The organism is Ruminococcus sp. RTP21358st1_G6_RTP21358_211008 (genome assembly GCF_040908885.1).
Lineage (GTDB): Bacteria > Bacillota > Clostridia > Lachnospirales > Lachnospiraceae > Blautia_A > Blautia_A faecis.
The window spans coordinates 1-57,671 of sequence record NZ_JBDGDM010000027.1; the positions used below are offsets into that span (position 1 = coordinate 1).

At 42.3% G+C, this 57,671-nt stretch carries 45 protein-coding genes, 1 tRNA gene and 1 pseudogene (1 of these 47 running past the window's edge); 42 read left to right on the plus strand and 5 right to left on the minus strand.

Annotation, left to right across the window (positions count from 1 at the left end):
• Positions 1 to 102 precede the first annotated feature (102 nt).
• Positions 103 to 789 (plus strand): uracil-DNA glycosylase, encoded by a 687-nt coding sequence (ung, locus tag AB5Z12_RS11795; protein WP_148461839.1) that lies wholly within the window; start codon positions 103 to 105, stop codon positions 787 to 789.
• Positions 790 to 792: 3 nt separating this feature from the next.
• The gene (locus AB5Z12_RS11800; protein WP_173717457.1) at positions 793 to 2,412 is read left to right on the plus strand and encodes a polysaccharide biosynthesis protein; all 1,620 of its coding nucleotides are present in this window, start codon (positions 793 to 795) and stop codon (positions 2,410 to 2,412) included.
• 176 nt (positions 2,413 to 2,588) lie between these two features.
• Here AB5Z12_RS11800 and AB5Z12_RS11805 read toward each other — a convergent pair whose 3' ends face one another.
• The gene (locus tag AB5Z12_RS11805; RefSeq protein ID WP_368357198.1) at positions 2,589 to 6,839 is read right to left on the minus strand and encodes an acyl-CoA dehydratase activase-related protein; all 4,251 of its coding nucleotides are present in this window, start codon (positions 6,837 to 6,839) and stop codon (positions 2,589 to 2,591) included.
• 453 nt (positions 6,840 to 7,292) lie between these two features.
• Here AB5Z12_RS11805 and tgt point away from each other — a divergent pair, with 453 nt between their 5' ends.
• From tgt to AB5Z12_RS11840, 7 genes are all read left to right on the plus strand, one after another.
• Entirely contained in the window at positions 7,293 to 8,450 is a 1,158-nt protein-coding gene (gene tgt / locus AB5Z12_RS11810; protein ID WP_148461836.1) for a tRNA guanosine(34) transglycosylase Tgt, read from the plus strand.
• A 117-nt stretch (positions 8,451 to 8,567) separates the two neighbouring features.
• Positions 8,568 to 8,867: a preprotein translocase subunit YajC gene (gene yajC / locus AB5Z12_RS11815; RefSeq protein ID WP_118584184.1), complete on the plus strand. Its 300-nt coding sequence runs from the start codon at positions 8,568 to 8,570 to the stop codon at positions 8,865 to 8,867.
• A 237-nt stretch (positions 8,868 to 9,104) separates the two neighbouring features.
• Positions 9,105 to 10,187, plus strand: coding sequence for a 3-isopropylmalate dehydrogenase (leuB, locus tag AB5Z12_RS11820; protein ID WP_173771347.1), 1,083 nt, complete (start codon positions 9,105 to 9,107; stop codon positions 10,185 to 10,187).
• Positions 10,188 to 10,255: 68 nt separating this feature from the next.
• Positions 10,256 to 11,929: a dihydroxy-acid dehydratase gene (gene ilvD / locus AB5Z12_RS11825; protein ID WP_148461834.1), complete on the plus strand. Its 1,674-nt coding sequence runs from the start codon at positions 10,256 to 10,258 to the stop codon at positions 11,927 to 11,929.
• Between the two features lie 108 nt (positions 11,930 to 12,037).
• Positions 12,038 to 13,720: a biosynthetic-type acetolactate synthase large subunit gene (gene ilvB, locus AB5Z12_RS11830; protein WP_368357199.1), complete on the plus strand. Its 1,683-nt coding sequence runs from the start codon at positions 12,038 to 12,040 to the stop codon at positions 13,718 to 13,720.
• Positions 13,717 to 14,799, plus strand: a complete 1,083-nt coding sequence (gene serC, locus AB5Z12_RS11835) for a 3-phosphoserine/phosphohydroxythreonine transaminase (protein ID WP_148461832.1) — start codon at positions 13,717 to 13,719, stop codon at positions 14,797 to 14,799. Before ilvB ends, serC begins: the two co-directional genes overlap by 4 nt.
• The gene (locus AB5Z12_RS11840) at positions 14,799 to 15,962 is read left to right on the plus strand and encodes a phosphoglycerate dehydrogenase (protein ID WP_173717452.1); all 1,164 of its coding nucleotides are present in this window, start codon (positions 14,799 to 14,801) and stop codon (positions 15,960 to 15,962) included. The genes serC and AB5Z12_RS11840 overlap by 1 nt, the downstream gene beginning before the upstream one ends.
• A 488-nt stretch (positions 15,963 to 16,450) precedes the next feature.
• Here AB5Z12_RS11840 and AB5Z12_RS11845 read toward each other — a convergent pair whose 3' ends face one another.
• Positions 16,451 to 17,425: a carbohydrate kinase gene (locus AB5Z12_RS11845; protein ID WP_368357200.1), complete on the minus strand. Its 975-nt coding sequence runs from the start codon at positions 17,423 to 17,425 to the stop codon at positions 16,451 to 16,453.
• 215 nt (positions 17,426 to 17,640) lie between these two features.
• Here AB5Z12_RS11845 and glgB point away from each other — a divergent pair, with 215 nt between their 5' ends.
• On the plus strand, positions 17,641 to 19,923 hold the full coding sequence (gene glgB / locus AB5Z12_RS11850) for a 1,4-alpha-glucan branching enzyme (protein WP_368357201.1): 2,283 nt from the start codon (positions 17,641 to 17,643) through the stop codon (positions 19,921 to 19,923).
• Positions 19,924 to 20,104: 181 nt separating this feature from the next.
• On the opposite strand, the gene AB5Z12_RS11855 is transcribed toward glgB, so the two are convergent.
• Both AB5Z12_RS11855 and AB5Z12_RS11860 read right to left on the minus strand, forming a co-directional pair.
• A tRNA-Thr gene (locus tag AB5Z12_RS11855) sits at positions 20,105 to 20,177 on the minus strand.
• A 128-nt stretch (positions 20,178 to 20,305) separates the two neighbouring features.
• Positions 20,306 to 20,791 carry an ureidoglycolate lyase gene (locus tag AB5Z12_RS11860; protein WP_368357202.1) on the minus strand — a complete coding sequence of 162 codons (486 nt, stop codon included), beginning with the start codon at positions 20,789 to 20,791 and terminating at the stop codon, positions 20,306 to 20,308.
• 201 nt (positions 20,792 to 20,992) lie between these two features.
• Here AB5Z12_RS11860 and AB5Z12_RS11865 point away from each other — a divergent pair, with 201 nt between their 5' ends.
• From AB5Z12_RS11865 to AB5Z12_RS11925, 13 genes are all read left to right on the plus strand, one after another.
• Entirely contained in the window at positions 20,993 to 21,214 is a 222-nt protein-coding gene (locus tag AB5Z12_RS11865; RefSeq protein WP_148461828.1) for a hypothetical protein, read from the plus strand.
• A 198-nt stretch (positions 21,215 to 21,412) separates the two neighbouring features.
• The gene (locus AB5Z12_RS11870) at positions 21,413 to 22,417 is read left to right on the plus strand and encodes an ABC transporter ATP-binding protein (RefSeq protein ID WP_368357203.1); all 1,005 of its coding nucleotides are present in this window, start codon (positions 21,413 to 21,415) and stop codon (positions 22,415 to 22,417) included.
• Positions 22,414 to 23,298: an ABC transporter permease gene (locus AB5Z12_RS11875; protein WP_368357204.1), complete on the plus strand. Its 885-nt coding sequence runs from the start codon at positions 22,414 to 22,416 to the stop codon at positions 23,296 to 23,298. The genes AB5Z12_RS11870 and AB5Z12_RS11875 overlap by 4 nt, the downstream gene beginning before the upstream one ends.
• Entirely contained in the window at positions 23,295 to 24,200 is a 906-nt protein-coding gene (locus AB5Z12_RS11880; RefSeq protein WP_342979254.1) for an ABC transporter permease, read from the plus strand. The genes AB5Z12_RS11875 and AB5Z12_RS11880 overlap by 4 nt, the downstream gene beginning before the upstream one ends.
• 124 nt (positions 24,201 to 24,324) lie before the next feature.
• Positions 24,325 to 25,368, plus strand: a complete 1,044-nt coding sequence (gene potA / locus AB5Z12_RS11885; protein WP_195379445.1) for a spermidine/putrescine ABC transporter ATP-binding protein — start codon at positions 24,325 to 24,327, stop codon at positions 25,366 to 25,368.
• Positions 25,368 to 26,189 (plus strand): ABC transporter permease, encoded by an 822-nt coding sequence (locus tag AB5Z12_RS11890; protein ID WP_148461825.1) that lies wholly within the window; start codon positions 25,368 to 25,370, stop codon positions 26,187 to 26,189. The genes potA and AB5Z12_RS11890 overlap by 1 nt, the downstream gene beginning before the upstream one ends.
• A gap of 9 nt (positions 26,190 to 26,198) precedes the next feature.
• Positions 26,199 to 28,046 (plus strand): extracellular solute-binding protein, encoded by a 1,848-nt coding sequence (locus AB5Z12_RS11895; RefSeq protein WP_195478415.1) that lies wholly within the window; start codon positions 26,199 to 26,201, stop codon positions 28,044 to 28,046.
• Positions 28,047 to 28,067: 21 nt separating this feature from the next.
• A complete protein-coding gene (locus AB5Z12_RS11900; protein ID WP_368357205.1) occupies positions 28,068 to 29,096 on the plus strand; it encodes a spermidine/putrescine ABC transporter substrate-binding protein in 1,029 nt (342 codons plus the stop codon).
• 278 nt (positions 29,097 to 29,374) lie between these two features.
• Entirely contained in the window at positions 29,375 to 29,719 is a 345-nt protein-coding gene (locus tag AB5Z12_RS11905) for a helix-turn-helix transcriptional regulator (RefSeq protein ID WP_294671091.1), read from the plus strand.
• On the plus strand, positions 29,706 to 30,644 hold the full coding sequence (locus AB5Z12_RS11910) for an ImmA/IrrE family metallo-endopeptidase (RefSeq protein ID WP_294671094.1): 939 nt from the start codon (positions 29,706 to 29,708) through the stop codon (positions 30,642 to 30,644). Before AB5Z12_RS11905 ends, AB5Z12_RS11910 begins: the two co-directional genes overlap by 14 nt.
• Positions 30,645 to 30,650: 6 nt before the next feature.
• Positions 30,651 to 31,310 (plus strand): hypothetical protein, encoded by a 660-nt coding sequence (locus tag AB5Z12_RS11915; protein WP_294671097.1) that lies wholly within the window; start codon positions 30,651 to 30,653, stop codon positions 31,308 to 31,310.
• A gap of 102 nt (positions 31,311 to 31,412) precedes the next feature.
• On the plus strand, positions 31,413 to 33,023 hold the full coding sequence (gene ptsP, locus AB5Z12_RS11920) for a phosphoenolpyruvate--protein phosphotransferase (RefSeq protein WP_368357206.1): 1,611 nt from the start codon (positions 31,413 to 31,415) through the stop codon (positions 33,021 to 33,023).
• Between the two features lie 71 nt (positions 33,024 to 33,094).
• A complete protein-coding gene (locus AB5Z12_RS11925; RefSeq protein WP_368357207.1) occupies positions 33,095 to 34,390 on the plus strand; it encodes a DUF362 domain-containing protein in 1,296 nt (431 codons plus the stop codon).
• 129 nt (positions 34,391 to 34,519) lie between these two features.
• On the opposite strand, the gene AB5Z12_RS11930 is transcribed toward AB5Z12_RS11925, so the two are convergent.
• A complete protein-coding gene (locus AB5Z12_RS11930; RefSeq protein WP_368357208.1) occupies positions 34,520 to 35,401 on the minus strand; it encodes a homocysteine S-methyltransferase family protein in 882 nt (293 codons plus the stop codon).
• A 314-nt stretch (positions 35,402 to 35,715) separates the two neighbouring features.
• On the opposite strand from AB5Z12_RS11930, the gene AB5Z12_RS11935 reads away from it, so the two are divergent.
• The 19 genes and pseudogenes from AB5Z12_RS11935 to glmS form a co-directional block, all read left to right on the plus strand.
• Positions 35,716 to 37,362, plus strand: a complete 1,647-nt coding sequence (locus AB5Z12_RS11935; RefSeq protein WP_368357209.1) for an LCP family protein — start codon at positions 35,716 to 35,718, stop codon at positions 37,360 to 37,362.
• Positions 37,363 to 37,540: 178 nt separating this feature from the next.
• Entirely contained in the window at positions 37,541 to 37,921 is a 381-nt protein-coding gene (locus AB5Z12_RS11940) for a hypothetical protein (protein ID WP_195392017.1), read from the plus strand.
• 378 nt (positions 37,922 to 38,299) lie between these two features.
• Positions 38,300 to 39,442, plus strand: coding sequence for a tyrosine-type recombinase/integrase (locus tag AB5Z12_RS11945; protein ID WP_368357210.1), 1,143 nt, complete (start codon positions 38,300 to 38,302; stop codon positions 39,440 to 39,442).
• A 247-nt stretch (positions 39,443 to 39,689) separates the two neighbouring features.
• A complete protein-coding gene (locus AB5Z12_RS11950) occupies positions 39,690 to 40,874 on the plus strand; it encodes a transposase (RefSeq protein ID WP_368357211.1) in 1,185 nt (394 codons plus the stop codon).
• A 301-nt stretch (positions 40,875 to 41,175) separates the two neighbouring features.
• Entirely contained in the window at positions 41,176 to 43,197 is a 2,022-nt protein-coding gene (locus AB5Z12_RS11955) for a polysaccharide biosynthesis protein (RefSeq protein WP_368368664.1), read from the plus strand.
• Positions 43,198 to 43,220: 23 nt separating this feature from the next.
• Positions 43,221 to 44,492: a DegT/DnrJ/EryC1/StrS family aminotransferase gene (locus tag AB5Z12_RS11960; RefSeq protein WP_368357213.1), complete on the plus strand. Its 1,272-nt coding sequence runs from the start codon at positions 43,221 to 43,223 to the stop codon at positions 44,490 to 44,492.
• 26 nt (positions 44,493 to 44,518) lie between these two features.
• The gene (locus tag AB5Z12_RS11965; RefSeq protein ID WP_368357214.1) at positions 44,519 to 45,166 is read left to right on the plus strand and encodes a sugar transferase; all 648 of its coding nucleotides are present in this window, start codon (positions 44,519 to 44,521) and stop codon (positions 45,164 to 45,166) included.
• 2 nt (positions 45,167 to 45,168) lie between these two features.
• Positions 45,169 to 46,776: an HAD-IA family hydrolase gene (locus AB5Z12_RS11970; protein WP_368357215.1), complete on the plus strand. Its 1,608-nt coding sequence runs from the start codon at positions 45,169 to 45,171 to the stop codon at positions 46,774 to 46,776.
• Positions 46,777 to 46,778: 2 nt separating this feature from the next.
• Positions 46,779 to 47,663, plus strand: a complete 885-nt coding sequence (locus AB5Z12_RS11975; protein WP_368357216.1) for a beta-1,6-N-acetylglucosaminyltransferase — start codon at positions 46,779 to 46,781, stop codon at positions 47,661 to 47,663.
• A 27-nt stretch (positions 47,664 to 47,690) separates the two neighbouring features.
• Complete coding sequence (locus AB5Z12_RS11980; RefSeq protein ID WP_368357217.1) at positions 47,691 to 48,827, plus strand: hypothetical protein; 1,137 nt, start codon at positions 47,691 to 47,693, stop codon at positions 48,825 to 48,827.
• On the plus strand, positions 48,824 to 50,050 hold the full coding sequence (locus tag AB5Z12_RS11985; RefSeq protein WP_368357218.1) for a polysialyltransferase family glycosyltransferase: 1,227 nt from the start codon (positions 48,824 to 48,826) through the stop codon (positions 50,048 to 50,050). Before AB5Z12_RS11980 ends, AB5Z12_RS11985 begins: the two co-directional genes overlap by 4 nt.
• Complete coding sequence (locus AB5Z12_RS11990; RefSeq protein ID WP_368357219.1) at positions 50,037 to 51,437, plus strand: lipopolysaccharide biosynthesis protein; 1,401 nt, start codon at positions 50,037 to 50,039, stop codon at positions 51,435 to 51,437. The genes AB5Z12_RS11985 and AB5Z12_RS11990 overlap by 14 nt, the downstream gene beginning before the upstream one ends.
• 13 nt (positions 51,438 to 51,450) lie before the next feature.
• The gene (locus AB5Z12_RS11995; protein ID WP_368357220.1) at positions 51,451 to 53,052 is read left to right on the plus strand and encodes a DUF354 domain-containing protein; all 1,602 of its coding nucleotides are present in this window, start codon (positions 51,451 to 51,453) and stop codon (positions 53,050 to 53,052) included.
• A gap of 42 nt (positions 53,053 to 53,094) precedes the next feature.
• The gene (locus tag AB5Z12_RS12000; protein ID WP_368357221.1) at positions 53,095 to 54,147 is read left to right on the plus strand and encodes an acyltransferase family protein; all 1,053 of its coding nucleotides are present in this window, start codon (positions 53,095 to 53,097) and stop codon (positions 54,145 to 54,147) included.
• Positions 54,140 to 55,177 carry an N-acetylneuraminate synthase family protein gene (locus AB5Z12_RS12005; protein WP_368357222.1) on the plus strand — a complete coding sequence of 346 codons (1,038 nt, stop codon included), beginning with the start codon at positions 54,140 to 54,142 and terminating at the stop codon, positions 55,175 to 55,177. The genes AB5Z12_RS12000 and AB5Z12_RS12005 overlap by 8 nt, the downstream gene beginning before the upstream one ends.
• 158 nt (positions 55,178 to 55,335) lie before the next feature.
• Positions 55,336 to 55,794 (plus strand): annotated as a pseudogene (locus AB5Z12_RS12010) (glutamine--fructose-6-phosphate aminotransferase); the annotation flags it as partial.
• 199 nt (positions 55,795 to 55,993) lie between these two features.
• Entirely contained in the window at positions 55,994 to 56,176 is a 183-nt protein-coding gene (locus tag AB5Z12_RS12015) for a hypothetical protein (RefSeq protein WP_368357223.1), read from the plus strand.
• Entirely contained in the window at positions 56,130 to 56,351 is a 222-nt protein-coding gene (locus tag AB5Z12_RS12020) for a hypothetical protein (protein ID WP_368357224.1), read from the plus strand. Before AB5Z12_RS12015 ends, AB5Z12_RS12020 begins: the two co-directional genes overlap by 47 nt.
• A 27-nt stretch (positions 56,352 to 56,378) precedes the next feature.
• Positions 56,379 to 57,671 carry the 5' portion of a glutamine--fructose-6-phosphate transaminase (isomerizing) gene (gene glmS, locus AB5Z12_RS12025; RefSeq protein WP_368357225.1) on the plus strand. 546 nt of this gene lie beyond the right edge of the window, so only the first 1,293 of its 1,839 coding nucleotides appear in the window; it begins with the start codon at positions 56,379 to 56,381; its stop codon lies beyond the right edge, outside the window.

Here is a 57,671-nt window from a genome sequence, read left to right on the forward strand (position 1 = left end):
TTGCGCCGGCGAGTGAGCAATCACCATTGTCCGAGTGCGTCCGCCTTGAACAACTTTCAACACACTAAATAGCAAAATACAAAAGATGAGGTGACAATTAAAATGGGCCAGATAACAGGAGACTGGCAGGCCGCGCTGAAGAATGAATTTCATCAGCCATATTATGCCAAACTATATAAAACAATAATGGAAGAATACCGCACCAGAAAAGTATTCCCACCGCCCCAGGATATGTTTAATGCTTTCGAATACACCCCGTTAAACGATGTAAAAGTAGTTATTCTGGGTCAGGATCCCTATCATAACGATGGACAGGCCAACGGCCTTTGCTTCTCTGTAAGAGAAGATATAGACATTCCCCCGTCTCTGGTAAACATTTATAAAGAACTCCACAGCGACCTGGGCTGCTATATTCCTGACAACGGCTGCCTGGAAAAATGGGCAAAACAAGGCGTATTTCTTCTGAACACAGTACTGACTGTCCGCGCCCACCAGGCGTTTTCACACAGAGGAATCGGCTGGGAACAGTTTACCGATGCGGTTATCCAGACCCTGAATGATCAGGACCGCCCGATCGTATATCTTCTCTGGGGAAGACCTGCCCAGATGAAAAAAGCAATGCTGAACAATCCGAAGCAGCTGGTACTCACAGCTGCACATCCAAGCCCGCTGTCTGCGTCAAGAGGATTTTTCGGATGCAGGCATTTCAGCCAGACCAATGAATTTCTGGAGAAAAACGGGCTTGCCCCCATTGACTGGCAGATTGAAAATATCAAAAAGGAACAATAAGAAATGGGGAAAAAGAACGATAACACACTTGTAAAAAATGCTTCATTCCTGATGATCGCGGCATTGATCTCCAAGATCATCGGAATGCTCTATAAAAGTCCGCTTTCCAATACTCTTGGAAATAACAGTATGGGTCTTTTCAATTATGCCCAGAATGTTTACTTTATCCTGCTGATGATCGCTTCTTTCAGCATTCCGCAGGCAGTATCCAAGATTATGGCAGAAAAGCTGGCTTTTAAACGTTACAGAGACGCCCAGAAGGTATTTCACTGTGCGCTGTTATATGTAATCATAATGGGAGGCGTAGTAGCACTTTTTTGTCTTTTCGGTTCGTCCATTCTGGTGCCGGAATCCATGTCCGGAGCCAGACTTGCACTGAAAATGCTGGCACCAACCATTTTCCTGTCAGGAATTCTTGGTACCTTCCGAGGTTATTTTCAGGCATATCGAAACATGCTCCCTACCTCATTGTCCCAGATTGTGGAACAGTGTTTTGTAGCGGTTTTTGCAATCCTGATGTCTACTGTCATGCTGAATAAATTCAGTAGTGCGGAAGAATCTGTACGAAATGCCTGGGGGGCTGCCGGAGCTACTATGGGAACCGGTGCAGGAGTTGCATCAGCATTGCTTTTCATGCTTTTTGTATACTGGGTAAATCGAAAGAATATCAAAAAGAGACTGGCCAGGGATACTCATTCCCGTGATGAGGCCACCGGTGAGGTTATGAAGAATATCGTTCTCATCGTAATGCCGATCATCCTCAGCTCTTTTATTTACAATGTAAACGGCTTTATTAACAGTTATATGTATTCCGGTATTCAGGGCTTTAAGGGAATTGACCATGACACTATTACAAGCCTTTATGCGGAATATGGTTATTATATGACCCTGATCAATATTCCCCTTACGCTTGCAAGCACAGCCCCCACATCCATGATTCCGGAAGTTTCTGCCCAGTATGCCAAGAGGAACATGGACAGTGCCAGAGATAAGATCGACCGCGCAACCTGGATCAGTATGTTTATTTCCATTCCATGTGCAGTTGGACTTGCAGTTCTTGCCGGCCCGATCACAAGACTTCTGTTTCCGCGAACAGAGGGGGCGGCAGCTCAGCTGATGATGCTTGGTGTCATTACCATCATCCTCAATGGAAATTCCAATATTTCCAATGGTGTGCTACAGGGAATCGGAAAGCCCAATATCCCCATGATCAATGCGGCAATTGCCCTGGTGGTGGATGTGATCGCCATGGCAATTCTGCTGTTTGCAACTGACCTTGGCGTATATGCCATTGTAGTGGCTATGATTATTTATGCGGTTGTTATGTGTCTGCTGAACGAGCGGGCGATGAAACAGTATATGCAGTACAAAAATCCATGGAGAAGTGCTTATCTGAATCCACTTCTGGCATCTGTGCCTATGGCTGTAGTGGCAGGCTTTTCCTATTATGGAATTTATAAGCTGATCCATTCCAATTTCATCAGCCTTGGAATCGCAGTGGTTCTTGGAATGGCTGCCTATTTTATTGTATATCTGGCAGTGAGCAAGCCATCTGATGAGCAGTTTGCCATGATGCCAGGCGGAGCCTACCTGAAGAAAATTGCAGGGAAACTGCCGTTTTAGAACATGGTTTTTAAATATGCTATTAAAATTATAATATATTGACTTTTAGATATGCATAGGTTATAATGCCATTCGGCAAGAAAGAAGCGATATGTTCAATGTATGCAGCACGAAAGCCCTCAGAGCGGCAACTCTGAGGGCTTTCTTCTTGTATTTTTTCGGAATACGAACCGAGGCTAGTTGTTATTTTTCGCCTCTTCTGTCTTCAAATTCTTCTGTGCAGTAGAAAGCATTAATTTAATTCGGTTCAGCTGGTTTACCTCGCTTGCACCCGGGTCGTAGTCGATGGCTGCAATATTAGCCTTCGGATACTGACGGCGGATTTCTTTGATAACACCTTTGCCAACAATGTGGTTCGGCAGGCAGCCGAACGGCTGGATACAAACAATATTCGGAACATCATCATGGATCAGCTCCATCATTTCACCGGTCAGGAACCATCCTTCGCCAGTCTGGTTACCCTCAGAAACAATGGGGCGTGCCATTTTCGCCAGATCGCGAATATCGGCGGTTGGATGGAAATGACGGCTTTCCGCAAGTGCCTCATTTGCAGTCTTACGAACCCAGTCGATTGCCTTAATACCCATATTTCCAAAGAATGCCTTGGATTTCTTAAATCCAAGATTGTCGACCTTGAAATTCTGATTGTAGAAGCAGTAAGACATAAAGTCGATCAGATCCGGTACCACAGGCTCAGCACCTTCGGATTCCAGAAGCTCTGCAAGGTGATTGTTTGCAGCCGGAAGGAATTTAACCAGAATCTCACCTACAATACCAACACGAGGCTTCTTCTCATCACTAATCGGGATGGTATCAAAATCGTGAACCATTTCCCGGCACATTTTCTTAAACTGGCTGTGGCTTAAGGAGTTTCCGGAAACAAATGCAATCACACGTTTTTCCCAGATCTTGTGCTTGCGGTTTACAATGCCTTTCTCCAGTTCATATGGGCGCATGCGGTAAATACACTTCATAAGAATATCACCAAACACAGCGGCATACACAACAGCCTTCACCAGCGGAAGAGTAAGCTTAAATCCTGGATTGCTCTCCAGACCGCTAAGGTTAAGGGAAATAACCGGAACCTGCTCCATTCCTGCCTTCTTAAGGGCACGGCGGATAAAAGCAATATAGTTGGATGCACGGCATCCGCCGCCTGTCTGGGACATGATGACGGCAGTCTTGTTCAGGTCGTATTTGCCTGATAAAAGAGCGTCCATAATCTGTCCCACAACGATCAGGGAAGGATAGCAGGCATCATTATTTACATATTTCAGACCTACGTCTACGGCATGCTTGTTGTCATTTGGAAGCACCTCCAGATGATAACCGTTTGCATTAAAAGCGGCTTCCAATAAGGAGAAGTGCACCGGTGACATCTGCGGGCAGAGGATGGTGTAATCCTTGCGCATCTCCTTAGTAAACGAAACCTTCTCGATAGAAGATGGTTTAATGGTGCGCTCCCTTTTTTGAGCATCCTTTGCACGAAGGGCTGCAAGAAGGGATCTGACACGGATCCTTGCGGCACCAAGGTTGTTAACCTCATCAATTTTCAGGCAGGTATAAATCTTGCCGCTGCCATCCAGAATTTCATAAACCTCATCGGTGGTGACCGCGTCAAGTCCGCAGCCAAAGGAGTTCAGCTGGATCAGATCCAGATCATCACGGGTTTTCACAAAGTTTGCTGCTGCATACAGTCTGGAGTGGTACATCCACTGGTCATTGACACGGATCGGGCGCTCAACAGGTACCAGATGGGAAACGGAATCCTCCGTGAGAACTGCCACTCCATAGCTGTTGATCAGATCCGGGATACCGTGATGAATCTCAGGGTCAATATGGTAAGGACGACCAGCCAGAACGATGCCCCGGCGGCCTGTCTCCTTCAGGTACTGAAGTGTCTCCTCACCTTTTTTCTCAATGTCCTTATGTACGGCAGCCATTTCCTCCCATGCCTTGTGAGCGGCTTCCTTCACCTCAGATTCCGGGATATCCGGGAAAATCTCAGTCAGTCTCTTTGTAACGATCTCTTCAGAGGTCAGGGCCAGGAACGGATTCATAAAGGTAATGGACGGATCGTGAAGCTCGTCCACATTGTTCTTAATATTCTCTGCATAAGAGGTAACGATAGGGCAGTTGTAATGGTTGACTGCATCCGGGAATTCATTTCGCTCGTAAGGGATACACGGATAGAAAATGAATTTCACACCATTTTTGATCAGCCAGGTCACATGTCCGTGGGCAAGCTTGGCTGGATAGCACTCGGATTCGCTTGGAATGGATTCAATGCCCAGCTCATAAATCTTTCTAGTAGAGGTAGGAGAAAGCACTACCTGATATTTCAGCTCAGTAAAGAAGGTATACCAGAAAGGATAATTCTCAAACATATTTAAAACTCGCGGAATACCAACTTTTCCCCGGGTAGCCTTATCAGGAGAAAGAGGCGGATAGGAGAAAAGCCGTTTGTACTTGTATTCATAAAGGTTGGGGATATGATCCTTATTCTTCTCCTTACCAATACCGCGCTCACAGCGGTTACCGCTTACGAACTGACGCCCGCCAGTGAATTTGTTGATGGTAAGACGACAGTTATTGGTACATCCGTGGCAGTTGGCCATGGAGGTGGTATATTTCAGCTCGTTGATCTTGTCAATGGAAAGCATGGTGGTTTCACGGCCTTCTGCGTGGTAGCGCTCCTTGGCAATGAGGGCAGCACCGAAAGCCCCCATAATACCGGCAATGTCAGGACGAATAGCTTCACAGCCTGCTATACGCTCAAAGCTTCGAAGTACACCGTCGTTGTAGAAGGTTCCACCCTGTACCACAATATGACGTCCCAGCTCTTTGGCATCGGAAACCTTGATAACCTTGTAAAGCGCATTCTTAATAACAGAGTATGCAAGACCTGCAGAAATATCAGCTACGGATGCGCCTTCCTTCTGGGCCTGCTTTACTTTGGAGTTCATAAATACAGTACATCTTGTTCCAAGGTCAATGGGGTGCTCTGCAAACAGGGCAGCCTTGGCAAAATCCTGTACGGAGTAATTCAGAGACTTGGCAAAGGTTTCGATAAAGGAACCACAGCCAGAGGAACATGCCTCGTTCAGCTGTACGCTGTCTACGGTCTGATTACGGATCTTGATGCATTTCATATCCTGTCCGCCGATATCTACAATACAGTCAACCTCCGGGTCAAAGAAAGCAGCCGCATAGTAGTGGGAAACGGTCTCAACTTCCCCCTCATCCAGCAGCAGAGCAGCCTTCATCAGCGCCTCGCCGTAACCTGTGGAACAGGAAAACGCAATGTGTGCATCTTCAGGAAGAATGCTGTAGATCTCCTGGATAGAACGGATGGCTGTCTTAAGCGGGCTTCCGTTATTATTGCTGTAGAAGGAGTAAAGCAGGGTTCCGTCCTCACCTACAAGAGCAGTCTTGGTGGTGGTGGAACCTGCATCAATACCCAGATAGCAGTTGCCGTGATACTGGGAAAGGTCACCCTTCTTTACCTGATAGGCACTCTGACGCTTATTAAATGCCTCATAGTCTTCCTCCGTGGCAAAAAGAGGCTCCATACGTTCTACCTCGAAATCCAGTTTGATGGAGTTCTTCAGGCAGTTTGTCATATCTGTAAGGGAAACTGTTACCTCATCCTTCGCATTCATAGCAGAACCCATGGCTGCAAAAAGATGGGAATTCTCAGGTGTGATAGCGTGCTCGTCATCCAGCTTCAGGGTACGGATAAAGGCAGCCTTCAGCTGATCCAGAAAGTGAAGGGGACCGCCGAGAAATGCAACATGACCGCGGATCGGCTTGCCGCAGGCAAGACCGGAAATGGTCTGGTTTACAACTGCCTGGAAAATGGAAGCGGAAAGATCCTCCTTGGTGGCACCGTCGTTGATCAGAGGCTGGATGTCAGTCTTGGCAAATACACCGCAGCGGGCTGCGATGGGATAAAGCGCCTTGTAATTCTTCGCATATTCATTCAGCCCGGTGGCATCTGTCTGAAGCAGGGAAGCCATCTGATCGATGAAAGAACCGGTACCTCCTGCACAGATACCATTCATACGCTGTTCAATATTGCCGCCTTCGAAGTAGATGATCTTGGCATCCTCGCCGCCAAGCTCGATGGCAACATCCGTCTGGGGCGCAATCTTCTGAAGAGAAGTGGATACCGCAATTACCTCCTGTACAAAAGGAACGCCAAGGTGGTTGGCGAGGGTAAGTCCGCCGGAGCCTGTGATTACCGGATGAAGGGTAAGCTCTCCAAGTTTGCCATAAGCTTTCGTCAGAAGCTCCGCCAGTGTTTCCTGAATGTTGGCGAAATGACGCTGGTAATCTGCGAAAAGCAGGGTGTCGTTTTCATCAAGTATTGCAATTTTGACAGTGGTGGAACCAATGTCAATTCCTAATGTGTATTTGTTGCTCATGTAAAGAATATGCCTCCTCATCTGTTGCATATGTGCTTAGATCGTTACTGTTCACTCCGTTCACAGTAACGCGCTTCGCGATGCACAGAAATCATGCTTTGCATGATTTCGCGCCGCAACTCTCGGGTTTTCTGTGAACTTTGTTCACAAAAAACACCTCGCGGAATGTTACCAGTGAACAGTAACCTTAAATCTTCTTATTTATATGTGAAAAATTCAAATGCAAATATTCCGTAATATTATACGATACCCCGGCTTAAATGACAATGTAAAAGTTTAACAAGGATTCTTCGCACAAGTGTTGAATTTTCGGTTATTTCGGGCTATAATATATGAAGTTTTCTGCCGTGGTTTTACACTCTTTTGTAAGTGTAAAAAGAAAAATGTCTTTGCAGGGCAGCAGAAACAGAAATTTTTTTGAAGATAAAGACTTAAAAAAGAAAGGATTCACATATGGCAAAATATACACTTATGAAAACAGAAGGCCGTGCCAAGCGTGCCCAGTTTGAGACTGTACATGGAACCATCCAGACACCTGTGTTTATGAACGTAGGAACTGTTGGAGCCATCAAGGGTGCAGTATCCACCATGGATCTGAAAGATATCGGTACCCAGGTCGAGCTTTCCAATACCTATCATCTCCATGTAAGAACAGGCGACAAGCTGATCAAGGAATTTGGAGGACTTCACAAGTTTATGGTCTGGGACAGACCGATTCTTACTGATTCAGGCGGATTCCAGGTGTTTTCCCTGGCAGGGCTTCGCAAGATCAAGGAAGAGGGCGTCTATTTCCAGTCCCATATTGACGGTCATAAGATTTTTATGGGACCAGAGGAGAGTATGCAGATCCAGTCTAATCTGGGCTCTACCATTGCCATGGCATTTGACGAATGTCCAAGCAGTGTGGCAAGCAGAGAATATGTACAAGCTTCTGTAGACCGCACTACCAGATGGCTGGAGCGCTGCAAGGCAGAGATGGCCAGACTGAATGGTCTGCCGGATACAGTGAATAAAGAGCAGCTGCTTTTCGGAATCAATCAGGGAGCTATCTATGCAGATATCCGTATTGCGCATGCAGATACCATTTCCAAACTGGATCTGGACGGCTACGCAGTTGGCGGTCTTGCAGTTGGGGAAACTCATGAGCAGATGTATCATATTCTGGACGAAGTCGTGCCTCACCTTCCGCAGAACAAACCTACCTATCTGATGGGAGTAGGTACTCCTGCCAATATTCTGGAAGGAGTCGCAAGAGGAATCGACTTCTTTGACTGCGTATATCCAAGCCGTAACGGACGTCATGGACATGTGTACACCAATCGCGGTAAGCTGAATCTGTTTAATGCGAAATATGAATTGGATCCGTCCCCAATCGAAGAGGGATGTCAGTGTCCTGCCTGTCAGCATTACAGCAGAGCCTATATCCGCCACCTTCTGAAAGCGAAAGAAATGCTTGGAATGCGCCTTTGCGTGCTTCACAATCTTTACTTCTACAATCACCTGATGGAGGAAATCAGGGATGCACTGGATCAGGGCAATTTTGCAGAATATAAAGAAATGCGACTGGCTGGTTTTGAAGAGGGAAAAATTAACAGCAGATATAGTAAATGAAATTAATATAAAAAATCGGAAAAATACTTGAAGAATCAAATTATTTTGTGTATTATATACTATAATGCGCTGGTGAAAAAGACAGGGCGTGATAGTAAGATACAGGAGGAATAGCAAATGGACGCATCAAGCGGAATGAGTATGGGATTTACCATCGTATGGCTGGTTGTACTTTTCGGTATTATGTATTTTCTGATGATCAGACCTCAGAAGAAAGAGCAGAAGAGAGTACAGGCGATGCTCAGCGATATGGCTGTAGGTGACAGTATTGTAACTACAAGCGGCTTCTACGGTGTCATCATTGACATGACAGAAGAAGACGTGATCGTAGAGTTCGGTAACAATAAGAACTGCCGTATCCCTATGAGGAAACAGGCAATTGCCGAAGTTGAGAAAGCAGAGCAGGCTTCTGCATAATCAGATTCATCCGAATATGACAGAAACTAAGAACAGGCTTCATTCCATAAAGGGATGGGGCCTTTTTTCTTCGTGAATGTTTTTTGAGAATGGGAAAAAGGCAGTTTTTTGACAGTTTTTTACTTTAACATGTTGAAATATTAAAGAAAGTGCGTTATTATAATAACAATTATCCATTGGTGTCAGGCGAGAGGTGATTTTCCGCTGGCATTCAGAAACGAAGGAGAGGAAATTATTATGAATTACAACATTTCACTGATTCCTGGAGACGGAATCGGTCCGGAAATCGTTGCAGAAGCAAAAAAAGTTCTGGACAAAATATGTGAGAAATATGGACATACTTTTTCTTATTCTGAAGTACTTTTAGGCGGAGCTTCCATTGATGTACATGGAGTACCGCTTACAGACGAGGCAATCGCTACAGCGAAAGCTTCTGATGCAGTTCTTATGGGCTCTATCGGTGGAGATGCCAAGACATCCCCATGGTATAAGCTGGAGCCATCCAAACGCCCGGAGGCAGGACTTCTTGCCATTCGTAAGGCACTGAATCTTTTTGCAAACCTTCGCCCTGCATATTTATACAACGAACTTCGTGCAGCATGCCCTCTTCGCGATGAGATCATTGGAGACGGATTTGACATGATCATCGTACGAGAGCTTACAGGCGGTCTTTATTTTGGCGAAAGAAAAACAGTAGAAGAGAACGGTGTAAAGAAAGCCATCGATACCCTTTCCTACAACGAAAACGAGATTCGCAGAATTGCCATCAAGGCATTTGACATTGCCATGAAACGCCGCAAAAAAGTAACAAGCGTTGACAAGGCAAATGTTCTGGATTCCTCCAGACTTTGGAGAAAAGTAGTAGAAGAGGTAGCGAAGGATTACCCGGAAGTTACTCTTGAGCATATGCTGGTTGACAACTGTGCAATGCAGCTGGTGAGAGATCCGAAGCAGTTTGATGTTATTCTCACTGAGAATATGTTCGGCGATATTCTTTCTGATGAGGCCAGCATGGTGACAGGATCTATCGGAATGCTTTCCTCTGCCAGCCTGAACGAGACAAAATTTGGTCTTTACGAGCCAAGCCATGGCTCCGCACCTGATATTGCAGGACAGAATAAGGCCAACCCGATCGCAACCATCCTTTCCGCAGCCATGATGCTTCGTTTTTCCCTGGATCTGGATGAGGAAGCAAATGCAGTTGAGACTGCTGTACAGAAGGTTCTGACTGCCGGATACCGTACCGGTGACATTATGTCTGAGGGATGCACTCTGGTTGGAACGAAAGAGATGGGTGACCTGATCGCTAAGGAAATTTAGAATTCGAAATAAACAAAAAGCAAATGGATCATTTTTCCCGGCTATGAAGCAAAAAGGAGATATAAGTTATGAGAAGTGACGCAGTAAAAACAGGCACACAGCAGGCACCTCACCGTTCCCTGTTCAATGCCCTTGGAATGACAAAAGAAGAAATGGAGCGCCCATTAGTAGGAATCGTTTGTTCCTACAATGAGATTGTACCAGGCCACATGAACCTGGATAAAATCGCACAGGCCGTAAAGCTTGGCGTGGCAATGGCTGGAGGAACTCCGGTCATGTTCCCTGCAATCGCTGTCTGTGACGGTATTGCAATGGGACATATCGGTATGAAATATTCTCTTGTAACAAGAGACCTGATCGCAGATTCTACAGAGGCCATGGCACTGGCTCACCAGTTTGATGCCCTTGTTATGATCCCGAACTGTGACAAGAACGTACCGGGACTTCTGATGGCAGCAGCCAGAATCAACGTTCCTACCGTATTCGTAAGCGGAGGCCCGATGCTGGCTGGTCACTTAAACGGACACAAGACAAGTCTATCCAGCATGTTTGAGGCTGTTGGTGCTTACGCAGCAGGCAAGCTTACAGAGGAAGGCCTGACTGAGTGTGAGAACAAAACATGTCCGACATGCGGTTCCTGCTCCGGTATGTACACTGCAAACAGCATGAACTGTCTTACTGAGGTTCTTGGTATGGGACTGAAAGGAAACGGAACCATCCCGGCTGTATATTCTGAGCGTATCCGTCTTGCAAAGCATGCAGGAATGCAGGTTATGGAAATGTACCGCCGCAACATCCGTCCAAGAGATATTATGACAAAAGAGGCACTTCTCAATGCCCTTACTGTAGATATGGCTCTTGGCTGTTCCACAAACAGTATGCTTCATCTTCCGGCAATTGCACATGAGATTGGCTGGGATTTCGATATCAGCTTTGCAAATGAAATCAGTGCAAAGACTCCGAACATCTGCCACCTTGCACCTGCAGGCCCGACTTACATGGAAGACCTGAACGAAGCAGGCGGCGTATACGCAGTTATGAACGAGCTGAATAAGAAGGGACTCCTTCACACAGAGTGCATGACTGTAACCGGAAAAACAGTAGGCGAGAATATCAAGGACTGTGTAAACCTGAACCCGGAAGTAATCCGTCCGATCGATAATCCATACAGCACCACAGGAGGACTTGCTGTACTTCGGGGCAACCTTGCACCAGACGGAAGTGTTGTAAAACGTTCCGCAGTTGTTGCTGAGATGATGGTTCATGAAGGACCTGCAAGAGTATTTGACTGCGAGGAAGACGCGATTGCGGCAATCAAAGGCGGAAAGATCGTAGAAGGTGACGTTGTTGTCATCCGTTATGAGGGACCGAAGGGTGGTCCTGGAATGAGAGAAATGCTGAATCCTACCTCTGCAATCGCAGGTATGGGACTTGGTTCTTCTGTAGCACTTATTACAGACGGACGTTTCAGCGGTGCATCCAGAGGCGCTTCCATTGGACATGTTTCACCGGAGGCAGCAGTAGGCGGTCCCATCGCCCTTGTTGAGGAAGGTGATATCATCAGCATCAATATTCCGGAGCTGAAACTGGAACTGAAGGTTTCTGATGAAGAGCTTGCAGCAAGAAAAGCAAAATGGCAGCCGAGAGAGCCGAAGGTTACAACCGGATATCTGGCAAGATATGCAGCAATGGTTACTTCCGGAAACCGCGGTGCGATCCTCGAGGTTCCAAAAGCGAAATAATAAGATTCTTATCCGGACAATAACTGTGAATGGAATTATGGTTCATGAAAGTATGGTTCTTTCATAGCAAATGTCCTGGATTTTTACAGTATAATATACCAGGAGGAAATGAAATTGCAGCTTACAGGAGCGGAGATCATCATAGAATGTTTGCTGGAGCAAAGCGTGGATACCGTTTTCGGTTATCCAGGCGGAGCTATTCTGAACGTTTATGACGCCCTTTACCGATACAGTGATAAAATCAAACATGTACTTACTTCCCATGAACAGGGAGCTTCCCACGCAGCAGACGGTTACGCCCGTGCGACAGGAAAGGTCGGCGTGTGTCTGGCAACTTCCGGCCCAGGTGCAACCAACCTGGTAACCGGAATTGCCACCGCGTGTATGGACTCTGTTCCTGTGGTAGCAATTACCTGTAATGTTGGAACTGCCCTTCTTGGAAAAGATTCCTTCCAGGAAGTTGATATCGCAGGCATTGTAATGCCTGTGACAAAACACAGCTATATTGTCAAAGATGTAACAAAGCTTGCAGACACCATCCGCAAAGCTTTTATCATCGCCAAAAGCGGTCGTCCTGGTCCGGTACTCGTAGACGTGCCAAAGGACGTAACCGCAGCAAAATGTGAATATATCCGTCACACCATCACAGCCGTAGAGCCGAAGGTTGACACCATCCGTCCGAAGGATGTGGATACAGCAGCACAGATGATCGCAGCAGCAAAGAAGCCATTTATTTTTGTTGGCGGCGGTGCTGTGATCGCAGATGCATCCGAAGAAGTCCGTGCACTTGCCCACAAGATCCAGGCTCCGGTTTGCGACAGCCTTATGGGAAAAGGGGCTTTTTCCGGAGAGGATGAGCTTTACACAGGTCCGGTTGGAATGCATGGAACCAAAACTTCCAACTACGCAATGTGCGAGTGTGACCTTCTGATCACTCTTGGTGCACGCTTCAGCGACCGTGTGACAGGAGATACAAAGACCTTCGCGCCGAAGGCAAAGATTCTGCAGATCGATGTAGATGCAGCGGAGATCAACAAGAATATTGCAGTTGATGCCTCCGTGATCGGAGATCTGAGGGAAGTGCTGAAGCTTCTCCTTGAGAAAATCCCGGAGAAGCGCCATGATGAATGGGTACAGCATATTCAGGATATGAAAGAAAAATATCCCTTAAATTACGATCATTCCCAGCTTACCGGACCCTACGTGATCCAGAAGCTTTATGAACTGACTGGTGGAGATGCAATCATTTCCACAGATGTAGGACAGCACCAGATGTGGGCGGCCCAGTATTTCAAATTTAAGGAGCCGAGAACCTTCCTGACATCAGGAGGGCTTGGTACCATGGGTTACGGCCTTGGCGCAGCAATCGGAGCAAAGATGGGCTGCCCGGACAAAACCGTGGTAAATATAGCAGGAGACGGCTGTTTCCGTATGAACATGAACGAGATCGCCACGGCAGTTCGCTGCGGCAAACCTCTTGTCCAGATCATTCTGAATAATCATGTTCTGGGAATGGTACGCCAGTGGCAGACTCTGTTCTATGAACAAAGATATTCTCAGACCATCTTAAATGATGGTGTGGACTTCGTGAAAGTTTCTGAAGCAATGGGAGCAAAAGCAATCCGCGTTACGAAGATGGAAGAAGTAGAGCCTGCACTTAAGATGGCGCTTTCATCAGAGGGTCCGGTAGTTCTCGATTGCTGGATCGACCAGGATTTAAGCGTATATCCTATGGTTCCTGCAGGAGCAAGTTTAGACGAGGTATTTGATGAGGAGGATGTGAAGAAATGAGCAGAGTGTACAATTTTTCCGCAGGACCGGCGGTTCTTCCGGAAGAGGTGTTGAAAGAAGTCGCAGATGAAATGATGGATTACAATGGTACCGGCATGTCCGTTATGGAAATGAGCCACAGAAGTGCTGCATTCCAGGAAATCATTGACACAGCTGAGAAGGATCTTCGTGAGCTGATGAATATTCCGGACAACTATAAGGTACTTTTCCTTCAGGGCGGCGCTTCCCAGCAGTTTGCCATGATCCCAATGAACCTTATGAAAAATAAGGTGGCTGACTACATTGTAACCGGTCAGTGGGCAAAGAAAGCATATCAGGAAGCACAGAAATACGGAAAAGCGAACAAGATTGCTTCTTCCGAGGATAAGACCTTCTCCTACATTCCGGATTGCAGCGATCTGCCGATCAGCCCGGATGCAGACTATGTTTATATCTGTGAGAACAACACCATTTATGGAACCAAGTTCAAAGAGCTTCCAAATACAAAGGGCAAAACACTTGTGGCAGATGTATCCTCCTGTTTCCTTTCCGAGCCGGTTGATGTAAGCAAATATGGTATTATCTATGGCGGCGTTCAGAAGAACATTGGACCTGCAGGTATGGTAATCGCCATTATCCGCGAGGATCTGATCACAGAAGATGTTCTTCCGGGAACACCTACCATGCTTACCTATAAGACACATGCAGACGCTGGTTCCCTTTATAATACACCGAATGCATATTGCATCTACGTATGCGGTAAAGTTTTCAAATGGCTGAAGAAAATGGGCGGTCTGGAAGAGATGAAGAAACGCAACGAGGAGAAAGCCAAGATCCTTTACGATTTCCTTGATTCCAGCAAGCTTTTCCATGGCACCGTTGTTCCGAAAGACCGTTCTCTTATGAATGTTCCTTTTGTAACAGGAGATAAAGAGATGGATGCGAAATTCGTTGCTGAGGCTGCCAAGGCAGGTCTTGTGAACCTGAAAGGCCACAGAACTGTTGGCGGTATGAGAGCAAGCATTTACAATGCAATGCCAAAGGCTGGCGTGGAAGCGCTGGTTGCATTCATGAAAAAGTTTGAGGAGGAAAATGCCTGATGTTTCAGTATCATTGCCTGAATCCTATTGCCCAGAAAGGCCTGGACATTTTTGATGATAATTATAAAAAAGCAGATACTCTGGATGACTGCCAGGCAGTTCTTGTAAGAAGTGCCAAGATGCATGACATGGAGCTGCCGGAGAGTGTTGCTGTGATTGCACGTGCCGGTGCCGGAGTCAATAACATTCCGGTGAAAGAGTGTGCAGAGAAAGGTATCGTTGTATTTAATACTCCTGGAGCCAATGCAAATGGTGTAAAGGAGCTGGTTCTTGCCGGTATGCTTCTTGCTTCCCGTGACATTGTGGGAGGTATTGAGTGGGTACAGAGAGAAAAAGACCAGGAAGATATTGATAAGCTTGCTGAGAAACAGAAGAAACAGTTTGCAGGCTGTGAGATCATGGGTAAAAAGCTTGGTATCATCGGTCTTGGCGCTATCGGAAGCATGGTGGCAAATGCCGCAGCTTCCCTTGGTATGGAGGTCTATGGATATGATCCATACATTTCCATCGATGCAGCATGGAATCTTTCCCGTACCATTAAACACAGCAAGAGCTTAGATGAGATTTACAGCAAGTGCGATTATATCACTGTACATGTACCGCTTCTGGATTCCACAAAGAAGATGATCAACAAAGAGGCTTTTGATAAGATGAAAGACGGTGTTGTACTTCTGAACTTTGCCCGTGACCTTCTGGTTGACGAGGATGCACTGATTGAGGCGCTGAACAGCGGCAAGGTGAAAAAGTATGTAACAGACTTTGCCAACCATACAGTTGCAGGTCATGAGGGCATTCTGGTAACTCCTCATCTTGGAGCATCCACAGAGGAATCTGAGGAGAACTGTGCAGTTATGGCTGTGAAGGAGGTTCGTGATTTCCTTGAGAATGGTAATATCAAAAATTCCGTAAACTTCCCGAACTGTGATATGGGTACCTGCGTAGCAGTTGGACGTATTGCCATTACACATAAGAACATTCCTAACATGATCAGCCAGCTGACCAAAATTCTTGGTGCTGAGGGCCTGAACATTGCAGATATGACAAACAAGAGTAAAGGTGAGTATGCGTATACTCTGATCGATCTTGAGAGTGCAGCTTCCGCAGAAGCGCTGGATGCACTGAAGGCCATTGAGGGTGTTTCAAAGGTTCGCGTGGTGAAATAAATTCGAATATAGATAATTGACATTAAGACAACAGAATGTTAATATAAGTATAGAAAAAGAGTGTTGCCGATAGACGGTTAGCCCATATACTGGTTAGCAAAAATTGCCGCTTAGTTTACAGACAGGGCGGCTATTTTTGTGTATTATTTACATCTTTACCCAATGTGTATCCTATTGTAAAGCAGGTTAAGCCGAAGCTTACAACTGCTATAAGGTCAACAATACTCATTGGCTTAGCCCTCCTTTCCACTGAATTCCCTTACGGGTTTCTATGTAATCAGAGGGTCACAGTCCCTCTGGTGAAGGACTAACCGCCTACCGTTATGGCAACACCCATATAACAATTATAACAGTTCTGCTAAAGGAACACAACCTGAATGTTTAATAAAAGAATAAAAAATATTTTAATAATAAAAACAGGAATAACTAATTCTTTCTAGTTAGGAATTCCTGTTTTTATTGTTTATATGTTTTATGTTTTATGTGGATTATCTGCCATTCTTTGCAATAAATTCCTCAACCTCTTCGCGAGTTGGCATTACGCGGAGAGCACCCTTGCGGGTAGTGATAAGAGATGCGCCTGCGTTTGCGAAGGTAAGCATTTCCATCAGGTTCTCGTCGGAGAGGTCTTCCAGACCGTGGTCGAGAACATAGTTCAGGATGCTGGCACAGAAGGTGTCTCCGGCACCTGTGGTTTCAATAGTGTTCTCTTGAAGGAATGGAGCACACTCTACGCGGCGTCCCTTGTAATAAGCGCGGCTTCCGTCTTTACCCAGTGTAATGAGAACCAGCGGGATGTGATATTTCTCTTCGATCAGTGCAGCACCCTTGTCGTAGTCGGTGGTATCGAAAAGGAATTCCACTTCGTTGTCAGAAATCTTCAGAACGTCACATTTGGTAAGGCCGTATTCAATCTCGACACGGGCATCCTCAAGGGATTTCCAGAGTGGCGGGCGCAGATTGGGGTCAAAGGTGATGATACAGCCGGCCTCTTTTGCCACCTCAATGGCATGACGTGTAGCTTCACGTACGCCCTCATGGGTAGAAGAGAGAGTTCCGAAATGGAAAATACGGGAGTCGCGGATCAGGTCATCCGGAACCTCATCCTTTGTCAGCATCATGTCAGCACCTGGATTACGATAGAAGGAGAAATCTCTGTCCCCATCCGGATAAGTGTGGACAAATGCAAGAGTGGTATGTATTTCTTCATCCATAATAAGAGCTTTTGTATCAATTCCAACTTCTTCCACAGCAGCCTTCAGCTGGTTTCCGAACATATCCTTTCCAACTTTTCCGATAAAAGCGGTCTTCTTGCCAAGGCGCTCAAGCATAGCCAGAACATTACATGGAGCTCCGCCTGGGTTCGCTTCCATGATCGGGTTGCCCTGTGCGCTGGTTCCATTCTCTGTGAAATCAATAAGAAGCTCGCCAAGTGCAGTTACGTCGTAGTTTCGATTACTCATTGAAAAATCCTCCTTAGGTGTTTTCAAAATTATATACCAATAATTTAACGCAGAGGGGTGTATTTGTCAAACAAATTTCTTTCTTTTTCCTGCTTAAAATGGTAAAATAGAACTATCAAAATTATGGTCGGATCGACGGGAAAATTATAACAATATTAACATATTTTCTGGAAATCCGACAGTCCGTGAAAATTGGCGGGGAAATGGAGAGACTTATGAGCAAAACAGTATATGATTATATGGACTGGCCAGAAATTGAAGCGGTTGTATACGGGGAAGAAACAGCGCCAAGAGATGTGATGGGACCGAGATTGACACCGGATGGTGTACTGATACAGGGCTTTTTTCCAGAAGCCAGAGCTGCGGCAGTGGTTACAGGGCGCAAGAAATATGAAATGGAATTGGAGGACGAGGCTGGCTATTATGCAGTGCTGATCCCAGGGAGAAGGATTCCGGATTATGAATTTCAGGTAGAGTTTGAGAAGGAGACGAAGAACTTTAAGGATGCTTACGCATTTGGCGGACTTCTCACAGAAGAGGATGAAAGAGCCTTTCTTGGCGGCGTATATTATGAAGCCTATAAGAAAATGGGCGCACATCCCATGGTGATGAATGGTGTAGCAGGCACTCATTTCGCAGTGTGGGCGCCAAATGCAGTTCGGGTAAGTGTGGTTGGTGAATTTAATAATTGGGATGGCAGAGCACTCCCTATGCATAAGATGCCTATGTCAGGTATTTATGAATTGTTTATCCCGGGAGTAAAGGCGGGGGACGCCTATCGTTATGAAATTAAGGCAAAAGGGGATGTGCTCCTTCAGAAAGCAGATCCTTATGGAAACAGAACCCAGCCTGCACCATTGTGGAATTCTGTTGTAGCGGATGTCTCTGATTTTACATGGAATGACAGCAGCTGGATGGCTGAACGTAAGAAATATGATGACCGCAGGCAGCCGGTTTCCATTTATGAGACAAGCCTGGGACAGTGGGAATCAGGGAAAGAGCTGGTGACCTTTGCGAAAGAAAAGGGATATACCCATGTGGAGCTTCATCCGATTATGGGGTTTCTGGAGGATGGCTCAGACGGATACCCTACATCTGCATACTTTGCAGTCAGCACACGTTATGGCACACCAGCAGAATTTGCAGCATTGGTGGATGAGCTTCATCAGGTGGGAATAGGCGTGATCCTTGACTGGTCACCGGCTCAGTTTCCGAGATACGCAGGCGGTCTGGAGAAATTTGACGGAACGTCTCTTTATGAAGTGAAAGACCCGGAAATGGCTGTCCACCCGATGTGGGGCACCATGCTTTATAATTATGACAGTCCTATGGTAATGGATTTCCTGATTTCCAATGCCTGTTTCTGGCTGGAGATCTTCCATGTGGACGGGCTTCGTATGGATGATGTGGATGCCATGCTTTATCTGGATTATGGAAGAAAGGATGGATGGACGCCGAATATGTATGGCTCCAATGAGAATCTTCCTGCCATTGAATTTCTGAAGCATCTGAATTCCATTGTGAAGAAGCGTGATCCAGGGGCACTTCTGATCGCACAGGAGGATGGCCTGTGGCCGGAGCTGACTGACAGTGTGGAGAATGATCACATTGGATTTGATTATAAGTGGAGTGGCGGATGGACAAGAGATTTCCTGTTCTATCTGTCAGTAGACCCGATCTTGCGGAAGAATTATCATGACCAGCTGACTTTGTCCACCTTATATGCATATTCCGAGCATTATATTCTTACACTTGGAAGCAGAGACGTGGGAAGTCTGGAAGAATTTATGGCGAAGCTTCCAGGAGATGACAAGCAGAAGCTGGCACAGGTGCGAGAGGCTTATTCCTATATGATGGTGCATCCTGGCTGTAAAATGATGGCACCGGGGACTGATATGCCGGAGGGACTTGCCAAATGCATTCAGGCGTTGAATACCCTTTATAAGAGTTCGCCTGCTCTTTATCAGATGGATGATGAGTATGACGGATTTGAGTGGGTTCAGCTGATGAAATATGAGGAGAATGTGATCACCTTCCTGCGTAAGACAGAGAAACCAGAGGAAACTCTGCTTGTAATTTGTAATTTCGCCGCAATTCCCTACGAGAATTACCAGGTGGGCGTGCCCTTTGCAGGGAAATATAAAGAAATCTTTAATAGCGATGCAGCAGAATTCGGCGGCGAGGGTGTAGTGAATTCTCGTGTGAAGACAGCAAAAGCAGAAGAGTGCGATGAACGGGAGCATTCTATTAAGGTGAAGCTGCCGGCACTTGGTGTAAGCATCTACAGCTGCACTCCCGGGAAAGCCCCAGCCAGGAAGAAAGTGACCGCAGCGAAAACTGCGAAAGATAAGACTGCAGGAAAACTGGTAAGGACTGTGAAGGCAAAAACTCCAGCAAAGAAGTCAGTAAAGGAAGAAAAAGCTGCGAAAGCAGAAGAAGCTGTCAAGGCAGAGAAAAAGGCAGAAACAGTGAAGAAAAGAGCCACAGCAAAAAAATGACAATAACAAAGCAGATAGAAATAGCAAATGAGAAATAAATAGCCAATAAGTAATAAAATAGCAAAAAAGACTGCATTTACATATCTGAATTTTAGATGTGAGGAATGCAGTCTTTTTGAATCTTTTTACAATAAGCAAGTAGCGAAGCGAATCTGGAATATCCGTTTGACCAAATAAAAAAAGCTGGAAATGAGACTCGAACTCACGACCCCTTCATTACGAGTGAAGTGCTCTACCGACTGAGCTATTCCAGCTTATGTAATGATAAGTGTATAAAAGCTTATACACTTATCAGACACAAAAAATATTTTAAGTTATAAACAGGTATTTGTCAAGAAAATCTTGGGTAAAAATTCTGATTTATCGTGGGTGAAAATTCTGATTATACGATTTTAAACCAGTCTTTTTCCTCAAACTCAACTACCGTACAGTCATTGGCATAAGTACATTCCGGTAAAATGATCATTGCATGAAGGACATCGTTGTTTACCGGCAGAGGACATAAATGCCAGATAGCAGCATTGATCTTTACCATATGTCCTTTGGGAACAATGAAGGCCTTTGTAAGTTCCGGGACTGGCGTACCGGCAGATGCAGGAGCAACATGAATGATCATATCATCATCCAGAGCTACAATGCCTTCCCAGGTGGTTGTGTGGTATTCTGCCATCTTAACGATTCGCTCATCTTTGCGTACGGCAATGGGAGAAAATCCCATACTTCCCATACAAGTACCTGAGATACGATCCGGATAAAATTTGTGGATTTCGCCCTGTAAAGGATAACCTTCCGGCTCAGTCATGGAACAGTAGTTGCCAAAGGGAGCAAAATCTGTTGGATTAATTTTTACAGCTGTAATTTCTTTCATGGAAAACCTCCTCAAATGTAGTAAAAACCCTTAAAGCTATTGTATCATGGTGTTGGAAAAAGCTCAATAAATATCATAAGGTAAAATAGCATTTCACAAAACATTTCACAAAAGTTTTATGCCAATGGGAAAATAACTGTTTTCAAATGATTCATTCTATGATAGAATACACTTTGATTGCAAACAAAGGAGATGAGGTACATGTCAGGTTATTCCACCCCAGGCTTTTTTGAAAAGAAAATAGAGAGAGAGACTGCAGCAAGAGTTGCAGCTTTTTTAGGCGGGCTTGGAAGAGGTTCCGAGAATCTTGGAGCTACCGGGGTACGTTCTGACTGGATGGAGCAGGACGGACCTGCTGTTGTTGTACCTTTTTTTGAAGAATTATATGGGAATACGGGTTACCGATATAGCAATATACAGTAATGGCGCTGTATAAACATGCACCGTGTTTATACAGAGATTTTCTGAATGTATGGCTATAGGGGTATCCCGTATTTTTTTCGTACTTCACTTAACATTACAGCAGAGCGTGTTAAAAAAGGCTTTCTTCAAAATGCGTGTCACAATTTGTGGAAGCCTGCAGGAATAATTTTCAAACACGCTCCAGAAAGGAGAAGACAAATGTCTGACTCATTTCTTGAATTAAGAAATCTGAAAAAAAGTTTTACATCAGAAGAATATGTTCTACAGGGAATCAATCTGCAAATTGATCAGGGGGAATTCGTTACCTTGCTGGGTGCTTCCGGCTGCGGCAAGACGACCACTCTTCGCATCATCGCAGGACTGGAGCAGCCAGACAGCGGAAGCGTATGGCTGGAGGGGAAAGATGTGACGAATCTGGAGCCAAACCAGAGAGATGTGAACACGGTATTTCAGAATTATGCCCTTTTTCCCCATATGAACGTGGCGGATAACATCGGGTATGGTCTGAAAATACGAAAAGTACCAAAAGCGGATATAAAGAAAAAGGTTAAGGAAATGCTGGAGCTGGTTCAGCTGGAAGGTTTCGAGAAACGAAAACCTGCGGAGCTTTCCGGTGGACAGAAGCAGCGTGTAGCCATTGCAAGAGCATTGGCAAATAATCCACGTGTACTGCTTCTGGACGAGCCTCTCGGAGCTCTGGATCTGCAGCTTCGGCGGACGATGCAATTGGAACTGAAGCGACTGCAGAAGAAGCTGGGAATTACCTTTATCTATATTACACACGATCAGGAGGAGGCTATAAATATGTCTGACCGTATCGTGGTAATGAATCAGGGGCAATTTGAGCAGATCGGCACTCCGGATGAGATTTACAACCATCCGAAGACAAGTTATGTGGCAACCTTTGTGGGAAATGCCAATATCCTGAAGGGCGAACTTGTGGGCATGGATGGAACAGTAGCAATTCGAAGTGAGAATATAATATTGGATGAAACTTGTAAACAAGGTTATTCGGCGGTGGTAAAGGAGAAAAATTTCGCAGCAGGACAGTTGAGAGTATTGCTTGCTCTGCCAGATGGCACAGAAATTACAGCTAGTCGCTTCGGTATGAATGCAAATATTCAGCCTGGTCAGAAGATAAACTGGTATTTCGATCCGAAGAATGCGGTTGTAGTTGACAAGATAGAAGGAGAAAGACCGTGAGGGGCAAAATAAGCCGGAGCAAATCTTCGGCGAAGCACACCCGTGCCACCATCTGGATGATCCTGCCATTATATATTTTCACTTTGATCTTCGTGGCATGCCCTCTTATCTATATGGTAGCTTTAAGCTTTGCCACCCCGGGAGAAGTCCACGGTGTACAGTGGATTTTTACACTGGATAATTACAGGAAGATTTTGGAACCAGTGTACCTGGATACCTTTGTCCAGTCCTTCCAGCTGGCCATTACAAGTACTGTTTTTATTACCCTGATCGGGTATCCCTTTGGCTATTTTATGGCGAAATTACCGGCAGGCGGCAAAAAGAAAGCTATGCTTCTTCTTATGCTTCCCTTCTGGGTGAATTCCCTGATCAGACTTTACGGCTGGATCATCATCCTTCAGAAAAAAGGCGTTCTGAATTTTGTGCTGAAAAAGCTTGGCCTGATCGAGAAGCCGCTGAAAATCATGTACAGCTACCCGGCGATTGTCATTGGTATGATTTATGTGCTTCTGCCTTTTATGATCCTGTCCGTATATTCCAGTGCGGAAAAACTGGATTGGTCTTTGGTAGAAGCGGCACGTGACCTTGGCGCAAGCAGGGCGAAAGCCTTCTGGACAGTCAGCTTTAAGCTGACCCTGCCGGGACTTTTGTCCGGCGTGATCCTAACCTTTATTCCATCTATGGGACTGTTTTTCATAGCAGACATTCTGGGGGGAAATAAGGTAGTGCTAGTGGGAAGTCTGATCCAGGATCAGATGACCAGGGGAAATAACTGGCCTTTCGCGGCTGCACTGGCGGTGATCATGATGATCCTTACCACTTTGATGATCCTTCTATACCGTAAGGTTACCAATGCGAAAGAAGTGGAGGGGCTGGGATGATAAAAACACATAATAATGAAATAGAAGTGCTGGATCCGAAAATGCAAGGTGAAGGTGCCGAGGCTAAAAACGGTACATTAGTTAAAAAGCTTGGAAAGAAGAGAAATACAGGCTCTGGCATGAAACGGAGCACCCGCTTTGAGAAGATATACCTTGGTATCATTTTCTTCTTAATGTACCTCCCAGTAGCCGTAGTCATCATTTTCTCCTTCAACGAATCCAAGCTTCCCGTACGTCTCACCGGATTTTCCCTCCAGTGGTACGAGAAATTATTCGCAGACAGCGCCATGATGGAAGCCCTGGTAAACAGTCTGCTCCTCGGCGTGGCCAGCTGTGCAGTTTCCGCAATCATCGGAACGCTGGGGGCTGTAGGTCTGTCCAGGATTCACTGGAAAACAAAAGGCGCATTGGAGTACATTTCCATTTTGCCCCTTATGATACCGGAAATTATTCTGGGTATGGTGCTGATGGCATTTTTCTACATGCTGAATCTGCCCTTCGGAATGCTGACCCTGCTGATCGGACATACGGTGTTTTGCGTTCCCTATATATTGATGGAAGTAAAAGCAAGGCTGGTGGGCATGGATCCTTCCCTCGAGGAAGCTGCCCGGGATCTTGGAGCCACTTCCATGAGAGCCTTTTTTGACATCACATTGCCGCTGATCATGCCGGCTGTGGCATCCGGCTCATTGCTTGCCTTTGCCATGTCCATGGACGACGTGGTAATCAGTATTTTTATTAACGGTCCGAGACTGTCCACCTTGCCAATCAAGGTGTACACTCAGATAAAAACCGGTGTCACGCCGGAAATCAATGCCTTGTGTACGATTATGCTGGCTTTTACGGTAGGAATTCTGCTTGTATATTCCCTTGTGAAAAAGCTGCGCCGGAGATCGCAGTAGATTTGCGGATTGAATATTTCTTACTGGACTGTATCCATGGAATCAAGGCGAGATCAGATACATTCCGGGGAATGGAAAGGGTTGCTGAACGTTATGCAGACAGTGACCGGAAAGGAGCACACGAATGAACAAACTCATAGAGTTGAAAAACCTCACAAAAAACTTTGATGACCAGCAGGTTCTCCGCGGAATCAATCTGGACATCTATGAGAACGAGTTTCTCACCCTTCTGGGACCAAGTGGCTGTGGAAAGACCACAACCCTTCGTATTATTGCAGGCTTCGAGGAGCCAAGCGGCGGCGAAGTATTGTTTAACGGAATTGAGATTTCCAAGCTGCCTCCATATAAGAGAGAGGTAAACACCGTTTTCCAGAAATATGCCCTTTTTCCCCATCTGAATGTGGCAGAGAACATTGGATTCGGTCTGAATCTGAAAAAAGTGGACAAGGACGTGATCGCCCAGAAAGTCACCAGAATGCTGAAAATGGTAGGTCTGGAGGGTTTCGAAAAAAGAGATGTCACCCTGCTCTCCGGCGGACAGCAGCAGCGAGTTGCCATTGCCCGTGCGCTGGTAAATGAGCCGAAAATCCTTCTTCTTGACGAGCCTCTTGGCGCCCTGGATGCGAAAATACGAAAACAGATGCAGATTGAGCTGAAAAAAATCCAGCAGGAGGTTGGAATTACCTTCATTTACGTTACGCATGACCAGGAGGAAGCCCTTTCCATGTCTGATACTGTGGTCGTTATGAATAACGGTGAAATTCAGCAGATCGGTTCTCCTACCGATATTTACAACGAGCCCGAAAACCGTTTCGTAGCAGGCTTCATTGGAGAGTCCAATATTATAGAAGGAATTATGATCAGAGATTATCTGGTTCAGTTTGACGGATTTGAATTCGAATGCGTGGACAAAGGCTTTGAGGATAATGAAGAAATCGAGGTTGTGCTTCGTCCTGAGGACCTTGACATTGTGGAACCATCTCAGGCGAAAATCAACGGTGTTGTCCGAAACGTCACCTTCAAAGGCGTTCATTACGAAATTCTCGTAGAGACAGAACTGCGCACCTATAAAGTTCAGACCACCGATTATGCGGAAGTGGGCCGCCAGGTAGGACTGAAATTCGGACCGGAAGACATTCACGTCATGTACAGAATGGGAGCTTATTGATGAAACAGTTTAAGCGCCTGATCATTCCTTACTTTATCTGGGCAATTGTTATCCTTGTGATCCCACTGTTTCTCATTGCCCTGTATGCGTTCACCACAGAAGGAAATGAAGTAATGACACTTTCCTTTACCTGGGGGAATTTTGCCAAATTCCTGGAAGCTACCTACCTGAATGTGATCCTGAAATCCTTCTGGCTGGGACTTCTCACCACCTTTATCTGTCTGGTTCTTGGCTATCCCCTTGCCCTGATCATTGCGAGATGCTCTGAGAAAGTCCAGGGACTTCTCATTATGCTGGTAACCATTCCAATGTGGATCAACATGCTTCTTCGTACTTATGCGTGGATGAATCTTCTTGCAGATAACGGAATCATCAATAACCTTCTGGCAAAAATCGGACTGGGACCTATCAGTATGATGTATACGGATTTTTCCGTAATGGTAGGCCTGATCTGCAACTTTATGCCCTTTATGATCATTCCTATCCATACATCCTTAAATAAAATGGATAAATCCCTGATTGAGGCAGCCTACGATCTGGGAGCCAACCGTTTCCAGACCTTCTGGAAGGTAATCTGGAAGCTGTCCCTGCCAGGGGTGGTAAATGGTATTATGATGGTTTTCCTTCTTGCCATTTCCTCCTTCGTTATCCCGAAGCTTCTGGGAGGCGGACAGTACATGCTTATCGGAAACCTGATCGAGTCCCAGTTTATCTCAGTTGGAGACTGGAATTTCGGAAGTGCCATTTCCATGATTCTGGCGGTGATTATTTTGATCTCCATGAGTCTGATGAAGCGGATGGACAAGGAAAAAGGAGAATAGGAGGATATCATGCAGAAAAAAACAAGCTTTTTTCAGAGATTTTATGTGGCCATCTGTCTGGTATTCTTTTACCTGCCAATCCTGGTGACCATGATTTTTTCCTTTAATTCCTCCAAATCCCTGACCAGGTTTACGGGATTTTCCATGAGATGGTATACAGAGCTGCTGCATAATACAGAAGTCAGCAAAGCGGTTTACGTGTCTGTGACCATCGCCATCCTGGCAACTGTGATCTCCACAGTGCTGGGAACCATCACTGCAATTGGTCTTTCCAAGTCCAGGAAGGTGTTAAAGGAAACACTTTTAAATATCAACAACCTGCCCATTTTGAACCCGGATATTGTTACCGCAATCGGACTGATGCTTCTGTTTTCATCACTGGGCTTCCGGAAAGGGTACTTTACCATGCTGCTGGCGCACATTTCTTTTTGTACGCCATATGTGATCACCAGTGTTTATCCCAAGGTGCGAAGCCTTGATCCGAACCTGGCAAATGCAGCCATGGACCTTGGAGCAACTCCGTTCCAGGCATTGACCAAGGTAATCGTGCCCATGATCAAGGATGGCATTTTCGCCGGTGCGCTGCTGGCGTTTACCATGTCCTTTGACGATTTCGTAATTTCGTACTTTGTATCCGGAAACGGTGTCAAGAATATTTCCATTGTGGTCTATAATATGACCAAGCGAATCAACCCTACCATCAACGCCCTGTCTACAATTGTAATCCTGGTCATTGTGCTTGTCATGGTTTTTGCCAACGTGCTTCCAAAGCTCCTGGAAAAGCATGCCAGCAAGCATGCGAAAAAGATTCAGCGTGTGATCGCCCTTCTGCTGGTTTTCGCTCTTGGCTTCGGACTGATCAAGTGCGGAGGCGGTGCAGCGGAGAACCATGTCCTGAAGGTTTATAATGCAGGAGAATATATGGATCTGGATCTTCTGACACAGTTTGAGCAGGAATATAATTGTACTGTAGTTTACGAAACTTTCGAATCCAACGAAATGATGTACACCAAGCTTTCCGGCGGTGAGTCCTATGACGTGCTGATCCCTTCGGATTACATGATCGAGCGTCTGATTAAAGAGGATTACTTACAGTATATTGACTGGGATCTGATCCCGAATAAGGGCAGCCTGATGGATGAGGTCATGAATAAAAGTTATGATCCGGGAAATCGTTATTCCTGCCCGTACTTCTGGGGAACGGTTGGTATTCTTTATGATACGACTGTGGTTGATCCGGCAGATCTTCAGGAGGGCTGGGATCTTCTCAGGGATACCAAATATAAAGGAAATATTTACATGTATGATTCTGAGCGGGATTCCTTTATGATAGCACTGAAGGCTCTTGGATATTCCATGAATACTACAGATGAGAATCAGATTCAGGAAGCTTACCAGTGGCTGGTTGACCAGAGAAATACCATGGACCCGATTTACGCAGGTGATGACGTCATTGACAATATGATTTCCGGAAACAAGGCTATGGCAGTTGTTTATTCCGGAGATGCTTCTTATATTATAAGCGAAAATCCGAATATGGATTACTTCACACCGAGTCAGGGAACCAACAACTGGTATGATGCAATGGTTATCACAAGGGACTGCAATGAGACAGAGCTTGCCCATCAGTTTATTAATTTTATGCTAAATGAAGAATCTGCTCTTTCCAATACGGAAGAAGTAGGTTATACTTCTCCTGTAAAGAGTGTTTACGAAACTATGATCACCGGAGAGTATGAGGGCGTTTCCTCCTACATCCCGGATTTTGAAAATCCGAACAGCGAGATCTTCCGTTATCAGGAACCGAAGATCAAGCAGAAATATGCGGAGCTGTGGACAAAGATCAAGGCAGAGTAAGCAGAAGGGAGAACGACTATTATGAAGAAAAAGTTACTTGCGGTAATTCTTGCTGCAGCAGCAATCTGCGGCAGCCTGTCACCTGTATACGCAGCTGACTCCGAGCTTGTCCTTTATACCTGGGAGGGAATGTTCCCACAGGAGGTTCTGGACGGCTTTGAGGAAGAGACCGGATGTAAGATTGTGTATTCCAACTTTGACACTGACGAAACCATGCTGGAGAAGGTTTCCATGGCAAAAGGCGGAGACTATGATGTGGTAATCGCAGATGACTACATCCTTGAGAAAATCGTGGAAGAAGGTCTTGCCACCAAGCTTGACAAAGACAAAATCTCCAACTGGGGAAACATCAATCCTCTTTACCAGGGACAGTTCTATGATGAGAAGGACGAGTACACCGTGCCATATGGCGCAGGTATTCCACTGATCGTATACGATCCGGAGGAGGTTGATCTTGACATTAAGGGCTATTCTGATCTGTGGGATCCGTCTCTGGAGGACAGCATAGCGCTGATCGGCAACTACCGTGTGATCAACGGCATTACTCTTCTCACCATGGGTAAGAGTATGAATGAAGAAGACGTAGATACCATTGCAGAAGCTGGTGAAAAGCTGGTAGAGCTGGCACCCAATGTGCGTATGATCCAGGATGACAACACCCAGAATGCTCTGCTCAACGGAGAGGCTTCTGTAGCGTTCCTTTACACATCCCAGGTAACTGCAGCTCTGGCAGAGAACCCGGATCTGAAAGTGGTTTATCCGGAGGAAGGTCTTGGCTTCGGTGTTATGGGAATGTTTATTCCAAGCGAGGCTCCCAATGCAGAGGCAGCTTACCAGTTTGTAGATTACATTTTAAGACCGGAGGTTGCGGCGCAGTGCTTCAATTATATCGGTTACTACTGCACCAACAAGGCAGCAGATGAGCTGGTAGACGAGAGCCTGGTGGTTCCGGACAGTGTAACAAGCGGGGAGAGTATTAAGAATGTAAGCCAGGAAGCTGAGGAACAGTATAATAAGAACTGGACCGAGTTTAAGGCTGCCTGCGATTAAGTGAGTGAATTACTGTTATTACGGTAAGAATTAAAAAAGAGTCTGCATAAGAGAATGCCCCCTGGAAACATTGGGGGATTTTCTTTGCAGGCTCTTTTACTCTGGATTTGTAACTGTGAAATAGATTCAGTTTTGAATTATTTTCAAATATGATGTTAAAAATATTGTCAACATAGCATAATATGACGTATAATGATGTTAAAAACACTAACGAATTCATTGACAGTTATAGATGATTTTGTTAAGATAATTAACATGCAGTTTTTGGGAGGTTTGATATGAAGGAATTTAATTTAGAAAAATTTTGTAAAGACTTAGTCGCTCTTAGAGGAAAAGAGTCTCAGGAGGTTTTTGCTCAAAAACTTGATATTAAAAGACCTACTCTTTCATTATTGGAAAATGGTAAACAGGTGCCTACCATTGATTTGTTAAGCAAAATTTGTAGTTTAACAGGAGAAAAGGCTGATGATTATTTTGTTGAATCTACAACAGATGCGCTTGTATATCTTATGGGTAGTCTTGAGGAATCTGATAAGCTAAAAATTGAGGAAATGGCTGAACGTATCAGAATCAAGGAAAAATATGAAATGCTTGCAAAGAGAGGTAGTTATGTCGTCGATTGATAACAATGAATTATTTGAAAAATATTATCAAAAAGAATATGATTTTAATACAACTTCGCTTTCTTTAGACGAGATTGATGCAATAAAAAAACTAGCCAGGGAAAAAAGAGTTGATTATGCTTCTGCTCCAATGGGAATAGGAGTGTTTGACTGGATTCAAAAACAGAGCAGTGATATTAGATTCGAACTGGTTTCATTTGAATCAGACAAAATTGATGGTATGTTGTATATTCCAACAATGGGAAAAGAAAGAGCATACATTATATTGAATAGTAATAAGCCATTGGTAAATCAGGCTTTTGCAGCAGCACATGAATTCTATCATTATATTAAGGACTATCAGGTGTTTAAGGAGAAACCATACATTTGCGATTTTAGTATGCTTAAGGATGTAAATGAAAAGAAAGCATGCAGATTTGCAGCTGAGATATTATTTCCAGAGGAGGCTTTAAATCGTGAAGTCAGGGATTATTGCAGAAGTCTGCGAGCAACAGATTTTAAATCATTGAATTTTAATCAGATTGCTTCGTTTATTATTGTGATGACAGTAAAATATCAAATGCCACTTAAAGCAGTTATTTATAGACTCGAAGAGGAACATTTTACTGAAAATGTAGAAAAATATATTGAAAACTATGGGTTTATTAAAAAAGTACTTCAAGAAATTCAAATATTTAGTGAACCTGTTTCTATGTTATATGGTACAGTGAATAATTTTATTATTCCGTATAGTAAAACGTATCAGGATATGGAAACATCATTTATTACTGGTAATGCATCAAAAGAAGACATTATCGAGGATGCAAAAATTCTCTCGTTAGATATGGATCTTATCAATGAGTTAGTTGAACAAGATGAAATTTCTGATGATGAAGAAGAGGATGATGAAGAATTATTTTCTATTATAAATGCGAAGCGGGGGTGAGTTTATATGTATACACCGTTAAAAAAGACAGCTTTGCATGATTTGCTTAACAAGCCAATCCTTTTTGATGCCAATATTTTTATGGTTGGAATATCGGAAAGAACTTCAGATAAAAATTGTTCATTTGAAAATATAAAGCGATTATATATAAAACCTTTATTTGAAAGTTTTACGGATATTTATATTCATGAAGAGGTATACAAAGAATTAGACGAAGAATCTCGTAATTTTGTTGATAGTTATATAGGAAAAAACATTACGATAGTCAAAGAAGATGGATTATATGGAAAAGACCCTAAATACACAACAATTTTTAATAATATATCGAAGCATGAATTAGTTAACTATGAAAGAGGGCGTTCTAAAGACAGAGGAGAGGTTTATAGTTTGGCATATGCTGCATATTACAATATAAATTATTTTTGCTCAAAAGAAATTATGGTTGATAATGTGGCAAGAGAATTGGAAGATCTGAAGAATATAGATATTATAACATTTGACATTATTATACTTCAGGCATTTGTGTATTACGCACAACAGAATGACAGTTCAAATAGCAAGGGATTAAAGTCTATTTATAAAAAATATTGTGCAGATGTCATAAAAAGACATGGGCTTCCATTGACATTAAGTGAGTATATTAAGGCATCACAAGAGTATTTATAAGTATACTATCCTGTTGAAGATTATAAAATTTCGACCTGCATTTATGTAGCTTGTGGCGATTCACAATACCTGACTAAGTGACAAATAACGAGGAGACACAAGATGGAAATATATAAAGGTTCTTCTGCATTTGCCGGAATTGCCATTGGGAAAATTCGATTTTACCGGAAGGGAGAATATCAGATCCGCCAGCATCAGGCAGATGATGTGAAAAGGGAACTGAGAAGCTTCGATGTGGCAAGAAGACATGTGATGCAGACTTTAAAAGAAGAATATGACAGAATGTCAGACACGAAAATTCTGGAGCAGGCCCAGCTTCTTGGCTCGGGCAGCTTCCTTCGGGCGGTGGAAAGCATGATTACCGGAGAAAAGGTAACAGCCGCCTATGCGGTGCAGACCACCAGAGATGAACTTGAAAGCACCTTTTCCAGCCTGAATGATCCTTCCATAAAGGATAGAATCTACAATGTCAGCCGTGTATCCAATCTGCTTCTTGAAATTCTGGGAGATGATGAAAACCGGATCGACCTTGGCGAGGAGCCGGTGATTCTGGCAGCAGAAACCCTGTCACCAGCAGAATTGATGGAGATGGATAAGGTGAAGCTTCTGGGGATTGTTACCCGTAGCGGCTCTGCCACTTCCCATGCGGCAATCCTTGCGAAAAACATGGACATTCCCTGCGTGACCGGTATCGGAATTCCGCAGTCAGAAGAAGAGTGGGAAGACAGCATTGCCATTATAGACGGCTATACCGGTACTTTTTATCTGGAACCAGATGGAGAAGTATGCAAAGAATATGAAATCCGCCGCAAAGCTGATCTGGTGGAGCGGGAAGCTCTTTTGCAGCTAAAGGATGCAGAAGATGTGACGAAAGACGGACGAAAAGTGGGAATATATGCAAATATCGGCAACCTGGACGACCTGAACAGTGCGCTCTATTACGGTGCACGTGGAATTGGTCTTCTTCGGAGCGAGTTTCAGTATCTTGGCAGGGAAAACTATCCTGGAGAAGAGGAGCTTTTTCAGGCGTATAAAAAAACAGCCCAGACAATGGGTGACCGTCTGGTTATCATTCGTACTGCGGATCTTGGCGCGGATAAACAGGCTTCTTACCTGGAAATTCCGAAAGAAACCAATCCGCTTATGGGAAACCGTGGGATTCGTCTTTGCCTGGATCGGAAAAATCTTTTTAAAACGCAGATACGCGCCATTTACCGTGCTAGCTGGTACGGCAATCTGGGAATGATGTACCCTATGATCTGCGGGGAAGAGGAAATGGATGAAATCGAAGTGCTGGTGGCAGAGGTGAAAAATGAATTGCGGGCCGTGGGAATACCGTTTAAAGAGATTCAGACAGGTATTATGATGGAAACCCCGGCTGCTGTGATGATCGGGGAAGAACTGGCGAAGAGGGTAAATTTCCTTGGAATCGGAACCAATGACCTGACCCAGTACACCTTGGCAATGGACCGTCAGAATCCACTGCTTCAGAAGAAGTATAATGATCATCATCCGGCTATTTTAAAAATGATCCGGATGATCGTGGAAGCGGGGCATGCCCAGAACTGCAAGGTCTGCCTTTGCGGAGAGTTGGCAGCAGACACCAGGCTGACAGAAACCTTTCTCAGGATGGGCGTGGATGCACTGTCTGTGGTACCGGCATGTATTTTGCCGGTGAGAAAGGCGCTCCGGGCAGCCCGTGTGGAAGATTGAGAGAATAAAAAGAAGGTGCCAGATCCGGAGTAATGTTTTGAGTACGCCGGATTTGCAAAAAAGGTAAATTCATGGATAAGAAAAGTAAAGTAATCGTATTGCGCTGCGACGATTATGATGAGGAAAAAATATATACCCTCCTGAAAATCGGTCTGGATCAGCTTGGTGGTCTGGAATCTTTTATAAATAAAGAAGAAAAAATCCTTCTGAAGCCCAATCTTCTGAAAAAAGCAGAAGTAGAAAAAGCGGTGATTACCCATCCTGTAGTAGTGGGCGCTTTTGCCCGGATCCTGCGAGAAGAGGAATATGAAAATATCGTACTGGCAGATTCCTGTGGCCATGGCACCACCAGGCAGGTCATCCAGGGCACCGGAATGGACACCTGTCTGGAGAAATACCAGATTCCGGCTATTGACTATACCAAGGGTGTGCATGTGGATAATCCGGAGGGAACTCAGGCAAAAGAGTTTATTCTCCCGAAGGAATTATTAGAAGCAGATTGCGTCATATCCCTTTCCAAGATGAAAACCCATGCCCTGGAGCGCATTACAGGTGCTGTGAAGAATAGTTACGGCTTCATCTATGGAAAAAACAAAGCAATTGGTCACACAAAATATCCAAGTGCGGACAGCTTTGCCCGCATGCTCATTGATCTGAACCAGTATGTGAAGCCCAGACTCTACATTATGGATGGAATTACTGCAATGGAGGGAAATGGACCAGGTTCCGGAGATCCGGTGACCATGAACATGATTCTTATGTCTATGGATCCAGTGGCACTTGACAGCGTATTTGCAAGACTGGTCTATCTGAAGCCGGAAATGGTACCCACTAATTATCATGGGGAGAAGATGGGACTGGGGAATTATAGGGAAGAGAATATTGAAGTTATTCTGGCTTCCGGGATGGAAGAAGATGAGAGCACCTGGCTGAAAAATGGCAGAAGAGAGGAGAGAATCAAGGACAGAATCGAACACGGAAGTGAGGACAGAATCAAGAATGACAGGAGCAGAGAAAATGCTGCAGAGCAACCTGCCTGGGGAATGAGACCGCAGTGCAGTATGATTTCCATGAAGGAATTAGTGGAACAATACGGGAATCCACACTTTAACGTGGATCGTACCAAAGTCCGCAGCAATATCTGGACAAAGCTTGCAAAAGCTTTAAATATATTTCAGAAGAAACCCTATATTGAAGCGGATAAATGTGTACGCTGCGGAATTTGCGTAAACAGCTGTCCTGTTCCAGGCAAAGCAGTAGATTTCCGAAATGGAAAAAAACAGCCGCCAGTTTATGACTATAAGAAATGTATCCGCTGCTTCTGCTGTCAGGAAATGTGCCCGAAGAAGGCGATTAAGGTGAAGTGAGTGTAAAATACTCCGAAGGGAACATCGGAGAAAACATCGGAGAAACATCAGAGTAATTTCGGAGATAAAGAAGAAAAGCCACTACCGAGCGTCAACTAAGTTGTGACGTTCTACAGTGGCTTATGTATTTTATCGTCCGATCATCTTCGCCACTTCCCTGATATATTCCGGTGTAGTACCGCAGCAGCCCCCTACAATACCGGCACCTGCATCAATCAGAGCTTTCACATGTCTGGAAAAATCCGGCGCTTTCATGGAATAAACGGCGTTTCCCTTATCATCAATGAACGGCATACCGGCATTCGGCTTGGCAATGACCGGGATGGAGACATTTTCTTTAATATTGCGGATAACAGAAACCAGCTGATCCGGACCAACAGAGCAATTCACGCCCACAGCATCTGCACCTGCAGCCTCCAGGGAAACAGCAGCCTCGATAGCATTTCCACCGCTGAAAATACTTCCGTCTGCATCTACCGTCATGGTACACATAATCGGCAGCTCGCAAACTGTAGAAGCAGCATCCACAGCTGCCAGAGTCTCTTCAATATTGATCATGGTCTCAGCAACGATCAGATCCACGCCAGAATCCTTCAGAATTCCAATCTGCTCCTGATACATTTCGAAAGCTGTCTCATAGGTCATCTCCCCGGCAGGAGCCATCATTTTACCACTGGTGGTAATATCTGCAGCAACGTAAACCTTATGGTCTGCCGCATCAGCGACTTCTCTCGAATAGGAAACCAGAGTGCGGTTGATCTCCTCCATACGGTCCTGCAGACCATGCATGGTAAGGCTTACACGGTTGCCGCCAAAAGTAGGAGCGTAGATAATATTGCTTCCCGCTTCAACATAAGCTCTCTGAAGATTCTGGATCACATCCTTATGCGCCAGCACCCATTCCTCTGTGCATACACCCTTCGGCATACCGGCTGCCATCAGGTTGGAACCTGTAGCGCCGTCCAGAAGAACAATATTCTGTGTCAGTTCCTGAAACTCTTGTTTTGTCATATTGTAATTCCTCCTTAAATTGGCAGAATATTGCATTTAAAAGATATTTGCATAACATGCCGCCCATTGTGGTCTGCAACCATCTGGCGAATATTTATCCTGCCGGATACGGTTGATTTCGTCATATTCCTGTCCGCGTCCTGGAAGTTATAACGTTTTCATAAAAAAATTTTATAAATCTTTCGTATTATAACACTATTTAACTTGATTTTCCAGTTGTCAGCGTATAAAATATAAGATATGCTTTTGATGGGGCTGGCTATAAAGTAAGCAGCAGCCCTTAATGACAAAAGAAATAAAAAAGGAGCTAAAAGATGAGTAGAAGGAGAAGAAGAAACGACTGGATACCAGGCGCGGTGATCACCATCATCGTCATTATGCTTTCTGTTGTTTTTATGGGACTTCTGGCAATGACCAAGATGGTTCCCACCATTTATATGCTGATCATCGGCATTGTACTTGCGGTGATCGCAGCGATAATCTGGCTGCTGGTATGGCATACCAGATACACAGGCCGCTTTATTGGCGGAACTGTTTTGGCAGTGATCATGATTGCCATTTTGGCATTCGGCGGTTTCTATATTAATAAGACAAGATCCGCCATCAGCAATATTTCCGGTGAGACTACTGAGATCACACAGATGGCTGTTTATGTAAAGAACGATGACGCCGCTGATTCTGTAGAGGCAACTGCCGGATATACTTATGGTATCCTTTCCTCACTTGACCGTGAGAATACAGATGGTGCTGTAGCACATCTGAACAGCCAGTTTGGTACAGAAGTACAGACTAAGGAATACGCAGGTCTGACAGAGCTTGCTGACGGAATCCTGAACGGTGAAGTAAATGCCATGCTGCTGAACAGCGGATATCTTAGTGTATACGAGGATATGGACGGATACACAGATTTCAGCACCAAGATAAAAGAGGTTGGAACGGTAGATGTTGAATCCACAATTCAGTCTGCAGAAGAGTCCACCCCTGTAGAGCCGATCACCACTGCTAATGGCGGTAAGGTTTACACCATCTATCTCAGTGGTATTGATACCAGAGGTGAGATGACAGCTAAGAGCCGAAGCGATGTAAATATTATTGCCACTGTGAATACAGATACACATGAGATCCTGCTGGTTTCCACACCTCGTGATTACTTTGTACCGCTTTCTATTTCCGGAGGTGCACCGGATAAGCTGACACATGCCGGTATTTATGGAATCGATGTGTGTATGGATACTCTGGGAATGCTGTATGATATTGACATTAATTATTACTTCCGAATTAACTTCGGTGGATTTGTGAAGGTAATCGATGCACTTGGCGGAATTACCGTTAATTCAGATTATGATTTTGATTCCAAGAATATTCTGGGTTATCATTTTAACAAGGGTGAGAATTATGTGAATGGTGAGCAGGCGCTTATCTTTGCAAGAGAGCGTTACGCATTCCAGGAGGGTGACCGCCAGCGTGGTAAGAACCAGATGGAGGTTATCCGTGGTGTTGTGAAGAAGGCACTTTCTCCGGAAATCCTTACCAGCTATTCCTCCATTCTTTCCAGCCTGGATGGATGCTTCGGTACTAACATCACATATGAGGAGATCGCACAGATCCTTCAGCAGCAGCTTACCAACGGCGGCGACTGGACAATCGTTTCCTACAGTGTAAATGGTACCGGTGCTACTGAGAAGCCATATTCCATGAGCCAGAAGGCATATGTTATGGTTCCGGATTATAACACTGTTGATAAGGCTAAGAGCCTTATGGAAAAGGTTCGCAACGGCGAGGTGGTAACGCAGGAGGAGGCTGATGCACCGGTTAGTGGAAGCACAAGCACTGACAGCACCTCCACAGAAGCTGTGACCGAGCCAGGTACAGTAGCATCTGAGACACAGGCTGCGACAGATACCACTGCAGCAGATGGAACTACAACCGAAGGCACAGCTGATACTACTACACAGCAGTAAAGAGAATGAGATTCCTGTGGTGAGAGGAATCTGAATATAGAAAGAAGCAAATCATTATATAACGTGGTTTGCTTCTTTTTTTGATGAATTTATAAACTTTTAAGATGATTTTTATATTACATTGTGATAAAATGTTGATATAGAAGAAGGAAAGGCGGGTGAATCTGAGTTTACATTCTTGGATTTTACAGAAGATGACATCGCACAGCTTAGTATGATACCACTTATGGGTGGACAGATGAGCCGTAAAGATAAAATTAAAGAAGGGATTTTTATAGCGAAAGAAGAGCATAATGACATGGCGGATAAAGTGATGGCTATGTTGTATACTCTGGCAGATAAGTTCTTGGATGGAGCAGAACTTGATGAGATTAAGGAGGCGATGACAATGACGAGATTGGGACAGATGATAGAGAAAGATGGACGTGAAAAGGAGCGTATAGCCTTAAATACGCTGAATAAAAAATTACTTTCTTCCAATCGCATTGAAGATTGTATAAAAGCTACAGAAGATGAAGAATATCAGAAAAAACTCATGAAAGAATTTGGTATAAAATAAATAAAACCTGGCCGGGACATCACTTACCTGATCGTTCCCGGCCCTAACTATGTTAGAAACATATAGAAGCAAATTTGCATAACCCACCACCCAACCGGAAACAATAAAAAAAGATGACCTCCAAGTCGCATTATTTCAGTAATGCGACGGTCATCCAGGCAGTTTTTCTGCTTTCTTTCCCATCATCGTTTTACATTCTATCGCGAATAACAGGGAAAGTCAACCAATTATAGCGACTATAGACTCTTTTTGTCGAATTATACCATAATTTGTTCCAAATTCACCTTTTTCCCATTAGTTTTTCAAAGGGATTTTTTCGATATAAAATAATTGCGTGGTCATATAATTGGTACATACTTATAGAATAAGGAGGCAGCTATGTGCAGAAAAGGTGAAAACATACGCAAACGCAAGGACGGACGCTGGGAAGCCCGTTATATCAAATACCGTGATCCGGAGGGAAAAATCCACTACGGTTCCCTCTATGGCAAAACATATGGCGAAGTAAAGGACAAGCGAAACAAAAAAATTGCAGAAGTGCCAGGCTATGGATATCTGGTGCGAAATCCTGGCATTTTGAATTACCAGGCTACCTTCGAAACAGCCGCTGAGCATTGGAAACAGGAAATCCGCTATACCATCAAGGACAGCACTTTTTCTAATTATGAAGCAATCCTGAAGAATCAGCTTCTTCCGGAGCTTGGCAGCACCCAGATACGGAAAATCAGCAATTCTCAGATCACGCAGCTTATTCATAAGAAAAAAGAACTGGCATTGTCTGCAGGAACCATTCATGTAATTTTAAGCGTACTCCGCAGCATTTTGAACTTTGCAGCAAAGGGAGGCGTCTATACCAGTGAACCAATCCGCTACCCCCATTTGGCTGGCACCAGCCAGGAGGTGCAGATTATGAAGCTTGCAAACTATAACCAGCTGGAGAAATTTCTTATTGACAATATCAGCGATTTCCATTTCGGTCTGCTGCTTTGCATGCATACCGGCATCCGTGTAGGCGAACTCAGCGGCCTGCGCTGGGAAGATGTGGATTTCACCCAGCACAAAATCCGCATACAGCGTACTGTGATCCGCATCAAAAATCTAGATCAGACCGCCAATCCGGACACTGGAAAAATCCCAAAAACCATTCTGTATATCGGTCCGCCGAAGACAGAACATTCCAACAGGGAAATTCCGTTGCCAGACAAACTGCTGTTTTATGCGAAACGTTTTCGTAAAGATGGCTCCGCATATATTTTGTCTGGAACTGCCAGATGCATGGAGCCACGGGTAATCCAACGCAGATATGCAGCGCTGCTGAAAACATGTGGAATTCCCCCCATTAAAATCCATGCTCTCCGGCATCAGTTCTCCTGTCGCTGGGTGGAACATGGCTTCGATACCAAGTCCCTGTCCGAAATACTTGGACATACTTCCGTGCGAACTACACTGGATCTGTATGTGCATATCCAGGCGGAAACGAAGCGACAGTATATGAATCAGATGATGGAGCAGGCAATATAACAGAATGAACAATTTCAAAAAAGGCAGTTATGCCAGAGAACTCTCTTTTGAGAGGTCTCTGGTGTGACTGTCTTTTTTTGCTGCCTGGAAAGGGTAACCGGATGCAGAAAAATCTCAATTTCAAAAATAAGGGGTCTTTATTCGTGGTCGATAGTCCAAATTGTACTGATTTTCTGTGCGTTTGCAGTGCAAATACGCATTACTGAAATATTACGAAAGAAACCAGCAGAAATCACAGACAAAATTTATGAAAACAGGATACAGCATCCGAACCTGGCGCATGCGCCTGGTTTGTCCGGAGCCTATATGGCTGGACAGAACAGAAGAATATTTTCAGAACGTGGTGGAGTTTTACTACCACCTTCTGAGACAGCATGAAGAACTGTGGAACAGCAGCCTCTTCGACATCCAGCGCAGTCTGGAACTCCTGACCCTGGCCGGTCGGGACGGCAGACAGCCCACCAACCCCTTACCAATGGGGAAAGTACCTGTCTACCTGAGACGCGCCGCCATCAACAAAGCATCTGCCACAGTAAAAAGCACCCAGGAGCTTCAATCCGGATTCCCTGAGAAGCTGGAAGCCAAGGTTACCTTTTTCAAAGGAATGTATTCAGACCTCACCGACAGATCCATTTGCCTGAAGCTGTGGAACGGTGAGAAATGGATCTGGACAGACTGCAATCTGAAAGGACGCCCCTTTCCCCAAGATGGTCAGCTGATGTCGCCCACCCTGGTAAAGGAGGGCAGGCGCTACCTGCTGAATATCCCGGTGAAACAGGAGAACAGCGACGCCCGCACTGCCAAAGAACGAATGGCAGAGGGCACGAACCTGTGCAGTGTACGCTTTACAAACACAGACACCTTCGCAGTGTGCTGCATTCTGGATGAGCAGGGAAATCAGCTGGCTGTACACACCTGCCGGGGCGGAGATGCGTACCGCCACCGCTGCAAGCTGCTGGAGACCAGAATACAGAAATCCAGACCAAACACAGTGGGAGACAATAGTCCCCAGCCAAACCGGAAGTACTACATGCACCTGAAGAACCTGTCCGAGCACTACGCCCATCAGGTCAGCCGTGAGATCCTGAACTTCTGCAAAGAGGATCAGGCAGGAATCATTGTCCTCCCCGATTACGACCGGAACTTCACCCGGATGGCAATGGTAAAAAGCGGCAATTTTTCTCCGCTTCACTTAAGCAGCAAGATCCGGATCAACCTGCAGTACAAAGCCTGGGCAGAAGGAATTCTGGTACTGGAAACCAGAACAGACGGACTGAAAGACAAATGTGCCATCTGCGGCGGCAAGGTTCGCCGGAAGGGAAATGAATTCCTCTGTGAAAATGGTCATCAGGGAAACCGCTTCCTGAATGATGCCAGAAATCTTGGCAGGAAATGCCAGGACAGTTTTTTTCGCGGAAGTAGAACAAAATAATTATTGACAACAAAGAGAAAAATGATAATAAGCAGCGTTACGAACGCTCTTATCTATAAAACCGGGTAACCGGGCAAAGAGGCTGCGCCAGTGACGCAGGCTTTTCGGCAGACCACCGCCGGCGCGGGTTCCGGACTTCCCCAAGATATCCTGGGAGTCGCCGAAGCACCAGACAGGAAGCTATCTGGTAAGTGGTCAAAGTTATGAAAAAATGGGAGGAAAGGACTGGGGGGGGTAACTCCGTCCATATGATTAAGAAATGACAACGAAAAAACAAAAAACCGAACGCAAAAAAAGAAAGTTGGAGCATTGGCAGGTAATCGCACTTTGCCTGATTATTTATGATGTGATCTCCGTAAACGCCGCATACTTTCTCGGACTGTGGTTCCGCTTTGATTGTACATACTCCGCAATACCCGGAGAATATTTGTCTGCCTATCTGAAATTTGCACCATGGTATACAGTATTCTCTGTTTTTGTCTTTTGGGCATTGCGCCTCTATAACAGTGTGTGGCGCTTCGCAAGCTACAGTGAGCTGTTAAGAATTTGCTTATCTACTGTAATTACATTCCTGTTCCAGATAATTGGAATCACATTTGTCATTCAGAGAATGCCAATGTCCTATTATCTTTTCGGAACCATTATTCAATTTTGCCTGATTACAGGAATCCGTTTTTCGTATCGATTTGTTCTTCTGGAAAGAACACGGAAACAGAAGGAAGAGGAGGGTCCGCTGCATCACATTATGCTGATCGGTGCCGGCCAGGCAGGACAGATCATTCTCCGCGACGTGGAACGTGCCAAAGAGCCGAAAGGAAAGGTCTGCTGTATTATTGACGATAACCCCAACAAATGGGGACGCTATATGGAGAGTGTGCCCATTGTAGGCGGTCGTGATGATATTCTTGCAAGCGCAAAGAAATATAAAATCGACCAGATCCTTCTGGCAATTCCAAGCGCAAGTGCGGCAGAGCGAAGAGATATCCTGAATATCTGTAAAGAAACCAAATGTGAAATGAAGATTCTTCCAGGTGTGTACCAGTTCGTCACCGGAGAAGTGTCCCTCAGCAAAATGAAAGACGTGGCAGTGGAAGACCTTCTTGGAAGAGATCCTATCAAAGTAAATATGGATGAGATTTTCCGCTATATCAGTGGAAAAACCATTCTGGTAACTGGTGGTGGCGGTTCCATCGGAAGTGAGCTTTGCCGTCAGATCGCAGCCCACGCTCCGAAACGACTGGTGATCTTCGATGTCTATGAGAACAATGCCTATGACATTGAACAGGAGCTTCGTTCCAAATATCCACATCTGGATCTGGTAGTACTGATCGGTTCCGTGCGTGATACCAGAAAGATTAATGATGTATTTGAAACATACAAGCCAGACATTGTTTACCATGCAGCTGCCCATAAGCATGTACCTCTTATGGAAACAAGCCCATGCGAGGCAATCAAGAACAATGTAATGGGAACCTATAAAACAGCTCATGCAGCTCTGAAAAATGGCTGCCAGCGTTTCGTACTGATCAGTACAGACAAAGCTGTGAATCCAACCAACATTATGGGAGCCAGCAAGCGTCTCTGCGAGATGGTTATTCAGACAATGGATAAGATCAGCAGAACCGGAAGAGAAGATCTGCTTCCATTACTGGGAAGCCACTATGAGGATAGCGAGGAAGCACTTGCAGAGGTGGCAGCGACTTGTGAAAATTTAGGGGCAAATGGTGAGAGAAAATACAGAACTGAGTTTGTGGCAGTGCGCTTCGGAAATGTACTGGGAAGTAATGGATCTGTTATTCCGTTGTTTAAGAAACAGATTGCCAAAGGCGGTCCGGTAACGGTTACCCATCCGGACATCATCCGTTACTTTATGACCATTCCGGAGGCGGTAAGTCTGGTGCTTCAGGCTGGAACCTATGCTAAAGGCGGAGAAATCTTCGTCCTGGATATGGGAGCACCGGTGAAGATTGATACACTGGCAAGAAACCTGATCAAGATGTCGGGGCTGACCCCGGATGTGGATATTAAAGTGGAATACACTGGGTTAAGACCTGGGGAGAAGCTTTATGAAGAGAAGCTGATGGCAGAGGAAGGTCTGACGAAGACGGATAATGATCTGATCCATATCGGGAAGCCGATTCCGTTTGATACGGATGAGTTCCTGCAGCAGATGGAGAAACTGGCTGTTGTGGCTTATGGGAATGATCCGGATATTAGAAGTTATGTAGAAGAGATTGTACCGACTTATCATGCGGCGAAGGATGATCTGAAACTGCATGGAGATACATATAAGAAGTTGTTTGAAAAAGCAGCAGGAAATTAATAACAGGAAAAGAGGAAGTTATCATGTTCAGTAACAAAAATGATTTTCAGCCTTTTGAGTCAAAGGTGTGGCTTAGCAGTCCAACAATGTATCCAGACAGTATGAAATATGTTATGGAAGCATATGAGACAAACTGGATGTCTACTGTTGGCGCAAATATTAATGAAGTAGAACGCAAGGCTTGCGAGAAAGTTGGCTGCAAATATGCGGTAGCTTTATCCGCAGGAACTGCAGCACTCCATATGGCAGTAAAGCTTGCAGGAGTAAAGCCAGGAGATAAAGTGTTTTGTTCCGATATGACATTTGATGCGACTGTAAATCCTGTTGTATATGAAGGCGGAGTACCAGTATTTATTGATACGGAGTATGATACCTGGAATATGGATCCTGTTGCTTTGGAGAAAGCATTTGAAATTTACCCAGAAGTAAAAGTAGTTGTTGTAGCTCATCTTTATGGAACTCCGGGAAAGGTAGATGAGATTAAAGCAATTTGTGAGAAACATGGTGCAACAATCATTGAAGATGCTGCAGAATCCCTTGGAGCAACTTATAAAGGTGTACAGACTGGAACATTTGGTACATATAATGCAATTTCCTTTAATGGAAATAAAATTATTACAGGTTCTTCAGGAGGAATGCTTCTTACAGATAGCGAAGATGCAGCAAATAAGGTTCGTAAATGGTCTACACAGGCCAGAGAGAATGCACCGTGGTATCAGCATGAAGAACTTGGCTATAACTACAGAATGAGCAATGTGATTGCTGGTGTAGTTAGAAATCAGTTCCCTCATCTGGAGGAGCACATTTCACAGAAGAAAGCAATTTATGAAAGATATAAAGAAGGATTCAAAGACCTTCCTGTGAAAATGAATCCATATGATGAAAATAACAGTGAACCTAATTTCTGGTTATCCTGCATGATCATTGATGAAGAAGCAATGTGCAAGCAGGTGAGAGGAGAGTGTGATGTACTTTACACACCAGAAGCAGGAAAAAGCTGTCCTACAGAGATTTTAGACGCAATCAGCAGTATTAATGCAGAAGGACGTCCAATCTGGAAACCAATGCATATGCAGCCGATCTATAGAATGAATGGATTTGTGACAAGAGAAGGAAATGGTAGAGCAAAGACAAATGCTTATATTGCTGGTGGAATGTTGAGTAAGGTGGATGGAAAACCAATTGATATTGGAATGGATATTTTTGCGAGAGGTCTTTGTCTGCCAAGTGACAATAAGATGACGGCGGTGCAGCAGGATGAGATTATTGCTGTAATTCGTGCTTGCTTTGAATAAACTAAATAAAAAATGGAGCATCAAAAGTGTACGCGAAATATTTTAAACGAGGAATTGATTTTATTTTAAGCTTATGCGCGCTAATTGTTCTTTCACCAGTTCTTTTGATTCTTATAATATTGGGGACTGTGTTTATGGGCGGAAACCCATTTTTTACCCAGGAACGGCCTGGAAAAGCTGAAAAGATTTTTAAATTGATTAAGTTCAGAACAATGAGCGATAAGAAGGATAAAGATGGAAATCTTCTTCCTGACGAATTACGGTTGAATAAATATGGCAAGTTTTTACGTGCTTCTTCATTAGATGAATTGCCAGAACTTATCAATATTTTGAAAGGTAATATGGCAATTATTGGACCGCGTCCATTGCTTGTAAGATATCTTGCAAGATATAACGAAGAACAGCACCATCGTCATGATGTAAGACCAGGACTTACAGGATATGCTCAGGCGCATGGAAGAAACGCAGTGTCTTGGGAAGATAAGTTTGCAATGGATGTGTGGTATACGACGCATATTACTTTAGTTGAAGATATAAAGATAATTATTGATACTGTTAAATCTGTATTGAAACATGAAGGGATTAGTTCAGAAACTTCTGCGACTATGGAAGAGTTTATGGGGACTCCAAAAGGTATAAGTGCTAAATGGAAAGCTCCAGTTGAGGAAAATTGAAAATGAAAGAAATTCATATTTTGGTAACAGGTGTTGGAAGGCGTGTGGAATTAATGCAAGCTTTTCGTCAGGCGGCATTAAATTTAAATATTAATTTAAAATTGTATGGTGCAGATATGGCTGGAACAGCACCTGCTTTAGTGTATTGTGATTATACAAGAAAAGTTTGTTCTATGCATGATAAGGAGTATATTCAGCAATTAATTGATATATGTGTAGCTGATAAAATTGATGTTCTTATACCTACTATTGATACGGATCTTTTGATACTTTCAAAGAACACAGAAAAATTTGACAAAGTAGGAACAAAAGTTTTAATTAGTAAGTCTGATAAGATTCTAATTTGTCGGGATAAGAATAATACAGGTGAGTTTTTTGAATCATGTGGATTGAAAGCTCCTAGAACTTATAATAATTACAAAAATTATCCAGGTCCATATCCTTGTTTTATCAAACCCAAAGATGGTAGTAGTTCTATTAATGCTTTTAAAGTGGAGAATGGAGAAGAACTTGCTGTTTATGCGGGGCAGATTAGCGAATATATTATTCAGCCGTTTGTCTCTGGGAGAGAATTTACAATTGATATTTTTTGTGATTTTGAGGGAAATCCAATATTTATTACTCCACGTGAACGTGTTCAAGTTAGAGCTGGAGAAGTTTTGAAAACAATGATTTGTATGGATAAAGTAATGATCGAAGAGGCAAAAACTCTTTGTAAGTTTTTTAAGCCATGTGGACCGATGACTGTTCAGCTTATTCAAGATGAGAACACAGGAGACAACTATTATATTGAGATTAACCCACGTTACGGTGGCGGTGCGCCTCTCAGTATGAAATCAGGTGCCAGAAGTGCAGAAGCGTTGTTGAAGTTAATTAGTGGAGAGAAAGAAGAGTACCATGAGAACGCTAGCTGTAATGGTGCAATTTATAGCCGATTTGATCAAAGCGTTTGTATTTCTGAAGGAGACGACACACAGCCAATCAAGGGCGTAATATTTGATCTTGATGATACTTTATATAGCGAAAAAGAATATGTAAGAAGCGGGTATAAGAAAATTGCAGAATTTCTTGGAAGAGAGGACGCCGTTGATAAAATGTGGGAATATTTTGAAATAGGAATGCCTGCTATTGATGCATATCTTGAAGAGATTAGGGAGATAGATAAGAAGGAAAAATGTCTTGATATATATAGAAATCATATGCCTTCTATAACTTTATACGAAACTATGAAAAATGAAATTTTAGAATTGAAGGCTAAAGGTATAAAAGTTGGCATTATTACAGATGGAAGGCCAGAAGGTCAACGTGCAAAATTAAAAGCATTGGGACTTGATAAGATGGTTGATGATATCATAATTACTGATGAACTTGGTGGAATCCAGTTTAGAAAGCCAAACGATATTTCTTTCCGTATAATACAGAATCGCTGGAGAATTCCTTTCGAACAGATTGTTTATATTGGGGACAATGTTAATAAAGATTTTCAGGCACCCAAGCAGCTTGGCATGAGATGGAGATATTTTGCTAATAATGATGGGTTGTATTCAAATAGTTGTAATGCTTCTCATGGTTTAGACTTCATAAAAACGGATATTATTGAGAGGATGTAGATATGACTAATGTTAAAATTGCGTATTTACTAGTTGCACATAAGAACCCAGAACAGGTAAATATGTTTATTAATCAGTTACTTCAATATGGGGCTTGTGATGTATATGTGCATGTTGATAAAAAAAATCCAGATTTGTTCAACAAAATTATTTCTTCACCAAATGTATTTAAATATAGTAAATATGATGTTCGCTGGGGAAGCTTTGAAATAGTGAAAGCTGCAGTTGAGCTTATGAGGATGGTAAAAAATTCTGGAAGAAAGTACACTCATATGTATTTTGGCTCAGGACAGGATTTGTTAGTAAAAAAAGGATTATATGAGTATTTAGAAAATAATTCGGAAACAGTATTTTTACATATTGTTGGTGAGATTAAAGATGATAATCGTGAATCTGCACGATATAGAATTTGTTGGCCACATAAACTTATGATACGAGATGACTTGCATCCGTATCGTTTTATTCGGATTATTATGCAGATTTTATGTAGTTTAGGACTGGTAATTAATAAAAATAGGAAACAACTTAAACAATCGGTTAGATTTTATGAGGGAAGAACCTGGTTTATAGCACCTATGAATGTATTATTATATATCATTGATTATTTAGAGCGTAATCCAGATTATGTTGATTTTTGGGAAAATAGTTTGGCATCAGATTTGATGTTTTTTCAAACAATAATAATGAATTCGCCATACGCGGATAAGGTGGAAGATGAGTTGATGTTTGTAAATTTCGGTAAAACATTTGCAACAATGAATCATCCATTAAATATTACACCAGAAATGGATGACAAAATTGAAAAAGGGAAATTCTATTGTGCGCGTAAATTTGAATTAAATGAGGATAGTGATGCAATAAAATATTTTCTTGAAAAAACAAAGTAGAGGAATGTAAAGATAATGGGGTGTTCAATGTCAAAAGCGAAATTAGCATTATGGATGTTAATATTATCAACATTGTTTTCTGGAGTAATTTGGGAAGCTGTTGGTTGGATTTCGCTTATATATTGTTGCTATTTAGGAAAAAGAAAGAGATTTACAACAATAAAAAAAGAGAGTGTACCGGAAATACTTATTTTATTTTTTATAGTTGGATATGTTATTATACAGTGTTTTTTATTGAACTTGGATGTTGCAAGTATTATTAGATTGTATGGAATAACAAAAACATTATTTGCAATGCCTATTATGATACTTTTGCTAAAAGATTTTATTTTTAAAAGAGATGTTATTATAGAAATTTTACCAATATTACTTATTGTAGATTGGATAACGATAATATCTCTTATTACTAAAATTGAGGCGTTAAACATTTTAGGTGGTTCGCAGAATTATCTAGGTGCTATTAATGTAATCCTTTTTCCATATATTTTCAAATTTTTTCCAGGAAAAATATATAAAGGGTATAGAAAATGGTTCTTTATAACTTTAGTACTGTTGATGATATTTTCTGGATCACGAACATTAATGTTGACAACGGCTATTTCTTTTGGATTTACAGTAATTCTGGAGAAAGATTTGAATAAAAAAATACGGTATCTTTTACTTATAATATTGGTAGCACTCATTGGCCTATTTGTATTGAATAGTGTTGCATCCGATTCTTTAATAGCCAGAGGGTTAAGTGTATTTACTAATTTGAATGATGCTTCTAGAAGTGGGTTAGCAATGTTTACGCAGCGACAATATGAGAGATATTCAAATCTGGAAAAATTAATTGGTAATGGTAATACAATTGTATTAAGTCAAATGAAACCAGCACATAATGTATTTCGAGAAGTACTTCTTTGTTATGGAAAAATAGGGCTGATATTTTATATTGTTTATATTATAATTGGAATTTTATTTATTTTTAGGTGTAAAAGCGTAAATAAAGCATATTTGTTAATGGTTGTTTTTTTGGCATTACTTATTGGATGGGTGCAACCATTTTTAACGTCAGGATATTTATTTCAAGTGGTTATTGCATTTGTAATGATTAGATTGTATTATGCTGATACTCCAGAGAATATTAAGAAAGTTAGTAAACAAAGGATGATGGGGAGATGAAATTGAAGAATATAATATTTGTCGCATTAACAACATATCAATTATATGTATCTGATTCATATTCCAAATATATAAAAGAACATTATCCAGATAAAAATGTTCATATTATATGTGTTGGTTTAGAGAGAGACAATTATACACCCCCACAGGAAGTTGATCTCATTATGCTTCCAAATATGAATAAAACTGTTTTTAACCGAGTTATTCAGAGATTAGTTTATGGGGGAAGATTTTTTTTCCTTACATCTCTAAAACAAATTGTTAGGAGTTCACATACTATATTATTTGTTTTCAATGATAATGAACCTATTACTAATAAGTTGGTGCGTGAGGTAAAGAAAATTCGAAATAATAAAGTAGCAATCATTGAAGAAGGCATAGGAATTTATTCACACTCAAATAATAATAAATTAACAATAAAACAGCAAATTAGATATTTCTTTACTTCAATTTTAGGATCACCGATGCAGTATAAAGCAATTGGAGATAATCCGAATATTAATTATGCGATAGTGGGAAATAAAAATTTATATGAAACCTTAGAGAAATCTAGGGGGCAAAATGTGTTTGCACAAAATAAGAATTTATTATTTAGTTCTACAGAAGATTTTTTGAAAAGGTATTTAGGAACTTCATTTAGTTATCAGAGAGCAGATATCATATATTTAGGTCAACCATTTGATGAATATGGGAAGATGCTTCCAGATGAAGAGAAATGTTTAGAAGAGTTGTTTTCACTTGTTGAGGAGAATAAAACAATTTTAATTAAACCACATCCGAGAGATGCATGTGATAAATATGAAAATCTAGCGAAAAAATTTAGAAATGTAAAAGTTTTTTCAAATACTCTTTCGCAACTCCCTATAGAATGTTTGTTAAAAGGATTAAATACAAGTGTTCTTTTTTCTTTTAATTCTTCCGCTGGAGTAAATATTGCTAATTCGTTTCCTAATATTAAAAGTATTTTTCTAATAAAAACAGAGACTTTTAGGCCAATTCATAAATATTGGAATAAAATTGGTGCTATTTATGATGATAGTATTTATAACAGTAAAAATAACAATACTTTTTTACCTATGAGTGATAAACAAATTATGGACTTATTAAAACAGAATATTCCTGTTTTGGAGGAACATCAGAGGATAGAAAGTAATCAATTTGAAGAAATAGAAAACATTATTAAAAATAGGATTGATGGAGTTGGGTTAAATGAAAAAAGATAATTTCCAGGCGATATTTAATATATTATCTCAGTTAATATTAAATGGAACCAACTTTGTATTGATAATGATTTTTACAAGATTTTTATCAACTTCAGATTATGGGAAGGTTTCTATATTTCAGGCATATGCGTTATTCTTTGCTATAATAGTTGGTCTTAATATACAAGGAAGCATTGGAACAGCGTTTGTCCATATTGATGAAAAAGAAAGAAATAATTACTTGTCAAGCATAATGCTTTTGGCAGTTTGTTTCTTTATTTTGGTTTTAATAATATCAATAATTTTTATAGATCCATTTTCAGCATTTTCAGAATTATCACCGTCTTTGATTGTTTTAATGCTGTGTTATAGTTTTGGTTCCTTTGCTTTTAACTTTGCAAATATTAAATATGTTTATTTAAGAAAGTCACAATATAGTTGTTTGATGGCATTGATAATTTCTATATCGATGATTGGTTTATCCTATTTCGGTGTAAAAAATCAAAGTACCATTGGCCTTGAACCATATGTAGTACGAATATTAAGTATATCTGTTCCATATATTATTTGTGCAATTTATGTGTTGTTTACAATTTTTGGAAAAGGAAATGCGTTTAGAAATTTAAAAAAATATTGGATGTTTTGTTTACCAATATGTATACCATTAGTTTTTCATGGGGTTTCACAAATTGTATTGGGGCAAACAGATAAAATAATGATTCAAAAACAATTAATAGATGATGGCTTAGTTGGAATATATAGTTTTATTGTTACTTTTGTTCATATACTGAATTCTATATATACAGCATTAAATAATACATGGGTTCCAATTTATTATAGTTATACAAAAGATGGCAATTATGAAATGATAAAAGTCAGATCAAACAGGTATTGTAAATTGTTTCTATGTTTATGTTTGGGATTTATGTTTGTATCTCCGGAATTTGTAAGATTATTTGCGGACAAAAATTATTGGGGTGGAATTAATTTAATTCCATTAATAGTTCTTTCGATATTTTTTACGTTTCTTTATTCATTTGGTGTAAACTTTGAACTTTATCTTAGAAAGACAAAATGGATTGCTATTGGAACAACTGCGGCGGCGGTTGTAAATATTGTTTTAAATGCATTATTGATACCAAAGTATGAGTTATGCGGGGCGGCAATTGCAACTTTGATTTCATATGTTTTGTTGTTTGTGTTCCATCAGCTTTGTGCGAGAAAAATGCAGGATGAATTACAGTATCCTTATGGTATATTGTTTTTTATTAAACCTATTGGAATTATATTAATGGCCGTTATATTATTTTATATAGTACAGAATTTGTTGATTATAAGATGGGGAATAGCGGCTATAGTTGGTGTGTATTTGGTTTGGAATATAGTTAAAAATAAAAGTATTTTTTAATATGGAGGCGAAGATGAAAATTTTAGCAGTTATTCCGGCAAGGGCTGGATCAAAAGGTATCCCAAATAAAAATATAAGAATTATTGGCGGTCATCCATTGATTTACTATTCAATCAAAAATGCGCTTAAATCTAAGATGATTACAGATGTAATTGTATCGACAGATTCGCCAGAGGTGAAAATCATTGCGGAACAGATGGGTGCAAAGATAAAATGGAGAGATGCTTCGTTGTGTGGTGATGCTGTTACCTTAGATGCAGTTGTTGCTGATGCAGTTCCTATTAATGAACATTGGGATTATATTGTGACTATGCAACCAACTTCTCCAACTCTCCGTGTAATTACACTGGATCATGCAATTGAGTATACGGTTAATAATGGATTGGATACAGTTATCTCAGCAATTAACTCACCTCATTTATCCTGGGGAGAGAAAGATGGAAAGAAGATTCCTAACTATAAAGAACGATTGAATAGACAATATTTACCACCTTGTTATATGGAGACGGGAGCATTTGTCATTTCAAAAGCATCAGTAGTTACACCGAAAACAAGAATAGGTGTCAATGTTGATGTTTATGAGGTTCCGGAAGATGAGTCTCAGGATGTTGATACATTTGAGGATCTTAGAAGTGTAGCGGCAACGCTAGAACGTCAGAGAGTTGCAATTTATGTAAATGGAAATAACAAACGTGGAATTGGTCATATTTATCGAGCTCTAGAGATTGCAGATGAATTTTATGTAAAACCAGATATATATTATGACATTAATCAGACCAATCCGAAAGTATTTGGGAAAACAACTCATAATTTAATACCTGTTAATGGAATTGCGGAATTGTTTGAAAAATGTAAGAAAAACAATTATACAATATTTATTAATGATATTCTTACTACAACGATTGATTATATGATTGGGCTTAGAACAGTTCTTCCAAACGCGAAAATTATTAATTTTGAAGATGATGGAGAAGGTATTATTAAGGCGGATCTTGTATTTAATGCACTTTTTCATGAAACCGAATTTTCGCAAGTTTATGCAGGAGAAAAGTATTACATATCCGGAAAAACCTTTATGTTTTATGAACCGATTGAAATTAAGGATAGTGTAAAGCGAGTGTTTATTTCTTTTGGCGGAGCGGACCCACAGAATTATTCGGACAGAATTTTAAATATGATAATCAAACCAGAATATAAGAATTATCATTTCATAGTTGTTCTTGGAAGAGCTAAACATAATGTTGATGCTTTGTTAGAATTTAATAAATATGACAATATTGAAGTTCTTTACGATGTTTCAAATATGCCGGAACTTATGAGTAGTTGTGATATTGGGGTCACATCAAGAGGAAGAACTGGATATGAACTTGCTATTTTGGGTATTCCATCTATTTCAATGGCTCAAAATCAGAGAGAAGAAAAGCATGGATTTGTCTGCAATGAAAATGGATTTACTTATATTGGATTAAATCCGGCTGATGAAATAATTGAAAGTAATTTGAAAATGTATCTTTCTATGTCAAAGGAAAGTAGACTACATTTTCATAATATGCTTTTGAGCCATGATCTTCGTGGAGGACGTAGAAGGGTAATGGGATTAATAAATGGAATCTAAACAATTTAATAGAAATTCAAATATTGAGTTATTGAGAATGATATGTATGTTTGTAATTATACTTCATCATTCCGTATTATATGGGGGGCGTTAGAGCAACCTGCTTCGATTAATTTGATTATTGCAAATTTGTTTTATATAGGTGGAAAATTTGGAGCAAATTGTTTTATGGCAATTAGTGCTTATTTTCTTATAGATAGCAAGTTTAAAGTACAGAAAGTAATAAGTGTTTGGAAGCATACTTTTTTTTATGGGCTCACATTTTTTCTTTTAAATACTATATTGCATTTTAAAGCTGTCGGAGTTGGTGATATTTTAGAAGTTGTATTTCCTATAAGCTATAAAGCGTATTGGTATGTTACGGCATATGTCGCTATTATATTACTTTCTCCGTTTATAAATAATTTGATTAATAGGTTGATAGAAAAGCAGTATAAATATTTAATATTTGTATTATTGATATTAGTTACATTACCAGTAACTTTTTTGCCAAAGGCAAAACCGTATTATGATGAAAGTCATGTTTTATTATTTGTTCTTATTTATTTTATCATAGGTTTTTATAAAAAGGGGTATATAAAAAATTCGAAAGGGTTGTCTATTGGATTTATTATCATTGGTTTCTCATGGCTGATTTTTAGTTCATTGGCAATCATATTACTAGGAGCATTTTTAGAAAACAGTACAATAATTCATTATTCAACGTTTTGGATGAATGGTGAAAGTTTACCTATGATAATGGCGGCGATTGGTGTGACGATTTTTGTATTAGAGCATCCGTCAAGGTCAAACAAATATATTAATTCATGTGCTAAAGGATCGTTTGATATTTATTTATTTCATATGAATCATTTTGTTTATGAGTGGCTTTGGAGCGTTGCTTTTCCAATTAAAATGCTATTAAGTAAGAAATTGTTTCCTATATACGATATTCTGATAGGAGTGTTAGTGTTTTCTTTGGCTTTGTTTATAGGTATTCTACGTTGCAATATATTTAAAATAATTGAAAGTAATGTAAGAGTTCAATTTATAGATAATTTAGAAATTAAAATTAATAATATATTTAATAATAAAGGAGATGGCTATAATGAATAAACCATATGTAATTGCTGAGATGGGAGTTAATTTTTATGATACCGCTAAAGTCTTGGGAATTTCACCACTTGCTGCCGCAAAACTTTATATTGATAAGGCAGCAGAAGTTGGTATTGATTGTGCAAAATTCCAATCATATAAAGCCGGTACAATTGTTTCAAAAAATTCACCTGCTTATTGGGATACAACTAAAGAACCAACAAAAACTCAGTATGAGTTGTTCTTAAAGCACGACAGTTTTGGAGAAGCTGAGTATAGAGAACTCTGTGACTACACGCACGCTAAGGGTATGGATTTTACATCAACACCTTTTGATTATGCATCAGCGGATTATCTTGAAGATATGGTCGATTTCTATAAGATTTCTTCTTCAGACCTTTCAAATCTTCCATTTATTCGTCATATTGGTTCGAAAGGAAAACCAGTATATATGTCTGTTGGTGCTGCTTATTTGTCCGAAGTCGATGTGGCAATAAGAGTGTTGAAGGAAGCTGGATGTAAGGATATTGTTATTTTTCATTGTGTTCTTTCATATCCAACAGATCCAAAAGATGCCAATTTAAGAATAATTAAGACTCTTAAAAAAGATTTTCCAGATGTAAGAGTTGGTTTTAGTGATCATGTCGCTCCGGATGATACAATGATGACTTTAGCAGTTGCGTATATGCTCGGTGCAGAAGTAATTGAAAAACATTTCACATTGGATAAGACACTTCCAGGAAACGATCATTATCATGCAGGAGATCCAGAAGATTTTAAAAAGGCAATTAGTAACTTTAAATGGATTGACACTGTACTTGGTTCTGAAGAGAAAACGGTGCTTGAGTGTGAGGCTATTCCGAGAAGGGAAGCGCGTAGATCACTTGTTTTGACAAGAAATATGAAAGCTGGAGAAACGATTAAAGCAGAAGATTTAATGCCTAAACGTCCGGGAACGGGAATTTCACCTGAATATGTTGAGATTGTTGTTGGACGTAAAGTAGTGCAAGATTTAGAGGAAGATACTATCCTTACTTGGGATATGATCTAATTTTGTTGGGAAAAGTGGCATAATAAAAGTGTTTGGGAAAAATACTGCGGTAAGTAAGAAATGAGGTCTTGCCGCAGTATTTTGGATTTATAAAATTGAAGGTACATTAGGAAAATAGCTATTTTCCATTGACAATATAATTAAGGAGAACAACATATATGTGTGGAATCATATCCTACACCGGCCATTCCCAGGCCGCGCCCATTCTTCTGGATGGTTTATCGAAACTGGAATACCGCGGCTATGATTCAGCCGGTCTTGCAGTTCGTGATGGGGAGAACAAGACAAAAATCGTAAAGGCGAAAGGTCGTCTGAAAGCATTATCAGAGAAAACAGATCACGGTCATGCTCTGGTTGGAAACTGTGGTATCGGTCATACCCGTTGGGCGACTCATGGGGAGCCGTCTGAGACCAACGCCCATCCACATACTTCTGATGATGGAAATGTGGTTGGGGTTCATAACGGTATCATTGAGAATTACCAGGAATTGAAGAATAAGCTGGATCGAAAGGGCTATACGTTCTATTCCTCCACAGACACGGAAGTGGCAGTGAAGCTCATCGATTACTATTATAAGAAATATGAGCATACTCCGGTTGATGCCATCAACCATGCTAAATAAAAGGGGTCTGTCCCCATAAAGGCAGAGTGAAATTCCTAAAAGTTTTCTAAAAAACTTATTAAATAAATTTCATACTTTTCCAATATATTTTTCTTCCAGAAAAGGAAACAGCATGCTATCCTATATACATCATAAGAGTTTCAAACCTACATAAGCTCTTCTGAAAAACAAATAATAGAAGGTGGTGAAATCCATGGGAAAAAAGGATATCATCACAAAAGAGTACATGGAAGACACAGAGGTTTTTGCGGATGTGTTCAACCATATGATTTACAAAGGAGAAAAGTTTAGTGTTGGTAGCTGTCCGTGGAATGGAGGAGATGACTGGAATGAAGATAGAAAGAAAAGAAGAGGAAGAAACGGTGAATGTTTGTAAGGGACTTCGGGATTTACAGGAAAAGGGACGAGTTGAAGGAATCCAGATCGGTGCAGAACATGAACAGCGACTTACCAAAGCTCTGTTGAATGACAACCGCATTGACGACCTAAAGCGTGCCCTTGAAGATCCCGCTTTTCGCCAAAAACTCTTGGAAGAGTATGGAATTGACTAAACAGTTATAGAGGAGAGAACAAATTTTATGTGTGGTATCGTATCCTACACCGGCCATTCCCAGGCCGCGCCCATCCTGTTGGATGGTTTATCGAAACTGGAATACCGTGGCTATGACTCAGCTGGTCTTGCCGTTCGGGACGGTGAGAACAAAACGAAAATCGTAAAGGCGAAAGGTCGCCTGAAAGCTTTATCAGAGAAAACCGATCATGGTCATGCTCTGGCTGGTACCTGTGGTATCGGTCACACCCGTTGGGCTACCCATGGGGAGCCTTCTGAGACCAACGCCCATCCACATACCTCTGAGGATGGAAATGTGGTCGGTGTTCACAATGGTATCATTGAGAATTACCAGGAACTGAAGAATAAGCTCCTTCGTAAAGACTATGAGTTTTATTCTTCCACAGACACCGAAGTGGCAGTGAAGCTCATCGATTACTATTACAAGAAATACGAGCATACTCCGGTGGATGCCATCAACCATGCCATGGTCCGTATCCGCGGTTCCTATGCCCTGGCGGTTATGTTCCAGGATTATCCGGGAGAGATTTACGTTGCCCGCAAGGACAGTCCTATGATCATCGGCGTGGAGAACGGAGACTGCTATGTGGCTTCTGATGTTCCGGCGATTTTGAAATATACCCGCAATGTTTATTATATCGGAAATCTGGAGATGGCACGTCTGGCAAATGGGGCAGTTACCTTTTACAATCTGGACGGAGATGAGATTGAGAAAAAGCCAACTCAGATCAAATGGGATGCAGAAGCAGCTGAAAAAGCAGGCTACGAGCATTTCATGCTGAAGGAAATCCATGAGCAGCCAAAAGCCGTTCAGGATACGTTGAATTCCGTATTAAAGGATGGGGCTATCGACTTGTCTTCTGTGGGACTTACTGAGGAAGAGCTTCAGTCTTTTTCCCAGATATATATTGTGGCATGTGGTTCTGCCTATCATGTAGGTGTGGCATGCCAGTATGTGCTGGAGGATCTGGCGCAGCTGCCGGTACGTGTGGATCTGGCATCTGAGTTCCGTTACCGCAGCATGCCTCTGGATCCCAACGGTCTGGTGATCGTGATCAGCCAGTCCGGCGAGACGGCAGACAGCCTTGCAGCCCTCCGTCTTGCGAAAAAGAAGGGGCTGAAAACCCTTGGAATTGTCAATGTGGTGGGAAGCTCCATTGCCCGGGAAGCAGATAATGTATTTTATACCCTTGCCGGTCCGGAGATTGCAGTTGCCACAACGAAAGCCTACAGCACCCAGCTGATCGCCGGCTATTGCCTTGCCGTTCAGTTTGCACTGGTGCGGGGATGTATTTCCCAG

What these genes read in the sequence shown, in the direction of transcription:
- ung (WP_148461839.1), top strand. Translation starts at nt 103, where the DNA reads ATGGGCCAGATAACAGGAGACTGGCAGGCCGCGCTGAAGAATGAATTT.
- AB5Z12_RS11800 (WP_173717457.1), top strand. Translation starts at nt 793, where the DNA reads ATGGGGAAAAAGAACGATAACACACTTGTAAAAAATGCTTCATTCCTG.
- AB5Z12_RS11805 (WP_368357198.1), bottom strand. Translation starts at nt 6,839, where the DNA reads ATGAGCAACAAATACACATTAGGAATTGACATTGGTTCCACCACTGTC.
- tgt (WP_148461836.1), top strand. Translation starts at nt 7,293, where the DNA reads ATGGCAAAATATACACTTATGAAAACAGAAGGCCGTGCCAAGCGTGCC.
- yajC (WP_118584184.1), top strand. Translation starts at nt 8,568, where the DNA reads ATGGACGCATCAAGCGGAATGAGTATGGGATTTACCATCGTATGGCTG.
- leuB (WP_173771347.1), top strand. Translation starts at nt 9,105, where the DNA reads ATGAATTACAACATTTCACTGATTCCTGGAGACGGAATCGGTCCGGAA.
- ilvD (WP_148461834.1), top strand. Translation starts at nt 10,256, where the DNA reads ATGAGAAGTGACGCAGTAAAAACAGGCACACAGCAGGCACCTCACCGT.
- ilvB (WP_368357199.1), top strand. Translation starts at nt 12,038, where the DNA reads ATGAAATTGCAGCTTACAGGAGCGGAGATCATCATAGAATGTTTGCTG.
- serC (WP_148461832.1), top strand. Translation starts at nt 13,717, where the DNA reads ATGAGCAGAGTGTACAATTTTTCCGCAGGACCGGCGGTTCTTCCGGAA.
- AB5Z12_RS11840 (WP_173717452.1), top strand. Translation starts at nt 14,799, where the DNA reads ATGTTTCAGTATCATTGCCTGAATCCTATTGCCCAGAAAGGCCTGGAC.
- AB5Z12_RS11845 (WP_368357200.1), bottom strand. Translation starts at nt 17,425, where the DNA reads ATGAGTAATCGAAACTACGACGTAACTGCACTTGGCGAGCTTCTTATT.
- glgB (WP_368357201.1), top strand. Translation starts at nt 17,641, where the DNA reads ATGAGCAAAACAGTATATGATTATATGGACTGGCCAGAAATTGAAGCG.
- AB5Z12_RS11860 (WP_368357202.1), bottom strand. Translation starts at nt 20,791, where the DNA reads ATGAAAGAAATTACAGCTGTAAAAATTAATCCAACAGATTTTGCTCCC.
- AB5Z12_RS11865 (WP_148461828.1), top strand. Translation starts at nt 20,993, where the DNA reads ATGTCAGGTTATTCCACCCCAGGCTTTTTTGAAAAGAAAATAGAGAGA.
- AB5Z12_RS11870 (WP_368357203.1), top strand. Translation starts at nt 21,413, where the DNA reads ATGTCTGACTCATTTCTTGAATTAAGAAATCTGAAAAAAAGTTTTACA.
- AB5Z12_RS11880 (WP_342979254.1), top strand. Translation starts at nt 23,295, where the DNA reads ATGATAAAAACACATAATAATGAAATAGAAGTGCTGGATCCGAAAATG.
- potA (WP_195379445.1), top strand. Translation starts at nt 24,325, where the DNA reads ATGAACAAACTCATAGAGTTGAAAAACCTCACAAAAAACTTTGATGAC.
- AB5Z12_RS11890 (WP_148461825.1), top strand. Translation starts at nt 25,368, where the DNA reads ATGAAACAGTTTAAGCGCCTGATCATTCCTTACTTTATCTGGGCAATT.
- AB5Z12_RS11895 (WP_195478415.1), top strand. Translation starts at nt 26,199, where the DNA reads ATGCAGAAAAAAACAAGCTTTTTTCAGAGATTTTATGTGGCCATCTGT.
- AB5Z12_RS11900 (WP_368357205.1), top strand. Translation starts at nt 28,068, where the DNA reads ATGAAGAAAAAGTTACTTGCGGTAATTCTTGCTGCAGCAGCAATCTGC.
- AB5Z12_RS11905 (WP_294671091.1), top strand. Translation starts at nt 29,375, where the DNA reads ATGAAGGAATTTAATTTAGAAAAATTTTGTAAAGACTTAGTCGCTCTT.
- AB5Z12_RS11910 (WP_294671094.1), top strand. Translation starts at nt 29,706, where the DNA reads ATGTCGTCGATTGATAACAATGAATTATTTGAAAAATATTATCAAAAA.
- AB5Z12_RS11915 (WP_294671097.1), top strand. Translation starts at nt 30,651, where the DNA reads ATGTATACACCGTTAAAAAAGACAGCTTTGCATGATTTGCTTAACAAG.
- ptsP (WP_368357206.1), top strand. Translation starts at nt 31,413, where the DNA reads ATGGAAATATATAAAGGTTCTTCTGCATTTGCCGGAATTGCCATTGGG.
- AB5Z12_RS11925 (WP_368357207.1), top strand. Translation starts at nt 33,095, where the DNA reads ATGGATAAGAAAAGTAAAGTAATCGTATTGCGCTGCGACGATTATGAT.
- AB5Z12_RS11930 (WP_368357208.1), bottom strand. Translation starts at nt 35,401, where the DNA reads ATGACAAAACAAGAGTTTCAGGAACTGACACAGAATATTGTTCTTCTG.
- AB5Z12_RS11935 (WP_368357209.1), top strand. Translation starts at nt 35,716, where the DNA reads ATGAGTAGAAGGAGAAGAAGAAACGACTGGATACCAGGCGCGGTGATC.
- AB5Z12_RS11945 (WP_368357210.1), top strand. Translation starts at nt 38,300, where the DNA reads ATGTGCAGAAAAGGTGAAAACATACGCAAACGCAAGGACGGACGCTGG.
- AB5Z12_RS11950 (WP_368357211.1), top strand. Translation starts at nt 39,690, where the DNA reads ATGAAAACAGGATACAGCATCCGAACCTGGCGCATGCGCCTGGTTTGT.
- AB5Z12_RS11960 (WP_368357213.1), top strand. Translation starts at nt 43,221, where the DNA reads ATGTTCAGTAACAAAAATGATTTTCAGCCTTTTGAGTCAAAGGTGTGG.
- AB5Z12_RS11970 (WP_368357215.1), top strand. Translation starts at nt 45,169, where the DNA reads ATGAAAGAAATTCATATTTTGGTAACAGGTGTTGGAAGGCGTGTGGAA.
- AB5Z12_RS11975 (WP_368357216.1), top strand. Translation starts at nt 46,779, where the DNA reads ATGACTAATGTTAAAATTGCGTATTTACTAGTTGCACATAAGAACCCA.
- AB5Z12_RS11980 (WP_368357217.1), top strand. Translation starts at nt 47,691, where the DNA reads ATGTCAAAAGCGAAATTAGCATTATGGATGTTAATATTATCAACATTG.
- AB5Z12_RS11985 (WP_368357218.1), top strand. Translation starts at nt 48,824, where the DNA reads ATGAAATTGAAGAATATAATATTTGTCGCATTAACAACATATCAATTA.
- AB5Z12_RS11990 (WP_368357219.1), top strand. Translation starts at nt 50,037, where the DNA reads ATGAAAAAAGATAATTTCCAGGCGATATTTAATATATTATCTCAGTTA.
- AB5Z12_RS11995 (WP_368357220.1), top strand. Translation starts at nt 51,451, where the DNA reads ATGAAAATTTTAGCAGTTATTCCGGCAAGGGCTGGATCAAAAGGTATC.
- AB5Z12_RS12000 (WP_368357221.1), top strand. Translation starts at nt 53,095, where the DNA reads ATGTATGTTTGTAATTATACTTCATCATTCCGTATTATATGGGGGGCG.
- AB5Z12_RS12005 (WP_368357222.1), top strand. Translation starts at nt 54,140, where the DNA reads ATGAATAAACCATATGTAATTGCTGAGATGGGAGTTAATTTTTATGAT.
- AB5Z12_RS12015 (WP_368357223.1), top strand. Translation starts at nt 55,994, where the DNA reads ATGGGAAAAAAGGATATCATCACAAAAGAGTACATGGAAGACACAGAG.
- AB5Z12_RS12020 (WP_368357224.1), top strand. Translation starts at nt 56,130, where the DNA reads ATGAAGATAGAAAGAAAAGAAGAGGAAGAAACGGTGAATGTTTGTAAG.